This window comes from Sphingopyxis sp. 113P3 (assembly GCF_001278035.1).
Classification (GTDB): domain Bacteria; phylum Pseudomonadota; class Alphaproteobacteria; order Sphingomonadales; family Sphingomonadaceae; genus Sphingopyxis.
Map to the genome: position 1 here is coordinate 2343410 of NZ_CP009452.1, position 57005 is coordinate 2400414.

The window sequence follows — 57005 nt, forward strand, 5'->3', positions numbered from 1 at the left end:
CAAATTGGCGTTTGCGATGCGGATCAGCGCCATGCGTTCTTCAATGTCGGTCGACGTGATAATCTCGCCGTTCACGGTCGCCGAGGGACGATAGACATTGGCCTTGGCATCGCCATAGAGCTTTACATTGCCCGGGATGTCGAGGCTGGTCGTTGGCACTTCGCTGTCGGCAACGGTCTGCGCAACGACCGGCGTGATCCCGGCAGCCGCCACGGCAAGCAAGCCGATCATGGTCGAAATTTTGGTCATCTTCACCCTATTCGAGATTTGTTGGCACGCTCCGTATCAGCGGAAACGCCCGGTGGTCCAGCGCAATCGCCTTTACCGACCGCTTTGGCGCGCGAATAGCGCCGAGACGCTGAACGCAGGCTGAGCGGAAGCTCCTTCCCGGCTAGACCGTCAAGACCCAAGTGATCAGAAGCCAAGGTTGCGAAAGGCGATGCGGAAGGAGAAGCTGTTTCCGCGCCGCGCGTCGCCCGTGTCGATATAGTCGCGGCGCCAGGTGAGGGCGATGGACAGACAATCATCGTCATACGCTACCCCGAGGCGGTGGCGAATCGGCTCGAATCCATCTGTTGTACTCGCCGGATCATCGTTCCTGCCGGTAAGGTCGATAATCGCCGATCCAAAGATCGACCAGTTGCGCGCTACCGCGACGCGGCCGCCTGCGCGCACTTCCTCGCGGTCCTGCAGATCCTCGGCAAGGCTGGTGATGTCGCGGTTAAGCCGCGAATAGCCGAGGACTGCGTAGGTGGACCGGCCGCCGATGGTGGCATCAAACTCGTTGCGGCGCACCGCAAGATCGTCCTTGTCGAGGCGAAAGCGGTGGGTGAGGCGCAGGAAATCCTTATAGGCAATCGTTGTGCGTCCGACGATATCGGAGGTACGGTCCGTGAGACCGGTACCGTCGGGGAACAAGGTCGGCTTGCTCGACAGGCGATAGCTCTGCCCGACGACCGAATTGATGTTGAAGCCCGGGCGGCTGTAGTTCCATTCAATGCCATAGGTGACGCGTGCGCCATCCTCGAAGCGGTCGTAGCCGTTGAAACGGTTGATTGCGAAGAGATTGCTGTCCTCAAGGTCGAAGGCCCGCGAATCCTCGTTAGGGATCTCGATATTGTCGATCGGCGGCGTCGCGACGAACTGGACGCGCGGGGTCAGCGTCTGCGTACCGCCCAGAAATTCGCCGATGAACGGCCAGCGCATGTCGGCCGCGAGAGCGGCGATGCCGCGCGCCTGCCAGCCCGATCGCCCGCGATAGCCAGGGATGGCAGTGAGAAGATTCTCGTCGCTATGATAGACGTCCCCGCGAACAAGGGCGGTTAGCGTGACCTCCTGGCCGAGCGGCGTCAGGCGCCGCAGGTCCCAGCGCGCACCCGCAAAGGCGCGCTGCGTATCCTGGCCTGCGGTGCGCCCGATCGCGACGGTGTTGAGCTGGAGCTCGAACTGCCCCCCCAGCCACGGATCATCGAGCCGCTGGCGGAAGTCGATGATCGGCAGCGCGATGGGTTGCTGTCCCTGCTCGTCGTTGAAGCGCAGAGTCTGCGTTGCCCATCCGGCGATCGACAAATAGCTTTGACCCCCGATCCTTTCGACCTCGAAGGTCGAGCGCAGCCGGTCGTCGCGGCTGATGTCATAGCGTCGCATGAAGGTACGGTCCGTTGCGATCCGCCCCGAGTAGCTGACGCTCCAGCGCGGATCGATCTGGAATTTGCCCGCGCTTTCGAGGTAGCCGCGAAACTCGTTCGTCGAGGTCGTCGGCGTGCCCACGAGCGGGACGACCGAGCTGTATGTTGCGAACCCGTTGATCCGGAATGAGCCGAAATCGGTCAGGGCGCGAAACTCGCCCTCGAGCATCGGGGCTGCGTCTGTATAAAGATGCGGGGTCAGCGTGAGGTCGCGGTTCGGCGCGAGGCGGAGATAATAAGGCACCGCGATTTCGAAGCCGTTGGTCCGGTCGAGGCGGACATTGGGGACGAGGATTCCGCTTCCGGCCTCGCTGTTTGCAGGATGGCTGAGACCCGGTAGCGGAATCAGTGGCAGCCCGAAGATCTCGACCCGCGCGCCCTTGTATTTAACCTTGTTCTTGCCGCGGTCATAAAGGACGCGCACCGCCCGAATCTGCCAGCTCGGTTTCTTGGGACAGCCATTTTCATCCTCGACCGGACAGGGAGTATAGGCGGCGTTCTCCAACTCGATATTGCCATTGTCGAAGCGGGTGCCGCGGACCGCGGCAAGGCGCGCGCCATTATCGAGGACGACAAGCAGATTCTCGACCACCCCGTCGCGCAGCGTATCGGTAAGCTCGATCCGGTCACCATAGGCCGTATCGCCCTCAGGACTGCGGATCGCAACGTCGCCCTCGGCGATCACCTCGCCCGTCTTGCGGTTCCACGTGACCTTGTCCGCGCGCATCGAAATCGCCTCGCGGTTCATCTCGACGTTGCCCTCGGCAACGACGATCTCGGTCTCGCTGTCGTAGTTCAGATTGTCGGCAGCAAAGCCGATCTGATTTTCGTCCTCGACCTTGGGCGCGTCGACCGGGACGGGCGAGACATCGGGGGTCTGAAGGTCAGGCTCGCCCGGTGGCGGCGTTTCGGGGAGCGTCTGAACGACGGGCGGTGCGGCCACATCCTGGACTGCCGACTCATCGCCCTCGTGCGCGAGCGCCGGATTCGCGATCAAGGCCAGACCGCTGGCGGTGGTCAGCCACAGATATCGTGCGCCCGTCGCCTGCCGGAACAAAGCCCATGTCATTAGAATTGGTTGTCCCTCTTCGCGTCCGTCCCCGGGTGAACCGGCAGCTTTGTTTTTGCAACTCGCAAGCGAAACCCCTATCGGTCCGGCACGTTGCAATCAATCATCGCATAAGAGAGTTAAGGTATGGACATTCAGTTTGTCGCGCAAATCGACGCATCCGCCGACACGGTCGCCATTCCGGTGCGCAAGGGCGGCGTCGATGCGCTTGCCGGGCCGAACGCGGCGCTGCTCGCCGCGGCCGCCGCTCAGGCGCGTTTCGAGGGCGCGGCGGGGTCCATAGCCGAAACTGCTGCGGTCAACGGCGGTCGGCCCCAGCGACTGCTGCTTGTCGGTGTCGGGGAAGGCAGCCATCATGATTTCGAGCGCGGCGGCGCGGCGCTGGTCGCGCGGCTGCAGACAAGCGGTGCGAGCGGGGTCGTCGTCGATTTAACCGGTGCCGGCGCCGATGAAGAGGATGTGCTGGCCTTTGCGATGGGGGCACGCCTTCGCAACTGGCGCCTCGACACCTATCGCACACGGCTTGCCGACACGGCGAAACCCAGCCTCAAGGCGTTGGTAATCGCATCGGCCGCGGGTGATATTTCGGAGCGCTGGGCAGCCTTTGAAGCGGTTGCCGACGGCGTCGCGCTGACCCAGACGCTGGTCGCCGAGCCACCGAACCTTCTCTATCCCGAAACCTTCGTCGAACGCTGCCAGCATCTTGCAGACCTCGGCGTCGAACTCGAAATACTCGACGAACGCCAGATGAAGGCGCTCGGCATGGGAGCGCTGCTCGGTGTCGCGCAAGGATCGGTACGCCCACCGCGGCTGCTCGCGATGCGCTGGAACGGCGGCGTGGAGGGCGAGGCGCCCGTGGTCTTCATCGGCAAGGGCGTCACCTTCGATACCGGCGGCATCAGTCTGAAGCCCGGGCCGGGCATGGACATGATGAAGTGGGATATGGGCGGTGCGGGCGCCGTCGCGGGCGCAATCAAGGCGCTTGCCGGACGCAAGGCGAAGGCGAATGTCGTCGGCGTCGTCGGTCTCGTTGAAAATATGCCCGACGGCAATGCCATGCGTCCGGGCGACATCGTCTCGACGATGTCAGGGCAAACAGTCGAGGTCCTCAACACCGATGCCGAGGGCCGACTGGTGCTGTGCGATTGTATCGCCTGGGCGCAGAAGGCCTATTCGCCCAAGGTCATCGTCGATCTTGCAACGCTGACGGGCGCGATGGTGATCTCGCTCGGGCACGAATATGCCGGCATGTTCGCGAATGACGACGATCTGGCGGCCAAGCTGCTCAGCGCGGGCGAGGCGAGCGCGAACAGGCTCTGGCGCTTTCCGCTGTCCCCCGCTTATGACAAGCTGATCGACAGCAACATCGCGGACATGAAGAATATCGGGCCGCGTGAAGGCGGATCGATCACCGCCGCGCAGTTTCTGAAGCGCTTCGTGAACGATGGCGTTCTGTGGGCCCACCTCGATATCGCGGGCATGGCGTGGCACGACAAGGACGGGCCGACCTATGCCAAGGGTGCGACCGGCTATGGTGTGCGACTCCTCGATCGTTTCATCGCGGACAATTACGAGCGCTGAGGCACGAAAAGGGGCGGGGCATGGCGCGCGTCGACTTCTACCGGCTGACCCGCGATCCTGTCGAACGGGTGCTTCCGGCTGTTGCCTCGCGCATCCTTGCCGACGAGGCGAGGTTTCTCGTCGTCGCCGAGTCGGCGATGCAGCGACAGACGATCGACGAGGCGCTCTGGTCGCTGCAGCCGGCCAGCTTTCTGGCTCACGGCGCAGCGGGCACCCCGGACGAGGCGCTCGAACCGATCTTGATTGCGGGGACGCTCATTTCGCCAGCGCCGAATGGGGCTCGCCACGTCGCGCTGGCTGACGGCACCTGGCGTGAGGAAGCCTTGGTATTCGACCGCGTTTTCCTCTTCTTCGACAACAGCCGCCTTGATGACGCGCGTGCAACCTGGCGGGCGCTGAGCGCGGCCAGGGCGGCCGAGATCCATTTCTGGAAGCAGGACGAGCGCGGCCGCTGGTCAGAAGGGCCCTAAGGCCATAATTGTGACCGCGGTCACCGACAAGGAGACATGACATCGCCCAAAGGCGCGCCATTTCCGAAGAAACAGGAGCTTGACCATGACGATCCGCCTGACATCAGCCTTCTTCCATGCCTCTGTCGCGGCGGCTGCACTGCTCGTTGCAGGGTGCGGCTCGAAGTCGGAAAAGGAGGTCGCGAGCGGCACCTATACCGATCCGGAAACCGGGGAGACGGCGGATTACAAGGTCACCAGCAGCGAGGATGGCGAGGCGGGTAACGTCACGATCAAGACCGCCGACGGCGAGGTGAGCTTTGGCGGCGGCGCTGCCCATGCCAAGCTTCCCGCCGGAATCGCGCCTTATCCCGGCGCCAGGATGACCGGGGGTCTATCTTCGACCGGCAAGGATGGGACTGCCGGGATGGCCAGTTTCGAGGTAGAAGGCAAAGCAGCGGACGTGATCGCTCATTTCCGCAAGCAGGTCGAGGCGCAGGGTATGAAAGTCACCTCGGAGATCACCGCTGACCAGACGATGATGTTCGCGGCGCAAAAGGCCGACGACGACAAGTCGGGCATGCAGTTCACCGCGACGCAGGAGGGAGACCAGGTGACGGGCAGCGTCACCTATGGACACCGCCGTTAATCGCTGCCTCCCGCCTTCGCTCCCCGCTTGCGGTGCGGCCCAAGCGCGGCTAGAGGGCCGCGCATCATAAAACACACCCACGCAGGAGCTTTCCCATGGCGGTCACCCGCACCTTTTCGATCATCAAGCCAGACGCGACGCGCCGCAACCTGACGGGCGCCGTTACCAAGATGCTGGAGGACGCGGGCCTGCGCGTCGTCGCCTCCAAGCGCATCCGCATGACCCGCGAGCAGGCCGAGGGCTTCTACGCGGTCCACAAGGATCGCCCCTTTTTCGGCGAACTGGTCGAATTCATGACGTCAGGTCCGGTCGTGGTTCAGGTGCTCGAGGGCGAAAATGCCATGCAGCGCAACCGCGACGTCATGGGCGCCACCAACCCCAAGGATGCGGCGCCGGGCACGATCCGCAAGGAATTTGCGGAGAGTATCGAAGCGAACAGCGTCCACGGCAGCGACAGCGAAGAAAATGCTGCGATCGAGATCGCCTATTTCTTCAAGCCCGAAGAAATCGTTGGCTGACCGCGATCGTCACCGCGGTTCGCGGAGACACCAGGAGTTCAAGGGCCGCCGGAGCGATCCGGCGGCCTTTTTCATGGGCATCACAGCACGGGGCTCAGCATCGCGAGGAGATTCTGCCACAGCCGCTGGGCAATCCCCATTTTCGCGATCCGGTCACCGGTAACGGGCTCGCAGTCGGCCAGATAGGCGGTCTGCCGCGCCCGAATTTCGCCCGTGAAACCTGTGTCGGCGAACATTATATTATTCTCGAAATTGAGCTCGAAGCTGCGTCGGTCGAGGTTCGCCGAGCCAATCAGCGCAACCGTGCCATCGACGGTGATCGTCTTTGCGTGAAGCAGGCCCGGGCGGTATTCATACAGTCGTACCCCAGCCCCGATCAGGTCTCCATAATAGCTGCGGCTGGCCCCCGCGACCACGCGGCTGTCGATGCGCCGGGGGAGGATCAGCGTCGTTGCAACCCCGCGCCGCGCCGCGTCGAGCAATGCAAAGAGGAGTTGCTCGTCGGGCACGAAATAAGGCGTGGTCAAGACAAGCTCGCGCCGCGCTGCGTGAATCAGCGCGGTGAAGCACGCGGGCATCGCGGGGTAGGGAAGATTGGGGCCCGTCCCGATGACCTGCGCCGTGATGCCGGGTGCGGCGACCGGAGGCGGTTCCGCCGCGTCGCCGAGCAATTCGCTTATATCGTCGCCATGCTCGCTTTCCCAGTCGGCTGCGAAGACAAACTGGCACGCCTGGGCGACCGGTCCTTCCCAGCGCGTCATGATGTCCACCCACGGTGCAAATTTCGCTTTGATGCGAAACTCCGGGTCGGCGAGGTTCTGGCTGCCGCACCAGGCGATGCGGTTATCGAGAATGAGCTGCTTGCGGTGGTTGCGCAGGTCGAAGCGGCCGCGGATCAGCGTCCAGAGGAGGCCGCCGATCGGCAGGGCGACGCGCGCGTCGATCCCCGCCTGCAGCATGTCGGCCCAATGCGCCGAGCGAATGAAGCTTCGCGATCCCAGCGCATCGGCTAGAAGACGGACCTTGACGCCCCGCTCGGCTGCGCGAACCAGCGCGTCCTTGATGCGCACGCCGTTGCTGTCGCCCAGCCAGATATAGAATGAAAGATGGACGCTCGACGTTGCGGCATCGATGTCCTCGACCATCATGCGGATCGCGCCATTGCCCTCGGGCGCCAGCGTTGCGCGGTTGCCCGCGGTCGGTGGTAGCCGGTTTACCGTCTCTGCAAGCGCAAAGGGGGCTGCATATGGCGTTGCCGCGAGCGCGCGCCGGATATCGTCATGCTCCGAGGGGTGCGGCAGGTGCGCTTCTATCTGGCGGTAGCGTGCCCGCCGCTTCGCACTGATTCGCGCCTCGCCGAGCAGAAGATAAGCAAGGACGCCAATGACCGGCGCGGCAAGCGCTGCGATCAGCCAGGCGATACGCGATGCGGGTTCGCGCTGCGGGCGCAGCAGGATGCGAGCGATGATCACGATATGCACCGCGACGAACAGGATCGAGAGGGCGAGGGTTAAATCCGCGGTCATCGCCTTCCTTCACCCGGCTTTGCACGGGAAAGCCAGTCCTTATCGCTGCGCTGGTCGGCGCGATGGCCACCCAACGAGAGCATGTCTCCTGAGCGACGCCTTAGTCGAGGACGGCACGCACCCACCGGATTTGCAGTCTTTGCCTCTCGGGCGTTCGGCTCGCTGCGGCAGCCGCGCGGAGCACGTCGATCGAATTAGGGCGGCACTGCTTGTCGAAGCCGGGATAGGTAAAAACTCTTTTCCCGCTTCTTCTTCGCCGCGTCTCTCGCGCGCGGAAAATTTGCCGCACATTACCAGCCATAGATCAACTGCGCTCAACCGTTCGGCGGCGACCGGCTTTTGATCGAATGCGAGAAAGAAATAAGGCAGTGGATCGGGCGCGGTATCAGGGGGGCTGTCGTCAAGGACAGCATTCTGCACCTGGACAATCGCCATGTCGCCGCCCGAGACCGTGATCAACCCCGCCAGCGATCGAATTTCGATCCCCGCGTCACCCTCGCGGGCAAACCATTGCCCCTTGCTATGGATGAGCCAGATGGCACAGGCCGGCCAATGCGATACCGGTTTGATCGTATCGACGGGGCAGGGTTCGGAGGAAATTTGGTCCGACATCAGCCAGACGCCATTTTCGAAACGGGGGGCACCGGCGAGGTCCGCCGCGGTCAACATCGGCTTGTCGGAAACCGCCATTCTTCAGCCGCCGAGAAAGGCGAGAAGCAGGCCGGCGGTCCACCGCATTGTCAAAATTCCTCCGCCGCGCTCATCAGCCCGGAAAGCTTTTTCGGCGCTACCGCGAGCCAGCTCTTGCGCACCCAATCGGCGATCGCGTCCCAGTCATTGTCGCCGAGGTCGAGCCAGATGCCGACCCAGCCGTCACCGAAATAGGCAGGGCGGAAATAACGGTCGGCGTCCATCTCGATAAGCTGCGCCTGCTCGTCGGCACCGCTGATCTTGACGAGCAGCGCAGTGCGGCCATCGCCATGGTGATCATGGGTGAAATAGGCGAATTTCTTGCCCTTGATGATACCGAAGCAAGGCATGCCGTGTGACGTCACCTCGTCGGCCTCAGGCAACGCCAGGGCGAGGCCGCGAACCCTTTCGAGGAGATGGGCGGGATCGCGCTCGCGCGTCACGAATGCGGCGAGGGTGGGCGGATAGAGCTGGTGCTCGGCGATGAGCACGCGCGCGGCGAGACTCTCGGCAGTATCATCGGGCAGGATGGCGACACGCGTCTGTGCAAGAACCGGTCCATCGTCGAGCGTCGCAGTCACGATATGGACGCTGCAGCCGGCGAATGTGTCGCGAGCGTCGATCGCCTTCTGGTGGGTGTCGAGCCCCTTGTAGAGAGGCAGGAGACTGGGATGAATATTGAGCATCCGACCCTGCCACGCCGCGACGAAGCCTTCGGAGAGAATGCGCATATAGCCGGCGAGCGCGACATATTCGGCCCCCGCTTCGCGCAACCGCGCGTCGACCAGCGCGTCGAAGGCGTCGCGGTTCATGCCCTTGTGCGAGAGGCTCCAGGTCGCGATGCCCTCGGCAGCTGCAAGCCGCAGCCCGGGCGCATCTGGGTTGTTGCTCGCGACCAGCACGATCTCATAGGGGCACGCATCTGACTTGGCGGCATAGAGCAGGGCCGCCATATTCGTGCCCGTGCCCGAGATCAGGACCGCGACCTTGGCCTTGGTCACGGGGCGATCCTGTCATTCCGATCGTGGCAAGCCTGTCGACACACTATTCTCTCTCCACCATGAAAGGACGGGCGACCCTTTCATGGGCGCCGCGAATGGAAAAGGGGATCAGCCGTTATGCGTCGCGCTCCACGCGCCCATCGCGCTCCAGGTCCCGGCGGCGCCCGACACCGTGCAGCCCTTTTCGCCTTCTGCGATATGCCCGATCCGATGAACCGTCTCGCCTGCGCCCTCAAGATAGGTCGTGACGACCTCGGCATCCGCTTCGGCAACCACCACCGCCATGCCGATACCGCAATTGAAGGTGCGGGCCATTTCTTCGGGCTCGATATTTCCCTGCGCCTGCAGGAACGCCATCAGTCGGGGCTGTTCCCAGGCGTCGGCGTCGATTTGCGCATGCAGCGTCTTCGGAAGCACCCGCGGGATATTCTCCAGCAGTCCGCCTCCGGTAATGTGTGCAAGCGCGTGAACCTGGCCTTGTTTCACGAGCGGCAGCAGGCTCTTCACGTAAATGCGCGTCGGCGCCATCAAGGCCTCGATCAGAAGGAGATTCTGATCAAAGAGGGCAGGGCGATCGAGCTTCCACCCTTTGTCGGCCGCGAGCCGGCGAACGAGCGAGAAACCGTTGGAGTGGACGCCGGATGAGGCGAGGCCCAGAATGACGTCACCCTCGGCCACCTTGTCTGCGGTCAGCACTTCATGGCGCTCGACCGCGCCGACGCAGAAGCCTGCAAGGTCATAGTCGCCATCGCCATACATGCCCGGCATCTCGGCGGTCTCGCCGCCGATCAGCGCGCAACCGGCCTGTTTGCAGCCCTCTGCGATGCTCGCGACCACCGCGGTCGCGACATCGTTATCGAGCTTGCCCGTGGCATAATAGTCGAGAAAGAACAGTGGCTCTGCGCCCTGGACGACGAGGTCGTTCACGCACATGGCGACAAGGTCGATGCCGACGCCGTCATGACGCCCCGAATCGATCGCAAGCTTGAGCTTCGTGCCGACGCCGTCATTCGCTGCGACGAGAAGGGGATCCGTGAACCCGGCCGCCTTCAGGTCGAAAAAACCGCCGAAGCCGCCAAGATCGGCATCGGCGCCCGGACGGCGCGTTGCTCGGGCCAGCGGCGCGATCGCACGGACCAGCGCATTGCCGGTCTCGATCGATACCCCGGCATTGGCATATGTGTAGGAGGCGGGTTCGCCGTCTCGTTGGTTGTGCTTGGAATCCATGGCACGCGCGACTAACGGTTCCGGCGGATAAATGCCATGATTTCCTTGTCGGGGCCCACGCTTTTGGGCAGAGCATGAAAGACGTGATGATTTCGGCCCTTCCCCTTCGGTTCGCTCGTCCCATCGATCCAGCGGCGCCTTCCCGCGATTGGCGCTGGCTCGTCTTTTTCGGCCTTCTCCTTGCGATTCTGGCCGCGGGTATCGTTGAGGGTCAGATTGCACGCGGCGACCGCGGCATCACCCCGATCAACAGCAGCGGTGACTTTCTGACCGGCGGGATCAAGGTCGATGTGACGGGTGATAATGCCGAGGATGCCCGCCAAAAGGGATGGCGCGAGGCACAGCGCAAGGGCTGGGCGCAGCTTTATCGCAAGACGAACGGAAGCGACGGTCCTCAGCTGAGCGATTCGGTGCTCGACGGTATTGTCACCGCGATCGTTGTTGAAAGCGAGCAAATCGGCCCGCGGCGTTATGTCGCGACGCTGGGCGTCCAGTTCGACCGCGTGCGCGCGGGGCAGATTCTGGGCGTCAGCGGCCGCACATTGCGCTCGCCCCCGCTGCTCGTGATTCCCGTCTATTCGATCGACGGCATCCCGCAGGTCTTCGAGCAGCGCAGCGAGTGGCAGCGCGCCTGGGCAGAATATAACACAGGCCAGAGCGCGGTCGATTACGTGCGCACCGCAGGAACGGGTGCCGATACGTTTCTTCTCAATGTCGGACAGACGGGCCGCCGCGGCCGCGTCTGGTGGCGCGTGATCCTTGACCAATATGGCGCCGCGGACGTGCTGATGCCGACCGCGCGGATCGAATACAGCTATCCAGGCGGGCCGATTACGGGACATTTTGCTGCACGCTTCGGTCCCGACAACCGGCTGATCGAAACCTTCACCATGACCGGGCCGAGCGTGAAGGCGCTGCCCGACATGATGGAAAAGGCCGTCGCGCGCATGGACCGTATCTACACCGAGGCGCTCGCCGCAGGAATTCTTCAGACCGACCGCTATCTCGTCCTTGAAAAGCCGGTCGAGAAGGAGGACTTGCCCGCAGAAGCAGTGTCTTCGGACGATTCGGCGCTTCCGGGCGAGATCGACGCGAGCGTGCCGACGACAGTGCCCGTCGGCGCTGCGAGCTTCAACGTTCAATATGCATCCCCCGACGTTGAATCGGTCTCTGCGACCGAGCGCAATGTCGCAGCCATCGCAGGGGTTCAGTCGGCATCGACCACCAGCCTCGCGCTCGGCGGAACCTCCGTCATGCGGGTGACGTTCCGGGGTGATATCGCCGCCCTCAAGGCGGCGCTCGAAGCGCGGGGCTACACGGTGCAGCAAGGCGGTAACACCCTGCGGATCAGCCGTTGATGGCGCGGGCATCAGGGCAATTTGCACTGCCGCTCGACTGGAGCGCGGGCGGGGCGAATGATGGCCCGCTGATCGTCGGCAGCAGCAACGCCGATGCGATACGCTATCTGCATCACGTCTCGACCTGGCCGGTGAGAACCGCGGTTCTCACCGGGCCGCGCGGGTCCGGACGCAGCCTGATCGGACGAATTTTCGCGCGCGAGACCGCGGGGCGCGTGATCGATGGGCCGAATAGCGTCTCCGAAGAGGCGATGTTCCACGCCTGGAACGCCGCCCAGGCAAGCGGCGTGCCCCTCCTCATCATCGCCGATACGCCGCCGAGCGAATGGCCGGTCGCGCTTCCCGATCTTGTCTCGCGGCTGCGCGCGGTGCCGGTGCTGACGATCGGCGAGCCCGATGACTGTCTCGCCCGTGACCTTATCGAGGCGCTATTTGCGCAGCGGGGCATGGCGATTGCGCCCGAGGTTTCGGCCTATATCGTGCCGCGCATGGAGCGAAGCTATGCGATGATCCACCGCATCGTCGCGGCACTGGATGCGGCCTCGCTCGAACAGGGGCGGCGCGTGGGCGTTCGTCTTGCGCGCGAAACATTGCTGTCGCAGGGGCTGATCGATCCCGATTTGCTCGAGCGACAGGATAAGGCCGAATGTCCGTAGCTGGAAACCCTCTACGCGCCGACAATGACGCCGACGCGTCGCCGCCCGGTTTTGGCCCCGAGCGCTTCTTCAATCGCGAGCTTTCGTGGCTCGCTTTCAACCGGCGGGTCATGGAAGAGGCGCGCAATCCAGCGCACCCCCTGCTCGAGCGCCTTCGCTTCCTGTCGATCTCGGGCAGCAATCTCGACGAATTCTTCATGGTGCGCGTCGCAGGGCTAAAGGGGCAGCAACTTCAAGGAATTGACGATCCTTCCGCCGACGGCCGTTCACCGGTGCAGCAGCTCGCCGAGATCGAGGCCGAGGTGAACCGGCTCGTTGAGAAACAACAGTCCGAATGGCAGCGACTCGACCGCCTGCTCGCCGAGCAGGGGGTGATCGTTCACAGCGCTGGATCGGACGCCGCCACGCTGCGCGGGACGCTTCATCAATATTTCGTCGATCAGATTTTCCCCATCCTGACGCCGCAGGTCCTCGATCCTGCGCATCCCTTTCCCTTCATCCCCAATCGCGGGCTCGGACTGATTTTCGATCTGCAGCGCAAGGCTACGGGTGACACCGTGCGCGAGCTCGTCATGATCCCGGCCTCGCTGCCGCGCTTTGTTCCTGTGCCTGGCGGGGGAACGGCGTTCGTTCCGATCGAGTATCTCATCGAGATTTTCGCCGACCTTCTCTTTCCAGGCTTCGCCATCCGTTCGCGCGGGGTGTTCCGCGTCATCCGCGACAGCGATATCGAGATCGAGGAAGAAGCCGAGGATCTCGTACGTCTGTTTCGCACCGCGATCCGCCGACGGCGCCGGGGCCGTGTCATTCTGCTGGAGCTCGGCGCCGACATTCCCGACGAGCTTGCCGCGGTGCTGGGCGAAGACATTCAGGGGCATGAAGCGATTGTTGCGAGGATCGCGGGCTTCGTCGGGCTTGCGGCGCTGTCGGCGATTGTCGACATCGACCGCCCCGATCTCAAATTCCCCGCCTATTCGCCGCGCTTTCCCGAGCGTATTCGCGAGCATGGCGGCGATTGCTTCGCGGCAATCCGGTCGAAGGACATTGTCGTCCATCACCCCTATGAGAGTTTCGACGTCGTTCTCTCCTTTCTTCGCCAGGCGGCTGCCGATCCCGACGTCGTCGCGATCAAGCAGACGCTGTATCGCGCGGGCAATCAATCGCCGGTCATCCGCGCGCTGATCGAGGCGGCGGAGGCAGGCAAGTCGGTGACCGCGGTGGTCGAACTCAAGGCGCGCTTCGACGAGGAACAAAACCTGCTGTGGGCCAATCAGCTCGAACGCGCGGGAGTGCAGGTGGTGTACGGCTTCATCGAGTGGAAGACGCACGCCAAGATCTCGATGGTCGTGCGCCGCGAAGGGCAGGGCTATCGGACCTATTGTCACTTTGGCACGGGCAATTATCACCCCGTGACCGCGCGCATCTATACCGATCTCAGCTTTTTTACCGCCGACCCGCGTGCCGGACGCGATGCGGCCCAGCTCTTCAACTATATCACGGGCTATGTCGAGCCAGATCAGCTCGAGATGATCACCATGTCACCGCTCAACATGCGGTATAATCTATCTAATCTGATTGACGATGAAATCCGTGCGGCGCGCTCTGGCCGGCCGTCGGGGCTATGGGCGAAGATGAACAGTCTTGTGGATCCCGACATCATCGACAAGCTCTACGAGGCGAGCGCAGCGGGAGTTCCCATCGAACTCGTCGTTCGGGGTATCTGCTGCCTGCGTCCGGGGGTCCCTGGCCTTTCCGAGACGATCCGCGTCAAGTCGGTGGTCGGGCGATTTCTCGAGCATAGCCGCATCTGGGCCTTTGCGAACGGAGCGGCCTTGCCCCATAGCGGCGCGAAGCTCTATATCTCGAGCGCCGACTGGATGCCGCGCAACTTCGATCGCCGCGTGGAATATATGATTCCCATCGAAAACCCGACCGTCCATGACCAGATTCTGGACCAGGTGCTGGTCGCCAATCTGATCGACAACGAGCAAAGCTGGATTCTGGCTCCCGATGGGACCTATCAGCGCACCAGCCAGGGTGAGAAGCCCTTCAACCTCCATCATTATTTCATGAACAATCCGTCATTGTCGGGTCGCGGGACCGCGCTTCACAAGCGTCATGACGTCCCGACGCTCGCCTTTCATGCCCCCGAAGATTGACCCCTTGCGGCAGCGCGCTCCCGACCTTGCCATTCACCGCTCGGCCGTCATCGACATCGGCTCGAACTCCCTTCGTCTCGTCGTCTACGAAGGTCCACCGCGCGCACCCGCGGTGATCTTCAACGAAAAGGTGCCGGCTGGATTGGGCCGCGGTCTGCCGGTCGACGGACGGATCGCGCCTGAAGACGCCGAACGCGGCCTCATTGCGCTTCGCCGCTATGCCTTGCTCGCGCAACATATGGGCGTTGAGGATCTTCAGTGCGTCGCGACTGCGGCGGTACGCGACGCGACGAACGGCTCCGATTTCATTGCGGGTGCTGCAGAGGCAGGGCTGACGATCCGGCTGCTGTCGGGGGAAGAGGAGGCATTTGCGGCAGGCTCGGGTGTCCTCTCGGCAATTCCCGACGCGCATGGTATAGCGGTCGACCTAGGCGGCGGGAGCCTCGAACTGGCCGAAGTCGGGCAGGGCCGCGTCGGGCGTCGCACCTCCTTTCCGCTCGGCGTGCTGCGATTGCCCGCGCTTCGCAAAGAGGGACGCCAGTTCTTCGAGGGCGCCGTCCGCAAGATGCTTCGCAGCGCAGGCTGGCCGGGCGATCTCGCCGGGCGACCGCTCTATCTTGTCGGCGGTTCCTGGCGTGCCCTGGCGCGCCTCGATCTGGAACTCACCAAGGCGCCGCTTGCGGTCCTTGACCAGCACATGCTGCCACGCGGTGCCGTTCGCCGGCTCGTGCGCGCAACCGAGAGGCTCAGTATCGATGAACTGAAGGCAGTCCCCGGCATGGCGGCGAACCGCGCAGAGACGCTCCCCGATGCGGCAGCGATGCTCGCGGCGCTCGTCAACATTATCGACGTGCCCGAAATGACGATCTCCTCGTCGGGCCTGCGCGAAGGGCTCCTCTATCAGGCGCTTGACGCCAAAACGCAGGCACAGGACCCTTTGATCGTTGCGGCCGAGTTCGAAGGTCGTCGCCTCGCGCGCTTCGCACCGCACGGGCGAGCAATCGCCGACTGGATTGCGCCTCTCTTTGCTCACGAGGCCGAAGAGGACCGCCGCATCCGGCTTGCTGCAAGCCTGCTCAGCGACGTTGCCTGGTCGGCGAATCCCGACTTTCGCGCCGAACGCGGGACCGAGATCGGGCTCCACGGCAACTGGCGCGGCATCGACATTCCGGGGCGTATCCTGCTCGCGCGCGCCCTCCATTCAGGGTTCGGCGGCAATGATGCCGATTTCCCGGCGATGGGCGCGCTCGTCAGCGATGAGCGCTGTGCGCGGGCCCGCCAATGGGGCCTTGCGATCCGGCTGGCGCAGCGCCTGACGGGCGGCCTCGAAGCCCCGCTCAACGGTAGCGCAATCGCGCGCGAGGACGAGCGCCTGGTGCTGCAGCTCCACCCCGGCTGGCATCATCTTGCCGGCGAATCCGTTGAACGGCGCCTGCGTTCGCTGGCGCAGGCGCTCGGTATGAAGCCGAAGCTGATACTGCTGTAGCGCTTGCGGGTCAGGCGGCGGCATCCGCAGGTTCGGCCACCTCGATGCTGCTCATCACCAGCTTTCCGTTCTTGACGGCGAAGCCCATCCGCCCTTCGACGAGGTCGAGCGCTGCGTGACCGAATACTTCCTCTCGCCAGCCCTCGAGCATTGCAATTCCGTCGCGGCGCCCCGCCGCCAGGGCTTCAAGATCGTCGCTGCGGGCAATCAGCCGGGCCGCGACATTCAGTTCGCGTGCTCGGATCTTAAGAAGAAGCTTCAAAAGATCGGCGACTAGCGCGCCTTCCTTGCCAAGCCCCGGCCCGCGGGGCGCGCGATCGGGCATCTCATCCCTGGAAAGCGGCTTTGCGCTGATGAGGGCGTCCATCAGCCTGCCGCCGATGTCGTTGCTCTTCCATGTCGCCGAGAGCCCTCGCACGCGCCCGAGACCTTCCTGGTCCTTGGGCGGATGCGCCGCAAGGTCGGCGAGCGTCTCGTCCTTGGCGATGCGGCCGCGCGGCAAATTCTTGGACCGGGCCTCGCGCTCGCGCCACGCCGCGAGCGCCTGCAGACGGCCAAGGACCTCGGGCTTGCGCGAGGGCACCTTGATCCGGAGCCACGCCTTTTCGGGATCGAGGCTGTAATTGGCAGGGTCGGCGAGCTTTTCCATTTCTTCATCGAGCCAGTGCCCGCGCCCTGTCTTGATGAGCTTTTGCAGCATCATCGGGAAGATTTTGGCGAGATGGGTGACATCGCCGATCGCATAATCGATCTGCCGCTTGTCGAGAGGGCGTCGGCTCCAGTCGGTAAAGCGCGCGCCCTTGTCGAGCATGATGCCAAGCCAGGCCTCGACAAGGTTCGAATAGCCGACCTGTTCGGCCTGACCGAGCGCCATCTGGCCGATCTGAGTGTCGAAGATGGGGTGCGGGGTCTTGCCCGTCAGGTTGAAGATGATTTCGACATCCTGCCCGCCGGCGTGGAAAACCTTCAATATCTCCTGATTGTCGACGAGCAGTTCGAGCAGGGGCTGAAGGTCGATTCCGGGAGCCATCGGATCGATGGCTGCGGCATGTTCGCTGTTCGCGACCTGGATCAGGCAAAGTTCGGGCCAGAAGGTATTCTCGCGCATGAACTCGGTATCGACCGCGATGAAATCGCTGTTCTTGATGAGGTCGCAGAATGTGAGGAGCGCGGCGTTGGACTCGATTAAGGGATGGATTTGCATGTCGGGCCTATACAGCGAGTTGCGAAAGACGGGCAGGAAAAATTGCCCTCGCCCACCGCAAGGTGAAGCTTCAAAGCCCGATGAAGCGGCGCAGAGCTTGACAAATGACGCGGCGACCTGCCTTAGGCGCGGCCATAAATCACGCGAAACCCGTTCCTCCCAATCCATCGAAAGACGAGACAATGCACGCCTATCGGACCCACCACTGCGGTCAGCTTCGCAGCCAGGACGTCGGCCAGACGGTCCGCCTGTCGGGCTGGGTGCACCGGAAGCGCGATCACGGCGGGCTGCTCTTCGTCGATCTGCGCGACCATTATGGCCTCACCCAGATTGTCGCTGACTCAAGCGACACCGCCTTTGCGACTCTCGACGGCCTGCGCGCCGAAAGCGTTGTCACCGTCACCGGCGAGGTCGTTGCGCGTGCTCCGGAAACGATCAACGCGAACCTTCCGACCGGCGAGATCGAGGTGCGGGCCCGCGAAGTGTCGGTGCAGTCCGCGGCAGCCGAACTTCCGCTTCCGGTCGCGAGCGAGCAGGAATATCCCGAAGATATCCGCCTGAAATACCGCTTTCTCGACCTACGCCGCGAGCGCCTCCACCAGAATATTCTCCTGCGCTCGAACGTGATCGCCAGCCTGCGCCGCCGGATGGTGGAGCAGGGCTTTACCGAATATCAGACACCGATCCTGACCGCATCGTCGCCCGAGGGCGCGCGCGACTATCTCGTGCCGAGCCGCGTTCATCCCGGCAAATTCTATGCGCTGCCGCAGGCGCCTCAAATGTTCAAGCAGCTGCTGATGGTTGCGGGCTTTGACCGTTACTTCCAGATCGCGCCGTGCTTTCGCGACGAGGATGCACGCGCCGACCGGAGCCCGGGTGAGTTCTACCAGCTCGATTTCGAGATGAGCTTCGTCACGCAGGACGATGTCTTCAACGCGATCGAGCCGGTGCTTGCCGGGGTATTTGAGGAATTTGCAAACGGCAAGTCAGTGACCCCCGCCGGCTCCTTTCCGCGCATTCCGTACCGCGAATCGATACTGAAATATGGCAATGACAAGCCGGATCTTCGCAACCCGCTGATCATCAGCGACGTATCGGCGCATTTTGAAGGATCAGGCTTTGGCCGTTTTGCCGATATCGTTGCGGCACGCGACGTGGTGCGCGCCATCCCGGCGCCGGGCACCGCCGAGAAGAGTCGCAAATTCTTCGACGATATGAACAGCTGGGCGCAGGGTGAAGGCTTTGCCGGCCTTGGATACGCGACGCGCAAGGGCGGCGAGTGGGGCGGGCCGATCGCCAAGAACCACGGCACGGACAAGATGGACGCGCTCGCTGCCGAACTCGGCCTCGGCCCCGACGATGGGCTTTTCTTTGCCGCGGGCAAGGAAGCGGTCGCAGCAAAGCTTGCAGGCCTTGCGCGTACGCGCGTTGCCGAACAGCTCGAGCTGATCGACACGAACCGCTTTGCCATGTGCTGGATCGTCGATTTCCCCATGTTCGAGGCCGACGAGGAGACCGGCAAGATCGACTTCAGCCACAACCCCTTCAGCATGCCGCAGGGAGAGCTCGAGGCGCTTGAGACCAAGGACCCGCTCGATATCCTCGCCTGGCAGTACGACATCGTCTGCAACGGCGTCGAACTGTCATCGGGCGCGATCCGGAACCACCGTCCGGACATCATGTACAAGGCGTTCGAGATCGCGGGATATAGCCAGGCCGAGGTCGATGCCAATTTCAGCGGCATGATCAACGCGTTCAAATTTGGCGCGCCGCCGCACGGCGGTTCGGCGCCGGGGGTCGATCGCATCGTGATGCTTCTCGCCGACGAGCCCAATATCCGCGAGGTCGTCGTTTTCCCGATGAACCAGAAGGCCGAGGATCTGATGATGGGGGCTCCGGCGCCGGTTAGCGAAAAGCAGCTGAAGGAACTCAGCATTCGGCTGGTTGACGGACCCAAGAACTGAGCGTGCGCGCCGCGCCCAGGGAACAGCGGCTGGCAACCCCAGGCGGCGACATCTGCTGGTACGAATGGGGAGCAGCGGGTGAGGGGCTGTCCTTGCTCCTGCTCCATGCAACCGGCTTTCATGCGCGGCTCTGGGATCAGGTCGTCGCCGCCCTGCCGGCAGGCACGCATGTCGTTGCGCCCGATCAGCGCGGGCATGGTCGCAGCTACAAGCCCGAGACCCTTGCGGACTGGGCTGCCAATGCGGATGCGCTGTTGCCGCTGCTGGATCTCTTCCACGGCCACGCGTTCATCGGCTGCGGTCACAGTATGGGCGGTTATGTGCTGACTCGGCTTGCGGCCGAGCGGCCCGAGGCCTTCGCGCATCTCGTCCTCCTTGACCCCGTTATCATGGAGCCGGCCTATTATGTCGGAGGACGCGAGGCGCCCTTGCCGGAGCCGGCCGAGCATCCCGTCGCGCGTCGCCGCAACCAGTGGTCGAGCGCTGAGGAGATGCGCCTCCGCTTCGCCGATCGTTCCCCCTACAGCCGCTGGGCGGCCGAGGTGCTGCGCGATTATTGCACCTATGGTCTCCTACCCCCAGCCCGCGGGGAGGGATATGAACTTGCCTGTCCGCCCGCTCTTGAAGCTTCGATGTATCAGAGCGCGCTACGCACCGATCCGTATCGCTGGCTGGGAAGCCTTGCCGCACCCGTCACGCTGATCCGCGCGCCGGCGGGAACGCGCAACGATGCGATGGATTTCTCGCAAAGCCCAACCTGGCCCGGCCTCGGTGCGTGGATTGGTGCCGCGAGGGACGAGCTTTGGAGCGATCACAGCCATTTCATTCCGATGGAATCCCCTCAGCGCGTCGCATCGCTGCTCGCCGGATTGATGGAAAATCAGGGTTAACCGCATCGCATCCCAAAGGCTCCTGTGATAGCTGCGGCCCCAAGAAACTGAGGGATGCAGCGATGACGATCGACCTTGCGGACTATGAAGCCGGCACCCGATATGAGGGCCAGTACGGCAAGGATCTGGCGGCACTGCAGGAGCGGCTGGAGCGTATCCAGGCCGCTCACATTACCCACGGCCAGCGTAGCGTCATCATGTTTGAAGGTTGGGATGCGGCAGGAAAGGGCGGTATCATCCAGCGCCTGACAGCACAGCTCGACCCGCGATATTTCGAGGTCTGGCCTATCGGCGCCCCGAACGAGGCGGAAAAGGCGCGCCATTTCCTCTGGCGCTTCTGGCGGCGTCTGCCCGGGCATCGCGAGATTTCGGTCTTCGACCGCAGCTGGTATGGCCGCGTCCTCGTCGAACGTGTGGAAGGTTTCGCAACCGAAGCCGAATGGCGCAAGGGGTATGACGAGATCAACGAGTTCGAAGCGCAGCTCACCGGGTCGCGCACCAATCTCGTCAAACTGTTCATCCACGTCACGCAGGAGGAGCAAGACCGGCGCTTCGCCGACCGGCTCGACGATCCGTGGAAACGCTGGAAGACCGGAGCCGAGGATTATCGCAACCGCGCGAAGCGCAGCGAATATCTTGCTGCGATGCACGAGATGTTCGAGCAGACCGACACCCGCTGGGCGCCTTGGAAGGTGATCGACGGAAATGATAAGAAGTCCGCGCGCATTGCTGCCCTTGCACATATCGCCGAGGCGTTGGAAGCGGCAGTGCCGATGATGCCGCCAGCGCGCGACCCGGCGGTGGTCAAGCTGGCGCAGAAGGCATTCGGTTACAAGCCGAGGGACGAGGCCAAGGAAGAAGGTGAGGGCGCGCGGGAGACAGCCGAATAAGGCGGCTTTGGTAATTATTTCGATCGGCTGCTGGAGGCTCGGCTGGCCTTTGCCGGCCTCAATCGCTACATGGGCCGGATGAGCCGTGCCAAGAGATCCGACGACTGGGGGTTTCCCCGCTGGCGTGCCTATGGGCAGGGCCGCGAGGCGCAACAGGTGCGCCTCTGTGACCGTCATGGGTGCACCGAGCCGGGCAACTGCCCCGCACCCAAGGCACCGAACAGCCGCGAGCGCTGGTATTTCTGCGAAGCGCATGCTGCCGAATATAATCGCGGCTGGGACTATTTTGCCGGGCTCAGCGCCGAGGAAGCGGCCGACCGCGCCGCCGAAGAAGCCCTCGGAACGCGCAGCTATGCCCGCGCGCAGCATTATGGCTGGGGAGGATCGGGCGACGGCAGCCGTAGTGCTGACGAGATGCGCGCGCTTGAAGTGCTCGACCTTGAGCCTGATGCCGACTTCGAGGCGGCGAAAAAGGCATGGCGCGGTCTCGCCAAGGAATGCCACCCCGACGTCAAGCCCGGTGACGCGGAAGCTGCGAAGCGTTTTGCCGCCGGTCAGGCGGCGTTCGAGGTATTGAAGCAGGCCGAAGAACGAAAAAGCTGGAAACCCGCCTGAGAAGATTATCCGCTTTATGAAGCGGGTAGCTCAATATCCTCCGACGGCCGCAGGCTATCCTTCTCGGGCATCAGCAGATCGAGCGCGAACAGCGTGGCGGCATGGCGGATGGCGGCGCGGTCGGTCGACTGGAATTGAACGCGCTGCGTGAAATAATCGTCGGGATCCTGTCCGCGCAGCGCACGGGCAAAGACGACCTGACCGACCGGCTTCTTTTCCGAGCCGCCGCCGGGACCCGCAATGCCGGTGATCGACACCGCGACATCGGCATCACTCTTCGCCAGCGCCCCCGCAGCCATTGCCCAGGCGGTCGCGAGCGAGACCTCGCCGAAGGTTTCGAGGATTTCGCCGCTCACTTCAAGCTGGGTCTTCTTGGCGTCACCCGAATAGGTGATGAATCCTGCAGAAAAGACATCGCTGCTCCCGGCAATGTCGGTCAGCGCAGCACAGACCATACCGCCGGTGCAGCTTTCGGCCACAGCGACGCGGCGTTCTGCGGCGCGATTTGCGGCAAGGACAGCCCTGGCGGCGGCTTCGCGCGCGGCAAGACGCGTTTCGGCGTTGGATGGCAAATTCATGTCTCCGGAAGTTGCAAGGTAACGACGGCCTGCGCGGCGATCCCTTCCCGGCGGCCGGTGAAGCCCAGTCGCTCTGTCGTGGTCGCCTTTACACTAATATGCGCCGGTGGAATCGCAAGAATTTCGGCAATGCGCGCCCGGATTGGGCCGCGATGCGGGCCGATTTTCGGGGCCTCCGCTACGATGGTGAGGTCAGCATGGTCGATCCGCCCCCCGGCAGCCTCGACCCTGCGTGCGGCAAAATCGAGGAAGCGCCATGACGCCGCGCCGCGCCACGCGGGATCGGTCGGCGGGAAATGGGTGCCGATGTCGCCTTCACCGAGCGCACCAAGGATTGCGTCGGTCAGGGCATGAAGTGCGACATCAGCGTCACTGTGCCCTTCAAGTCCATGACTGTACTCGATTTCTATGCCGCCGATCCAGAGGGGCTTTCCCGCAACGAGACGGTGGACATCGTAACCCATACCCACCGCGGTTCGAGTTTTCGCTCGGGCCCCGAGCAGTCCTTCGAGGATTGCCTGGTCCTCGCCATATGTCAGCTTGTGGAGCCGCGCATCGCCAGCAACCGCGACGACGGGTATCCCGAGCCCCCGAACGAGCTGCGCATCGTCCGTTGCGGTCTCTCCTGCAGCCGCCGCGTGGGCGCGGCGCAGCGTGCCAAGGCGAAAGGCCTGCGGGGTCTGAACGCGCGCCAAGGCGCTGCGGTCGACCACATCGCCCGCTTCTTCCCCTGCCTGGTGAACGAGCGTGTCGGGGACGGGAAGAGTAGGTATCGCGGCCTCAGCGGTCTCGAGTGCGCCGAGCAACCGGTCAATGACGGCTGCCTCGATTCCGGGCCGGGCCGCATCGTGGACGAGCACGAGCGCGTCATCCTCCCAATCGGCAATCGCCAAGAGGCCATTCTCCACCGATTGCTGGCGTTCAGCCCCGGCCGCCGCAAAAATCCAGCCTTCCGGAAGCTCCGGCGTGAGCGCCATGACGTCATCGCTTGCAACAAGGACGCCCCCCGATACTCGAGGATGCGCCGAAAGCGCGTCAAGGCTCCACCGGAGGAGCGGCTTGCCTCCGAGGGGCTGAAGCTGCTTGGGGTGCGCAAACCCGGCACGGGTGCCGCGACCGCCCGCGAGCAGAATCGAGGCGACACGCAGGGAAGGAACAGGCACGGAATCGGACATAAGCCGCGCGGGTTAGCGCAGCATCGGCTTGCGGGAAAGCGCCTTAACGTGTAGGGGCGTGCTCAAATTTTAGGCAAAATCGACGAAAGCTCTCCCATGGCGCCGCTGCCCCCCATCCAGATCGGCCCAATCACTATCGCGGATCCCGTGATTCTCGCGCCGATGACGGGCGTCACCGACCTTCCGTTCCGCAAGATGGTGCGCCGCTTCGGCTCGGGGCTCAATGTGACCGAGATGATTGCGAGTCAGGCCGCAATTCGCGAGACGCGCCAATCGATCCAGAAGGCCGCGTGGGACCCGGTTGAGGAACCGGTGTCGATGCAGCTCGTCGGCTGCACGCCCTATGAGATGGGCGAGGCGGCGAAACTCAACGAAGATCGCGGTGCGGCCATCATCGACATCAACATGGGCTGCCCGGTGCGCAAGGTAACCAATGGCGACGCCGGTTCTGCGCTGATGCGCGACGTCACCCTTGCTGCGGCGCTGATCGATGCGTGCGTCAAAGCGGTGTCGGTGCCGGTGACGGTCAAGATGCGCATGGGGTGGGACCACGACAGTCTGAATGCGCCCGAACTTGCCCATATCGCAGAGGATCTCGGCGCAAAGCTCGTCACCGTGCATGGCCGCACGCGCAACCAGATGTATCGCGGCACCGCAGACTGGCGTTTCGTGCGCCGGGTCAAGGAAGCGGTCTCGATCCCGGTGATCGTCAACGGTGACATTTGCTCGATCGGCGACGCCCGCGCTGCGCTGGCGCAGAGCGGCGCTGACGGCGTGATGATCGGCCGCGGGGCCTATGGGCGGCCGTGGCTGCTTGGCCAGGTCATGGCTGCACTGCGCGGCGAAGGCGAACGGCCCGACCCCGGTATTGACGAGCAATATGAAATTATCACAACGCATTATAGAGCGATGCTCGATCATTATGGCGAAATGACCGGCGTGAATATGGCGCGCAAGCATCTTGGCTGGTACGTCAAGGGGCTGCCGGGTTCGGCCGAGTTTCGCAATCAGGTGAACCAGATCCCCAACAGCAAGGATGTGCTGGACGCGCTTGAACGCTTCTACGCCCCCTTTCTCAGCAGGGTTGCGGCGTGAACGCGCCATCGTCGAGCATTCCGGCCTTCGACCACCACGAACTCATCCAGTCGCATCCCGTGGCGACACTGCTGGTCGACCGCGGCGGGATCATCCTGTTCGTAAACGCCGCCGCCGAGCAGCTTTGCAACATGAGCCGTTCGGCAATGGTCGGTCGGGTTGTCTATGACGTCATCCGCATGGATCGCAGCTATCGCCAGCGGATGAGCGATCCTGCAACCTCGGCGCTATTCGCGCACCGCGCCGAAATTTCCGTAGGCGATCGCAAATCGGTGTTCGCGGACCTGCAGATGGTGCCTTATGGCGCGAGCGGCCACCGCATTCTGGCGCTTGTCCCCGCGCAGAGCGAGGCCGAACTGATGGGCGGCGCGATCGGTCGGTCGGGCCGCGCCGCCGGGGCCGCCGCCTCGATGCTCGCACATGAGATCAAGAATCCGCTAGCAGGGATCAAGGGCGCGGCGCAGCTACTCGCGCGCAAGGCCGACGCCGATGGCGAGCGCTTCACGAATCTCATCTGCGCCGAGGTCGATCGGATCACGACGCTGATCGATCAGATGGAGCATTTCTCGCGTGGCCAGCCGATCGCCTGCGAGGCGATCAATCTCTACCAGCCCATTCATCAGGCGATCGAGGCAGCGCGCGCCAGGCAGCACCGCGGCGTCAGCTTTACCGAGGATTTCGATCCCTCGCTGCCCCTTGTTCATGGCAATCATGACGCCATGGTGCAGATCCTGCTCAACCTCCTCACCAACGCGTGCGAAGCATTGGGCGGGCGCGATGACGGCGTGGTCCGCATCGCGACGGCCTACCGCCACGGCCTGTCGATCGACAAGGGTGATGGGCGGGGGCGGATTGCGCTTCCGATCGAGGTCAGCGTCAGCGACAATGGCCCAGGCGTCCCCTCTGACATCCGCGGCGATCTGTTCGATCCCTTCGTGACCACCAAGCGCGACGGTCGCGGGCTCGGTCTGGCGCTGGTAGCCAAGCTCGCCCGCGACATGGGCGGGACCGTGCAACATGTACGCGATGGCGACTGGACCCGTTTCCGGGTGCATCTGCCGGCCGTGCCCGCACCGAAAGGGGAGCGGCATGGCTGACGGCAAGACCATCCTGCTCGTCGAGGATGATCCCGCGATCGCGCTGATCATTCGCGAAACTCTCGCTCCCGAATGCAGCCACCTCGCGGCCGTCACGAGCGTCGCGGAACGAAACGCCTGGCTCGCCGAAAACCGGGCCGACCTCATCATCACCGACGTTGTCCTGCCCGACGGAGACGGCATCGACTCGCTCCCGGGCGCGGGCGTCGACCCCGCCACCCCGGTCATCGTGCTGTCGGCGCAGAACACGCTCGACACCGCGGTCCGCGCGACGGGGATCGGCAGCTATGATTACCTCCCCAAACCTTTCGACCTCGACGAACTCATTGCCAGTGTGCGTGCTGCGCTCGAACGGCGCGCCGAACCCGCTGCGGCGGCTGACCCGGCGCAAGCTGACAGCCACGGGCTCGTTGGCCGGGCGCCGGCGATGCAGGCGGTTTACCGCACCATCGCCCGCCTTGCGTCGAACGATTTGGCGGTGCTGATCCTCGGCGAATCCGGGACGGGCAAGGAAGTCGTCGCGCGCGCAATCCACGCGACAGGCCTGCGACGGGCGGGGCCGTTTGTCGCGATCAATATGGCGGCCATCCCGCGCGAGTTGATCGAGGCGGAGCTGTTCGGACACGAGAAGGGCGCCTTCACCGGTGCGCACAGCCGCAGCGCGGGGCGGTTCGAGCAGGCAGCGGGAGGCACTTTGTTTCTCGACGAGATCGGCGATATGCCGATCGAGGCGCAGACGCGGCTGCTGCGCGTGCTTCAGGTGGGGGAATATTCAACGGTGGGCGGCAGCCAGTCGTTGAAGGCCGACGTCCGCGTTATTGCCGCCACGCACCGCGATATGCGCACGCTTGTTGCCGACGGGCGCTTTCGCGAGGACCTCTTCTACCGTCTCAACGTTATCCCGGTCAACCTGCCGCCGCTTCGCGACCGGCGTAGCGACATCCCGGCGCTCGTGCGGCATTTCATCGAGGAAGGCCGGCATTCGGGCCTTCCGGTCCGCGAGTTCGCGCCCGCCGCCATGCAGATGCTTGAGCGTCACGACTGGCCGGGCAACGTCCGGGAGCTCGGCAATGTCGTACAGCGGCTCGCTGTGCTGTCGCGCGATGCTGTCGTGACAGTCCGCGACGTCGAGGGTGTCCTCTACGAGAGCGGCGAAAGCAGCCCTGCCGAGCCCGCCGATCTCATCGCCCGTGCAGTTGATGACTGGGCCCGCGAACAGCTTGCCGGCTTCGGGGCCGACGGCGATATCCACGCGCGGCTCGAAGCGATCGTCGAGGCCGCCTTGCTGCGCCGAACCCTTCGTGAAGTCCGCGGGAACCAGCTCGAAGCTGCCCGGCGGCTTGGCATCAATCGCAACACGCTTCGCAAACGTCTCGTTCAGCTCGAAATCGACCCTGCTCACCCTTGAGAGGGCGTTTTGGCGCGCAATGTAGAATAAAATGCGCCGAAACGCGGTGACGCACGATATTGTGTGTTCTCTATGCAACAGGTTTGTCGTATCGACGCAACAATGGCGAAGTCGGCTCCCCTGGCTCTCGATATTGATTCCGACGGCGAGACGGTACGCTCGGGCGCGTGGCGCTTTGCCGCGCCTGAATATTACACGCTTGCACTGATCGTCAGCATCGGCGTTGCAACCTATATCTTCGTCACCGGGGACGCGCAGAGCGAGCGGCTGCTGACCCCAGCCCTCGTTGCAGCGATCATGGTCGCCAATCTCGTGCCCGCAATGGCGCTGATCGTCCTCATCGGAAGCCGCGTCGCGCGCGCGCGCGCGGTCCATTCGATGGCGGGCGGCAGCGGGCGTCTTCACGTGCGCCTTGTCGCACTCTTCTCGCTGATCGCTGCCGCACCGACGCTTCTTGTCGTGATCTTTGCCTCGCTGCTTTTCCAGTTCGGGGTCGATTTCTGGTATTCGGACCGCTCGCGCGGCATGTTCGAAAATGCCGCGGGTATCGCCAAGGCTTTCTATGAGGACAGCCAGAAATCGCTCGGCGCCAACACTGTGGTGATGGCGAAGGATATCGCGGGCTATCTCCAGCGCTTCCCCGTCGACAGCGAGGCGTTCAGCGACCGTTACCTGCAGCAGGTCGTGCTGCGCGAAATGAGCGAGTCCGCCATCATTGAAGTCGGCGCGGACGGCATCGCCCGTACGCCAACGATGATCGACCCGGACAATCGCGCGGCGGAAGGGCGCATAACCCCCGCCGTTGTTCAACGGCTCAACAGCGGGGAGGATGTCGTCATCACGCGGCAGGCCGACCGGATCGAAGCCGCGACCCGTATCCCGGGCCGGCAGAACGCTTATCTCTACGCAGCGCGGAACGCCAATACGATCGGTCTGCAGCAGTTCGACCGCGCAAGCACGGTGCTCGCCGACTACAACGCGCTCTTCGACCGGTCGCAGCTTTTGCAACTGCAATTTCACGGCGCACTTTATCTCGGCTCCTTGTTGCTGCTCGCGCTCGCGGTGATCGGCGCTATCGTCGTGGCCGACCGTATCGTGCGTCCACTCGGAACACTCGTGGGCGCGGCGCGCACAGCAGCAGGCGGCGATCTTTCAGTCCGCGTGACGCCGACCGAGCGCAACGACGAAATCGCGGTTTTGACGCGTGCCTTCAACCGAATGACGGAGCAGCTCCAGGGGCAGACGAGCGCGCTCGTCAATGTCAACGAACAGCTCGAGGCAAGGCGCGTTTTCATCGAGGCAGTGCTCAGCGGCGTGACCTCGGCGGTCGTGTCGGTAGACCGGAAACACCATATTCTCCTTGCCAACGCCGCGGCCGAGCGGCTGATCGGTACCGAAGGCGCAAGCCTGACGGGCAAATCTCTCGCCGAAGTGGCGCCCGAACTTGAGCAATTGCTGGCGAGCAACGAGCGCGAAGCGATTGTCCAGCTCGCGCGCAAGGATGCCGAACCTGCGACCTTCGCCGCCAAGGCGGTCGCGCAGGGTGATGGCTTCGTGCTCAGCTTCGAGGACATCACGCAGCAACTCGCCGACCAGCGCCGCGCCGCATGGTCCGACGTTGCGCGGCGGATCGCGCATGAGATCAAGAATCCGCTGACGCCGATCCAGCTCGCCGCGGAGCGGCTGCAACGCCGGTTCGGCGACAAGGTAGAAGGCGATGCGGCGACCTTCCGCAGGTTGACCGATACGGTGATCCGTCAGGTGCATGACATGCGCCGCATGGTCGATGAATTCTCAAGCTTTGCGCGCATGCCGAAGCCAACTTTCGGGGTCGAGGATGTGCGCGACATCCTGAAACAGGCGGTTTTCCTCTTCGAGGTCGCAAAGCCCGACATCGCATTTGCCGTGACCATGCCGGAAGAGGTCGAGCCGCTCGTCTGCGATCGTCGCCTCTTGTCCCAAGCGCTCACGAACATCGTAAAAAATGCTGTTGAAGCCATTGAAGAAAAGTCAAAAACGTCTGACTCTCTGCCAGCAGGCCACGTCATGGCTTCGCTCGACATTGACGAGGCTAACGCCATCCGTATCCGCATCGCGGACGACGGGATTGGCCTTCCCGATGCACGCGATGCCATCGCGGAGCCCTATATGACGACGCGCCAGGGCGGCACCGGTCTTGGCCTTGCGATCGTCAAGAAGATTGTCGAGCAACATTTTGGCGAACTTGAATTTTCAGACAATCCGGCGGGACAGGGGACGTGTGTGACGCTGGTCCTTCACCCCGACCGGCTGAGACACCTCGCGGGGAAGGGGGGAGAGGTGAGCGCGGGACAGGGCGAATCGGTTCCGGGCCGGATCAGGAATCGACAAGACAGGGAAGACCATGGCGCTTGATATTTTGATCGTCGACGACGAACGCGACATTTGCGAACTGGTGGCCGGCGTCATGGAGGACGAGGGCTATGAAGCGCGCACCGCGTCCAACAGCGATGCAGCGCTTGAGGCCATCCGTCAGCGCCGCCCCTCGCTCGCGCTGATCGACGTCTGGCTGCAAGGCTCACGGCTCGATGGGCTGGGGCTGGTCGAAGCGATCAAGACGTTCGATCCAACGCTCCCGATTATCGTCATTTCGGGGCACGGCGGGCTCGATACAGCGGTGGCTGCGATTCGCCGCGGCGCCTTCGATTTTATCGAAAAGCCGTTCGAAGCCGAGCGATTGCTCCACCTCGTCGCACGGGCGACCGAGAGCGAGCGGCTCAAATTCGAATATGAACGGCTGCGCGAGCGCGCCGGACCTGCCGACGAACTCACGGGTACGAGCGCTGCGATCAACAATGTTCGCGCGACGCTGAAGCGTGTCGCGGGGACCGGAAGCCGGGTGCTCATCACAGGTGCGCCGGGCGTCGGAAAGGAGGTCGCCGCGCGCGTGCTCCATGGATGGAGCGGACGGCAGAACGCGCCGTTTCGCGTCATTTCGTCGGCGCGCATGGACCCTGAAACGGTCGAGGCAGAATTATTCGGCACTGAATCCGACGATGGAGCGATCCGCGTCGGTCTGCTGGAGCAGGCGCATGGCGGGACGCTGTTCCTCGACGAGGTTGCCGACATGCCGATCACGACGCAGGGCAAGATATTGCGTGTTCTCACCGATCAGAGCTTTACCCGCGTCGGCGGACGCACGATGATCCGGGTTGATGTGCGCATCATTTCGGGCTCCGCGCGTGACCTGATGACCGAGATCGCCGAAAGCCGTTTTCGCGAGGATCTCTATTACCGCCTCAACGTCGTTCCGGTTCACATCCCGCCACTGCGCGAGCGGCGCGACGATATCGCGAGCCTGTGCGACCATTTTGTACGCCGCTACGCCGCCGACCGCCGGGTACCGCCGCCCCAGATCAGTGCCGAGGCGATGGCCGCGCTTCAGGCGCACGACTGGCCCGGCAATGTGCGTGAGCTGCGCAACGTGATCGAACGGGTGATGATCCTCGCGCCTAGCGACCGGCTGGGCCGCATTGACGTCGACATGTTGCCCGCCGAGCTGGTTCGAGGCGGCACGGACATTCTGCCCGGCACCGAATCGATCACCGCCATTCCCCTCAAGGAAGCGCGCGAAAACTTCGAGCGCGAGTATCTGCGCATCCAGATCAACCGTTTTTCGGGCAATATCTCGCGCACCGCGACCTTCATCGGCATGGAGAGGTCCGCCTTGCACCGCAAGCTGAAGCTTTTGGGATTGACCGATAATCCTGAAAGTGACGGGTGAAGGCTTTGCGCTAGACCTGCCGGGCGCTTTGCCGCATATTGCGCATCGCCAAAATGAACAGGACGGAGTGCCCAAGCTCCGCCTAGCGGTATCCCCCGCCAAGAACAGGAGGCCAATGTGTCCGATAAAAGCCAGAATCTTCAGGATCTCTTCCTCAACGCCCTGCGCCGCAGCAAGACGCCGGTGACGATGTTCCTCGTCAAGGGCGTGAAGCTCCAGGGAATCATCACCTGGTTCGACAATTTCTCGCTGCTTTTGCGGCGCGATGGCCAGTCGCAGCTTGTGTACAAGCACGCGATCTCGACGATCATGCCTTCGCACGATTTCGACCTTGCAGCGCTCGGCGATGATGTGCGTGATGCGCCGCCGAGCAAGGGCAAGGCGCTCCAGGATGTGTTCCTGAACGCGGTGCGGCGGTCCGATGAATCGGTGACCATGTTCCTCGTCAACGGCGTGATGCTGCAGGGCGATATTGTCGCGTTCGACCTCTTCTGCATGCTCCTCGAGCGCGAGCGGCAGGTGCAGCTTGTCTACAAGCATGCGATTTCGACGGTGCAGCCGAACGGCCCGGTCAATTTGACCGACAATGGCGACGGGGACGGCGCCGACGCCTGACCGAACCTGTGAGCCCCGATGATGTGGAGGTGACGCGCGGTGCGCGCGCCGTGCTGGTCGTGCCCGAATGGCGCGGGCAGGGGCTTTCGCGCGACCTCGATGCCCGCGTTGCCGAGGCCACCGGGCTCGCGGTCGCTATCGGGATCAAGATTGTGGCGGTTCATCCGCTCCGGCTGCGTCAAACGCGGGCCGCAACACTGATCGGGGTCGGACAAATTGAGGCGATCCGACCTGATGTGCACGAAAATGAGGCGCAGCTCGTCATCGTTGATGCAGCCCTTACGGCGATCCAGCAGCGGAACCTCGAAACCGAGCTCGGGGCGAAAGTCATCGATCGGACCGGGCTCATCCTTGAAATCTTCGGCGAACGCGCGGCGACGGCCGAGGGACGGCTGCAGGTCGAGCTTGCCCATCTCGACTATCAGGCTGGGCGGCTGGTGCGCAGCTGGACCCATCTTGAACGCCAACGCGGTGGCTTCGGCTTTCTGGGGGGGCCGGGCGAAACGCAGATCGAGGCTGACCGCCGTATGATCCGCAACCGCATGGCCCGTATCCGGCGAAGCCTAGAGGATGCCCGCCGTACCCGCCAATTGCAGCGCGCCAAACGGCAGCGTGCCCCTTGGCCGGTGATTGCGCTTGTAGGCTATACAAACGCTGGAAAGTCCACATTTTTCAACCGCCTGACGGGAAGTGACGTCATGGCGGAAGATATGCTGTTCGCTACGCTCGACCCGACAATGCGCGAAATTCGCCTGCCCGGGATCGACAAGGCCATTCTGTCGGACACTGTGGGCTTCGTGTCTGATCTACCCACCGAGCTCGTCGCGGCGTTTCGCGCGACGCTCGAGGAAGTGACGACTGCGGACCTCATCGTCCATGTCCGCGATATCACTCATCCCGACAGTGAGGCGCAATATGCCGATGTTGTCGCCATTCTCGATTCCTTGGGCGTTAATGGGCCGCAGGATGGGGAAGGGGACGCGCAAGGCGCGATCGCGCAGATCGAAATCTGGAACAAGATCGACGCCGCGAGCCCCGAACGCCGCGCCCAGATCGAGGAAATGGCGGCGCGGCGGCGAGACGTCGCGGTCATTTCGGCCGAGACCAGGGAAGGTATCGAGGCCGCGCGCGCGCTCATGGCGGCGGACCTTACGGCGCGACATGAAGTGACCCGCGTGTTCCTGCGCTTTGACCAGGGCGATGCGATGGCATGGCTTCACGCGCGCGGCGACCTGTTGTCAGACGAGGTCGTGGAGGGCGGTCATCGGCTGACCGTGCGCCTCGATCCTGCCGATCGGGCGCGCTTCGAGCGGCTATGGCCTTCGAACCAGAGCTGATCTAACCGCGCTCGCTTGTCTTGACCGCCGCCCAGTGTGCTTCCTGCGCATCGAGCGGGAGACCTTGAAGACTGCCGCCGGCGCGGTCCTCCATAGCGGCAAAACGCCGGGCAAACTTCACATTGGCGTCGCGCAGCGCGCTCTCGGCGTCGACCCCGAGCTTGCGGGCATAGTTGACGACCGCGAAGAGAAGATCGCCGATTTCTTCATGCCGGTCGGCGTCGCTGTCGGCGGCCGCAACCTCGTCGAGTTCCTCGGCGATCTTGTCGCGGGGTCCCTTCGTATCGGGCCAGTCGAAGCCGACGCGCGCCGCGCGGCCCTGGAGCTTTTGCGCACGAAGGAGCGCAGGCAAGGACATCGCGACGCCGGCAAGCGCGCTCGTGGGCCCATCCGCGGCGCGCTCGGCCGCCTTGATGACTTCCCATTGCTCGCGCACATCTGCCGCCGTGACGTCACCGAAGATATGCGGATGGCGGCGCTCCATCTTGGCGGAAATGGCGCGCGCGACATCGTCGAAAGCGAACAGGCCCTTGTCGGCGGCGATCTGCGCGTGAAAGACGACCTGGAGCAGGAGGTCACCAAGCTCGTCGCAGATGGCAGCAGGGTCTCCGCCAGCGATCGCATCGGCAACCTCATAGGCTTCCTCGATCGTGTATGGCGCAATCGTGTCAAAATCCTGCGCAAGATCCCACTCGCAACCTTCATCGGGATTTCGCAATTGCCGCATGATCGCGAGCAACCGGTCGATAGGGGAACCGAGGGGATCAGGCGCATCGCTCGACATGTTTATCCGATAATATATATTATGTTAAATTATTATGGCGCGGGGCGAGAAAGCCCCTCCCGGCGCCCTCTCATCCCGTGGCCAGCTGATAGGTCCGGATCGCGATAAACACGAGCCCGAAGATCGCCGCCCAGGCGAGCCCCATCTTGAGCCATTCGGCAAGCTTCAATTGACGCGCGACAAGCGCGCTGACCACCAGCGTGAACGCCATAGCGAACCACAGCATGTCGGCGCCCGTTTCCATCGTCATAGCTGCACCTCCAGCCCGTCATAACCCGGCTCGACACCCGGCGGCAATTCGCTTGCAAGGTCGTCATAGTCCATCGTGTTGTCCATGTGCGTAATGATGGCGCGCGGACTGCCGACCTTTTGGAGTCCTTCCAGCGTCATGGCGAGATGCGGATGGGTTGGATGCGGATAGCGGCGGAGCGCATCGATGACGAAGAGGTCGACGCCTTGGAAGAAATCCACCATTTCATCTGTAAACCGTGAAAAATCAGTTGCATAGGCGACCTTGTGAGCGCCATCGCTGAAGATCAGCCCGGTCGCCTTGATGGGGCCGTGCGGCATTTCGAGCGCGGACACTTCGATCGGACCGATCGATTGATGATCGTGAAGCTCGATCGGGTCGACCGACGCGGGATAGCCGGCGTTTCCGGCAAAGGCATAGGTGAAACGCCATTTCAATATGTCCAGCACATGGTCGCGGGCATAGGCGGGCACCGCCGAGCCACGCAGATGCATGATCTGGCGCAGATCGTCGAGGCCGTGGGTGTGGTCGGCGTGCTCATGCGTCCAGATGACCGCATCCACCTCTCCCACGCGCGCGTCGAGCAGTTGCATTCGCATGTCGGGGCTGGTGTCGACGAGGAGGCGGAAGCCGCCCAACGATACGAGGATCGAGGCACGGCTCCGCAGATTGCGGGGATTGTCGGGATCGCATTGCCCCCAGTCGTTACCGATCCGCGGCACACCCGAGGAGGTCCCGCACCCGAGAACACGCAGTTTCATGGCTCACGCGCCTGGTCGAAACTACTTTTCCTGTGCTTGTCGGCCGCCGATCCCTGGTCCTGATTTCCGAAATCGGGCCCCATGCCTGCCACAAGTGCCGGGCAAACCGGAGGCAAATGTGCCTGGACCTCTAAAGTCACGCTGCCGCCTTGCTGAAAAGACGGTAGAAATTCTGGCTTGTCGCTTCGGCCAGTTCGGCGGGATCCTCGCCGCGCAGGTCCGCAAGATAGATGAGAGTATCCGCCACAAAGGCCGGTTCACCTGGTTTGCCGCGGTGCGGCACAGGTGCAAGGAAAGGGGAGTCGGTTTCGACAAGCAGCCGGTCTATCGGTAGCCACCGGGCGGTCGCCTGGAGGTCAGCGGCGTTCTTGAACGTCACAATTCCCGAAATCGATATGTAGAGGCCAAGGTCCAGCGCCTTGCGCGCGAAATCGTCGCTCGCGGTGAAGCAGTGGATGACGCCGTTATAGGGCGTCCGGGCCATCTCCTCACCGAGCAGCGCCAGCGTATCGGCCTCTGCCTCGCGGGTGTGGACGATGATCGGGAGCCCGGTCTGCTGCGCCGCATGGATATGGCCGCGAAAACTGTCCTGCTGCCGGGCCCGGTCGCTCTTGTCGTAATAATAGTCAAGGCCGGTCTCGCCGATGCCGATCACCCGGGGATGCGCGGCCCGCGCCGCGAGCTTTGCCGTGTCGACGTGGGGGTGCTGGTCGGCGTCGTGCGGATGGATACCGACGCTGGCCCAGACATCTTCGTTCGTCTCTGCGGCGGCGAGCACCTCGTCCCACTCATTTTCACGCGTCGCAATGTTGAGCATCGCGGTAACGCCCCGCGCGCGCGCGCGCGCGAGCACCTCGCCTTGCTGCTCGGCGAGCCCTTTATAATTGAGGTGGCAGTGCGAATCGACGAGCATCAGGCGGCGGCCTCCTCCCCTTCCCCTTCCGCGAGTTCGAGGCGCGGGAAGATCGGGACCGGCTGGCCGAGAGTGAAGCCGCTGCGAGCAAGCTTTGCGAACCACTCGGCATCGGCAAGCGCTTCAAAATCGCGCGCGTCGGCATCGATCCCCATCTGGTCAAGCAGCTTGTCGGCCGCCCCGGGCACGACAGGTCGGATCGCGATCGCGAGAGTCCGCACGGCCTGGAACAAGGTCATCAAGACGGCGCGCATCCGCTCGGGATCGCTCTTGCGGAGCGCCCAGGGGGCGGTTGCATCCACATATTGATTGCAGGCAAACACGGCCCGGATCCAGTCCTCGATCCCGACCGAGAAAGCGAGCTGCTCGAACTCGCGCGGCAGGCGCGTCTGCGCCATGTCCCTGATCTCCGTCAGCAGGGCTTCATCTTCCGCGGTAGCCTGATAGTCTGCGGAAAGATCTCCACCCAAATTCTTGAAAATCATTGAAAGACTTCGCTGCGCGAGATTGCCGAAGCTGTTTGCAAGATCGGCGTTCGCGGTGCGCACGATCGCCTCGGCCGAATAGCTGCCGTCCTGGCCGAAGCTGACTTCGCGGAGCAGATAATAGCGCAGCGCGTCGACCCCGAACCGCTCGGCCAGCTCCATCGGATCAACGACATTGCCAAGCGACTTCGACATCTTCTCGCCGCGGTTCAGCAGGAAGCCATGGCCAAACACCTGCTTGGGCAGCGGCAGCCCTGCGCTCATCAGGAAGGCCGGCCAGTAAACTGTATGAAAACGCACGATATCCTTGCCGATCATATGGATGTCGGCGGGCCAGAAACGCGCAAAATCGCTCGCAGCATCGGGGTAGCCAATGCCCGACAGATAGGTCGTGAGGGCGTCGACCCACACATACATGACATGCCCCGGCGAATCCGGGACTGGAACGCCCCAGTCGAAGCTGGTGCGCGAGACGCTGAGATCCTTGAGCCCGCCCTCGACGAAGCGCAGCACCTCGTTGCGGCGGCTTTCCGGGCGGATGAAATCGGGGTTGTCGCGATAGAGCGCGAGAAGCCGGTCCTCGTAGGCCGAGAGGCGGAAGAACCAGCTTTCCTCGACGGTCCATTCGACCGGTGTTCCTTGCGGCGAGAGCTTTACCCCCCCTTCCCCTTCGAGGAGCTCGCTTTCGTCGTAGAAGGCCTCGTCGCGAACCGAATACCAGCCCTCGTAGCGATCGAGATAGAGGTCGCCGTTCGCCGCCATCGCGCGCCAGATCGCCTGGGATGCCGCATGATGCGCCGGATCCGAGGTGCGCATGAAATGGTCATAACTTATATTCAGTTTAGCATACATCGCACGAAAATACCCCGACATTTCATTGGCGAGGTCGATCGTCGCGCGCCCCTGATCACGTGCGGTCTGATACATTTTCAGGCCATGCTCGTCGGTCCCGGTGACCATGCGCACGTCGCGCCCGCGCGCGCGCTGAAACCGCGCCATGACGTCGGTTGCGATCGCTTCATAGGCATGGCCGATGTGCGGGCGGCCATTGGGGTAGCTGATCGCGGTGGTGATATAGAAGGGTTGCTTGGCTTCGGACATGCCCGCGCCTTAGCCGGTGGCGGGTAGAAGGGAAAGGGCGGGCGTGTCCTAAACCCTCTCTTCTCGGGCGAAGAAGTTAGCGGGTCCCTTCGCGCGGCGCCAATTCCGCGAGGCAATTGCCGATCTCGAATCCGACCATCGCACCATCATAGGAACCGCGGATCGCGTCGCGGACCGTCCGCTGGACGCGGTCCCATTGCGCAAGAACGGGCGCGATCTCGGTGATGGGGCGCTCGCGCGCGATCCGGGTGAGGAGACCGGGCACGATGTCGATGACGAGTTCGAGCCGCTCGCGGTTGCTCGTCCCGCCGACCTCCCGCGCCAGCGCCTCGCGCAGACGGTTGCCCGGATCCCCCGAGATGGCGATGGCAAGAAGCTTCTTTTCCATCGCCGCGACGTCGCTGTCGATCAGCGCGAGCGCCTTGCCTGGTACGCCGCCTGCCGCTCCCGCAATTGCGCGCACCTCCGCGGCGTCGAGCATTGGGCGCTTCGCGTGGAGCCATGATTGCATGACGTCACGCTCAACTGGCTGAAAACGCAGTATTCTACACCGCGAGCGGATCGTCGGCAGGAGGCGGCCTGGCGAATGGCTGACAAGCAGAAAGAGCGTCTGCGCCGGGGGTTCCTCGAGCGTTTTGAGGAGGGCGTTGGCGCCGTCGGTTTCCAGATCGTCGACAGCATCGACAATGATCACCCGCCACTCCCCAAGCGACAGCGAGAGGTGAAGGCGGCGGATCATCTGGCGCACCTGGTCGATGGTTATGTTGCGCGCGAGTTCCTTGCTCTTTTCCTTGGGCGCACGCGCGAGGGTGAGAATCTCGGGATGATTGCCCGCGTCAACGAGGCGGCCCGCGGCAGTATCGCCAGGGTCTGCGAAGGTCAGCGGCGCACCCTCCTCATTCTCCTTCCCATGAGTGACGAGAAAACGCGCAGCGCGCCCCGCAAAGGCTGCCTTGCCCATGCCTTGCGGTCCCGCGAGCAGCCAGGCGTGATGGAGGCGTCCTGCAGCCCAGGCCTCGAGGAAGGCGCTTTCGGCTTCCTTCTGGCCGATCATGGCAAAAAGTCCGTCAACGCGGCGAGGATCGCAGCGGTTACAGTCTCTTTGGCGCCATCGGCATCGATCACGCGCCAGCGTGCGGGCTCGCCCGCTGCCATCTCGGCGAAGCGTGCGGCGAGGCGGGCCTGATAGTCGGCGGGCTTGCTCCCCATACGGTCCGCGCCCCGGGCGTCGCGGACCGACAGACGGCGCGCGGCCTCGCCGGCGCTGACCGTGAGAAGGAATGTGCGGTCAGGAAGCAGCCCTTCCGATCCCACACGGTGGAGCGCAAGAATATCGGCGTCGGTCAGGCCGCCACCGCCGCCCTGATAAGCCCGGCTCGAATCGACGAAGCGATCGCAAAGCACCCATGCGCCCCGAGCGATCGCGGGACGGATCGTTCGCGCGACATGATCGGCGCGTGCGGCGGCGAACAAAAGCGCCTCGGCCCGCGCATTCCAGCGGTCCTCGGCGCCCTCCATCAGGAGCGTGCGGATAGCCTCGGCGCCCGGGCTGCCGCCGGGCTCGCGTGTGGTGACAACGTCCACCCCGCGCGCTTCGAGCGCGGCGGCGAGGGCCCGAATCTGGGTCGATTTGCCGCTCCCCTCGCCGCCCTCTAGCGTTATGAAGCGCCCGCTCACCAGCCGGTCAGCCGATAGAAGCCGGTTCGTGCGCGGTCGTACCAGCCGCCCTTTGCAACATCGTTTGCGGCAAGCAGCGGTGTCACCTGCGGCGGCAGACCGTCGGGCGCTACCACGAGCTCCGCGACGCGGCTGCCGCGCGCAACGGGCGCCTTGAGCGGTGCCCGTGCGCGCATCGTCGCACGAAAACCACCGGCGAAGCCCTTTGGAACCGTGACCCGCACAGGAATAGCGGCCTCAGCGGCGACGACGGGCTTGTCCCCTTGCCCGACCTCGAGCCGCCCGACCTTCGCGCCGGCGGAGACGATTTCGCGCCCCTCCCATGCCTCGAACCCCCAGGTCATCAGCCGCTCCGCCTCATCGCGCCGCGCCTTTTCGCTCTTCATTCCTGCGACCACCATGATGAGCCGCCTGCCGCCGCGTTTGGCCGAGCCGAGGAAGCAATAGCCTGCCTCGGCCGTGTGGCCCGTCTTGAGCCCGTCGGCGCCCTCAAATCGTCCCAGAATCGGGTTGCGGTTCGGCTGCACGATCGGCGCGCCGTCGGGCGCCTTGCCGTGCTGGAGCTTGGGAATCGAGAAATAGCGGGCATAGCCCGCCGGATGATCGCGGATGAGCCGGTCGGCAAGCGTGATGAGATCGGCGGCACTGACCTTGGTGACGCCGCCGTCGGGCCAACCACTCGGCGTGCCGAAACGGCTCGAGGTCATTCCAATTCTGGCTGCCATATCATTCATCCGGCGAACAAATGCCTCTTCGCTTCCATCGATCCCGACGGCCAGGACCGCGGCGGCGTCATTCCCCGATACGGTGATCAATCCCTTGAGCAGTTCGTCGACGGATATTTTCTCGCCCGCGCGCAGAAACATGGTCGAGCCGCCATTGCTGCCGTTCCATTTCTTCCACGTCGCCTCGCTGACCGTAAAGAGCTTGTCCCGCGACACTTGACCGCTGGCGATGAGGTCAAGCACGACATAGGCAGTCATCACCTTTGCCATCGACGCAGGGGCGAAGCGCTTGTCGGCGCCGCGCTCAAAGAGGATGGCGCCCGAGTCGAGATCCTTGAGCATCACGATCGGCGCCTCGGTGGTATAGAGCGGCCGACTGACGGGCGCTTGGGCCACCGCAGCATCCGCGGGCGCGCCTGACGGCGCCATCGCGAGCGCCATCGCGGCGAGACCGAGCGCCGCGGCGCTCCGTTCGAGGATGGTCCGCCGCCGCATCAGCGGTCGCGCACGACGACTGCGTCGCGGAACCCTTTCGCATGGGCTTTGCCAAGCGCGGCTTTGGCTTCGGCCTCGCTCGCGAAGGGGCCCATGCGGACCCGCCACAAATTACCCGCCTTGCTGACGCTACCGCCAACCGATTTAGCTGTCGCATTGGCGCGAGCCTCGGTGCTGAAGGCTGCGACCTGGACCGCGTAGGGGCCTGAAACCCCGGCAGCGAGCGGTTTTGGTGGAGCCGAAGCCGTCGGCGCGGCCTCGCCTCCTGGGCCCTCAACGATAAAGCGGTCATCGCCCGGCTTGGTGCGCGGCGGTCCGGCGGAGGGCTCGGGCTGCGCGGCGCCGGCAGCAATCGCAGCCGGCGACGGCTTGCCCGTCAGCTTGCTGCGCAGGATCGCGAGGAGCGCGCCCGGCGTGGGAAGGCGCTCGGGAACCGCCTTCCCCGCGCGAAGCTGCGCGCGCTCGGCCGCAGGCGGGCTGGTGCGGCGCACACGCACGCCAGCGACTCCAGGCTCAAGACCGAGCTGCTCGGCAGCGCCGCGCGAGAGATCGATCAACCGGTCGTTCGCCATCGGCCCGCGGTCATTGACGCGAACAAGAATAGTACGCCCGGTATCGAGCGCCGTGACCTCGACATAGCTGGGCAGCGGCAGCGTCTTGTGCGCAGCGCTGATCGCGTCAGGGATGAAAATCTCTCCATTTGCGGTCGGTTTGCCGGCGAGTTCGTCGCCGTACCGGCTAGCGTAACCCACCTCGTCATAATCGGCGATGTCGGCGGGGGTGTGGGTCACGCCATCGACAACATAGGGCGCGCCGATCTTTACGGGGGCGTCGGGCGCGAGTGTATCTGCCGCGAGGGGCGAAGGGCCTGCCGCGGGGCCGCCCTCGCGCTTGCCACCGAAACTTCCGCACCCCGCGAGCATCACCGCGGCTCCGACCAGCACCCCGCCCCTAACGATCGATCTCATCCGCCAGCAACCCCACAGAAAGCGCGTAAAAGTTAGAACAATTATAGTCGAGTATCGCACGATAATTGCCCGTCAGCAAATAGGCGGTGTTTCCGGGTCCGTCGGGTTCGAGCAGAGTTGCCTGGATCTGTCCATCGGGCCAGCTCCCGCCGACTGGCTGAAATCCGTCGGCGCGCCACTCGGCCATGCTGCGCCAGCGGCTGTAGCGCGCAAAGACACGCGGGCAGCGCGTCGGTTGGAGACGGGTCGCGTTGCGCGTCCGATCGTATCCGGCGGGGACGCGGACAGCGATGCCCCAGGGCTGGCCGGCGCGCCAGCCGGCGCGGCGAAGATAGGCGCCAATCGATTCAATGGCGTCGGCCTCGCTCGACCATATGCGCGCGACCCCATCGCCATCCCCATCCTCGGCCACTTGCAGGTACACCGAAGGAAGGAACTGCGGGTAGCCGAAGGCCCCTGCCCAGCTTCCTTTCAGCACCTCGCGCGGCACGCCCCTTTCCACCATCTCGAGCGTCGCGAGGAATTCGGGTTCGAAGAGACTGCGGCGGCGCCCCTCGTAGGCCAGCGTCGCGAGCGCCTCGGGCAGATCGAAATTTCCGGTCACTGCGCCGTACGCGGTCTCATGGCCGAAGATAGCGATCATGATGCTCGTCGGCACGCCGGTGCGCTGCTCGATCCGCGACAAGAGCGGCAAAAGCCGGTCGTGTACACGGCGACCCCCGTTAATCCGCGCAGCGTCGACATGTTTCGCCTTATATGGAGCGAACGCCGGGATCGGCGTGTTGGGGGTTGGCGGTGCGCCCAGATTGTCGCGATCGAGCGCGACGACCCGCGCATTGTAACGCAGCCCTCTGGTCACCCTGTCGAAGGTCGCCCGCGACACCCCCCGGGCCTCGGCCTTTGGCCAGAGCGACTGGATATAGGCATCAAAGCCCGTATCACCGCTGCCCTGGGCCTGCAGCGGCGCCGAGGCGGTGAGCATCCATGCGGAGAGCAGAACCCCCACCATATGGACAAGCCGCCCGATTCTGAAACTGGTGCTGTGCGTCATATCCCACCCCCTTAAAGCCACATGTCGCAAGGCTCCAAGCAAAGAGTGACACAGCTGACCGCAGCTTGGCTATCCCGGCCGACGATAGGCCGACTCAATTGCGCGCCCGATGGAAAGAGATCCGCTTTGGACTTGCCGCGACGCGGGCGAACGCTATTGGGGGCACCGTAGGACAGGTGGCCGAGTGGTTTAAGGCAGCGGTCTTGAAAACCGCCGTGGGTGCAAGCTCACCGTGGGTTCGAATCCCACCCTGTCCGCCATTATCTTGTATGTCCAGCCCGGACACATGGGTAACGTTTCGTACCGGAGACATGGCTCTTCCCCGTGAACGGGGGATGAGGGTGGATCAGACCCGATTGATGACGCCATTCCAACCGCAAAGAGCGAGCACGCGCAAGCGGTAGTTGTGAAAGTTGCGGAAGCCGAACGCGCGGCGCGAGATCATCTCCATCTTTGTGTGAAAGCCCTCGGTGATTCCATTGTTCCTGGAAAAGCGCCACATGCGGGCGACGGGCTCGAGCCAGCTGGTCAGGGTATCGGCGAGGGACTTGAGGGGGCTGGCGGCGAACTGATCGATCAGCCTGAGCAGGTCGGGGATAAGCTGGCTGGCCTTTTTGGCATTGAGGGATTTTTGCGTCAGCAGGAGGGCCATGTCCTGCTTGGCAGTGTAGAGGGCTTCGAGCACCGGATTGGCTTTCAGGTAGACGGCCAGCCTTTTGCGCTGTTCTTCGCTTAGCTTCCATCGATGGCGCCGCATCAAACTGAGCAGCCCGCGATTCTTTCGGCCCTCGGGATCGAAGCGCTTCCATCCTTCGAGGAAATGCTGGTTGAGCAGCCGAATGACATGGAAGCGATCGGCGACGATCTTCGCGTTCGGAAAATATTTGCGGGCGATTGCGCGATAGGTTTCCGACAGGTCCATCACGATGACCTTGACCTTGTCGCGCCCTGGCAACCTTCGCAAATAGCTTCGTAAACTGTCTTCCGAGCGTCCCGGGACGACATCGTAGACCTTGTGATTCTTCAGATCGACAAATGTCGTCGCATAGCCTCTCTTGCGCGAGAAAAAATGCTCGTCGATCCCCAGGACCTGCGGGCAGGGCCGACCGGACAGCTCCGAGACGCGCTGTTCGATGAAATGATGATACCAGCGCTCGATGGTTGCACTGCCGATCGCATGGGTGCTCGTCAACTGGCTTTGGCTGATGCCTCCGTGGTGACCGTCGAAGACCTCAAGACGGTACGTCTCCGTCGCGCGATAGCGCGGACGGATGCCCGAAAAGCGATGACGGAAATAGCGGCCGCAACCGGCACAATGATATTTGGGCACCGCAAGGTGCACGATCAGGATCTGGTTGCCTTGACGCGTGTGCTTGAGCTCGCGCTCATAAGTCGCCTTGATCCGCAGCCCCCCGTGGCCGCAATAAAGGCAAACAGGCCGCTTCGTTGGCCGCGCCCACACACGAATGTCGCGTCGCCGCTCGACACGGACAATCTCAACATCCGACAGCCCTAATATGCCGTCGATTCCCTGATCAGCCTTCTTCTTCATCAGACTTGTCCTTCCTATGACAAGTCTAACCCAATTTCCCTCATCCCCCGTTCACGAGGAAGAGCCGCAGGGTCGTCTTCGCGGTCGACATGAGTCGCCGCATGATGGAGCTTCGCGGGGTGAGCCTTCCAATGTTACACGCGCACTCGGCTGATCCAGCGGTGCATCCCATGTCTCGGAATGGCTCTGCCCACGCCCCGGCAGGGAGGCGCCCAGGCGACCCAAGGAGCGAGCGCCCGGGACGACTTTACTGCGCGGCTGGTGCACTCCTTTCGAAAAGCGTTCCTGACTTGAGCATCGCATGCATGGTGACGGCGAGCTTGCGCGCCAGTGCGACGGCGGCTCGCTTGAAGCCGATCCGTTCCTTGAGCTGAAGTCCCCAAGTTCGCAGCCGGTTGTCGGCGGTGCTTCGCGTCAGCATCACGGTTGCCGCCTCATAGAGCAGCCCGCGCACATAGCTGTCGCCCCGCCGCGAGATGTGCCCGTCATAGTCGACCTCGCCCGACTGGTAGCGCCGCGTCGTCAGCCCCAGCCAGGCGCCGACGGATCGTGATTTCCTGAAGTTCCCGGGGTCCTCGATCGCCGTGGCAAACGCCGTCGCAGTCACGGCGCCCACCCCTGGAATCGACATCAGTATCTGGCACGCCTCGCTCTTGCGCGCGGCCGTGACGAGCTGCTCGCCCAGCTCTGCTGCGCGCTGGCGGGCCGCACGCCAGACCTCGAGCAGCGGCCGCACGATCGACGCTACCTCCTGTTGATCGATGAGACGCTCCTGGACATGTCTCTCGAACCGGCTGCCCTTGCCGGCTGGGACAACGAGACCGAAGGTCTTCATCAGCCCGCGGATCTGGTTGGAGAGTTCGGTCGTGATCCTGAGCAGTCGCATGCGCGCGGCGATCAGCGTCCGCGTTTGCATACTGTCAAAGCCCTTTACGCGCACTTCGCGGAAGAAGCCCACTTCGGCGAGCTGCGCCAGGCCATCGGCGTCGTTGGCGTCGGTCTTGTTGGCTGCCATATCCAGTGCCGCTTTGGCATGACGCGCATCGACGCAGATCGCCGGCAGACCCTCCTGCCTCAGCGCATGATAGAACCACACCGACAAAGGTCCGGTCTCGAACACGACCCGCTTTGCGCCAGGCGCATGCTTGCGGATCAACTCGGCGATCAGCTTCGGGTCTGAAGGGCACTTTCCGCGCCAGATCCGCTCCCCCGCCCGGCGAATGGAAACGGCAGTGTCTTTCATCGAAACGTCAAGGCCAATATACTCGTCCATGGCTGTTCTCCGTTGATGTTGGGCCCGGCGTCTGATCGTGAGCCCGTACTTCCATCATACTGGGGAACAGCCACTCCTGGCATCACCGCGCGAACCACTAAACCCGCAATTACACCATGTTACAACCTCGCGCCGAACGGGTTGTCGAGGGTTTGCAGGGTTTTCTGCTCCAAGTCGATATATCCCAAGTCGTAATGCATGAAGCTGACGAGCCAGATGCCCTCGTCGATTTCCTTGATGCCGAGGCGCTGTCCGGCGAGGACGGTCGATATGTTGATCTTCTTTCTGGGCATGCAGATGCGTCCACAGGATGTGACGATGACATCCTTGTCGTGGAGCGGATAGGTGAGCTCTGGAAGGCCGTGATAATCGCGCGCTGAGGGCTGATAGGTATCGGCTGGGACCTTCATTCCGAGCGCCTCGTGCGGTCGCTCTTTGTTGAACTCAGCGGTGAAGGCGTCGAACTTCGCCTGCTGCTGGAGGAAGTTGGCTCCTGCCGGTCTGGTTGCCTCCTTTTTCAACGTCAGGTGCATTCGCTCATGACGGCCATTTTGCTGTGGCCGCCCCGGCTTGATGCGTTCGATCTCTATACCGAGCCTGAGCCACCAGACGGCGAGTCTGGAGAGGTTGTAGAGCCCGTTGGGGCTGGCGAAGGGCACGCCATTGTCGGAGCGGATGGCGCCGGGCAGGCCGCGCTCCCTGAACAGCTGCTCGAAGGCCGGAAAGGCCAGGTTGCTGCGCGACAATCAAGGGCTCATCCGCAAATTTGGTGCAGCCTGGCCGACGAGGCCTTTGGAAGCCTGATCGATGATCAGTCAGGCGGCGAGCAGAACTCGCTGCCGGAGGAGCTGGTAGTCAGCGCGTCCGTACATCTGTCGCTTTATGGCTTTGACCCGGTTGATCTGACCTTCGACCGGACTCGTTGTCCAGCGGGTCGTAATCGCGCCCTTCACGGCATCGATGTCGCGCGCGATGCCGGCCGCAAAGCTGGCGACTTCACTGTCTGCAGCCTGTTCGAGCCATCTATCGAGCCTGGTCACGTCGTTGCCATCGAGCTGATCTTCCCCCGTTTCGGCGGACACACTGGGTTATCCGGTCATGATCTGCTCGGCTTGCTCGGGGGTTAGATACCCGAGGGCCGAGTGCATGCGGTGCCGGTTGTAGTAGCCTTCGATGTATCCGAACAGGGCCTGCCGCGCTTCGGCCTGCGTCGCCCATCGGCACTGATGGACAAGTTCGACCTTGAGGGTGTGGAAGAAGCTTTCCATTGGGGCATTATCGTAACAATTGCCCGTGCGGCTCATCGAGGGCGTCGCACCGATCACGGCCAAGTGATCGACATAGGCGCCCGCTGCGTATTGCGATCCGCGATCCGAGTGACAGATAAGACCGCGGTCGGGCCTCTGCCGCTGGGCAGCCATCATCATGGCCGCCAAGGGCAACTCGGTCCGCATGTGATCGCGCATTGCCCATCCAACGATCTTGCGGGTTGCAAGGTCGAGCACCGCGGCCAGATACAACCACCCTTCGCCGGTCGCGATATAGGTGATGTCGGCGAGCCAGATCCGGTTCGGCGCGGTTGCCACGAAGTTCTGAGCCAGCAGATTCGGAGCGATCGGCAAATAGTGACGGCTGTCGGTGGTGCACGGCCGGAACCGGCGCCCAGCCAGTGCCCGGATACGGTGCCGACGCATCAGGCGCTCGACGCGGCCGCGGCTGCATCGATGACCTTCCGCCCGGAGGGCGGCATGCATTCTGGGCGATCCGTATCGCCCTTGATGCCGCGCCTGGAGCCGGCGCACGTCGTGCAGCAATGCCAAGTTCGCCGTGGTCCGCGCGCTCGGTGCACGGACGCACCAGTCGTAATAGCCGCTCCGCGACACGCCGAGCATGCGGCACATGACGTTCACCGGCCAGGTGGACGCATGCTGCTCGATAAAGGAGAACTTCATCGCGGCATCTCCGCAAAGATACCGACCGCTTTTTTTAATATGTCGCGCTCCATTCGCGCCCGATCCAACTCGCGCCGCAAACGCGCGATCTCGGACGCTTGATCCGCTGGCGACCCGATCGCCGATACTGGCGGCTTCGCCGCCGGGCTTACGGGCATGTCGTTACTATCCTGCAACTTGCGCTGCCAACGACGCAGCATTGTTGGCATAATCCCAAGCTCAGCTGCCACTTCGGTCTGCATGCGACCGCTGGTCTCCCACAGCGCTACCGCCTCGCGCTTGAACTCATCCGTAAACCGACGTTTTGTCGTACTCGTCATCATACACCTCCTGGCTCCGCAGAGCCTATCATCGGTGTCCGTCAAATCGAGGGAAGATCAAGCAGCGCGATGAACTCTGCGGCGAGTCCGGCCACCGTGCAAAGCTCCGGTGCCTGCGCATAGAGATGATGGAGGAAAGCCCTGGCATCCGCATCGATCTGACCGGGATCCCGGCTCAGATACCAGGCACAGCGCCGGCGTGACGGGGCTTTCCAGCCGGTCCGCGTCGGCTGCTCCGCTGTTGTCTGTAGATTGTCGCGGGCCCGCCGTCGGGCGGCCCATCGGGCAATGCTATTCCGGCTCCCCCTGTAGCCGTGTTCCTTCAGATCCCGCCAGAGCTGTTGCCCGACCTGACATCCCGCCTGCCATCGGCTCTCGAGCCAGTCTTCATAAGGTGCGAGCAGATGCGAGGGTGAAGAAGGACGGATATGTTCGGGTTCACCGCCCGCGGCCAGCCACCGCTGAACCGTGCGCTGGCTGATGCCGGTCAGACCGGCGATGTGCGATACGGGATGGCCTTGCGCGCGAAGGCGGCAGATTTCTTCCCATCGCTCGCGACGCGCTGATTTTCGACCGGTTCGCAATCTGGCGAGACCGGGAGCGGCCGGTGGCAGGCGGGCCTGCGTTCCTGTCATGCTTTTCACCGCCGCCGACACGGCGCCACGATGGCGGCCCACAGCCTCGCGCAGTGCGTCCCCCAGTCCGCGGAGCAGATGCCAGCGATCAGCCACCTGAACAGCGTCTGGCGCCCCGCGCCTTGCTCCATCGGCATAAAGGCCGGCGCGATCGCGTGCGACGACCTGAATCCCCGGATAGCGCCGGAGCCAGCCGGCCACGCTGTCCGCGTTGCGATCGGGAAGCAGATCCAGAACGCGATTGCGCTCCAGATCGCAGATGATCGTTCCATAGCGCTGGCCGCGGCGCCATGCCCAATCATCGATGCCGACAATGGTCGGGGCGATAAAATCCGGCACAGGCGCCGACCGGATCATCCGCAGCAAGCTATCGCCGCTCACCGGCATCGCCAGCCGGTGCGCAAGACGGGACCCCGGCTCGCCGCCGGCGGCAAGGCCGATCGCCCGCTGGCTGTCGGCGAGCCTGACGGAGCGCTGTGCTCTAGAAGCAACCACCCCGGGCAGCCGCTCCGCGAATATCCGTACCTTGCAGGCGGGCGTCCCGCAGCGAAAGCGCCGCACCCTGAGCGTCATCCGCACAATCCGTCCATGCCAGGGCAGGTCGCGCGGCCGGCGCTCGTAATGGCTGTGAATGCGGTCGGACCGCCGTGCGCAGCCGGGACAGGCTGACGAACGCTGAACCGGCTTCACCGTCAGATGAAGCTCGCCCTGCGCTGTGTCGCTGCGACGGACAATCGTTAAACCTTCAGGAACGGGAGAACCGGCAGATGTCTGGAACACGCGCAAATACCATCGCTGACCGTAATCCCCACTCTATGCACGCTCCCGATTCGCGCGTGAATCCCCCAACTTGCACCATATTTGCGGATGAGCCCAATCTAGATGAGAATGGCGGCGGTGTGTCTGTCGGGACGAGGGGCGAAGCCCCGAGGAGCGACAGACACACCGCCGCAGGCGTCTTTTCTTCTGGAAGGGCGCTTTGGTGATCGTGACCTGCCAGGTGGCGCCTTCTTCGGAAGGGGAGACGCGGTGCCTGGGAGCCATATCAACGATCATCAGGTGAGATACTATATGAAGATGAGACAGACAGTGTCGCCGCGCAGCGCGGCGGCGTGTGCGGCGTTCAGCACGGCGACGGCGTATCGGCTGGAGGCAGATATGCGGCTTCCTTCGCAAAGGAAGGCGCCGCGCGGTCGCCGTCGCCCCGATCCGCTGGCGGATATCTTCGACAGCGAGGTGGTGCCGCTCCTGGAGAGTGCGCCGGGGATCCGAGCCGTGGCCGTGTTCGAAGAAATGCAGCGTCGTCATCCTGAGCTTCCCGATGGTGTGCGGCGGACGATGGAGCGTCGGATCCGCAGTTGGCGAGCGCTGCAGGGCCCGGATCGCGATGTGATGTTCCGCCAGGTGCACGAGCCGGGGCGGATGGGGCTGTCGGACTTTACGGACATGGCCGATCTGGGTGTACGGATCGCGGGGGTGGGGCTCGACCACCGGCTGTATCACTTCCGGCTCGCCTGTTCGGGCTTTGAGCATGCCCATGTGATCCTTGGCGGCGAGAGCTATGTCGCGCTGGCGGAGGGTCTGCAAAATGCGTTGTGGGCGCTGGGCGGGGCGCCGCGTGAGCATCGCAGTGACAGCCTGTCGGCGGCGTTCCGCAATCTGGATGCGTCGGCGCGCGAGGATCTGACGCGCAGATATGACGCGCTGTGCCGCCATTATCGGATGGAGCCGACCCGCAACAACCGCGGCGTTGCGCACGAGAATGGCGCGATAGAAAGCGCGCACGCGCATCTGAAGGCGGCGGTGCGTGACGCACTGCTGATGCGCGGATCGGCCGACTTCGACGAGCTTGCGGAATATCGACGCTTCATCGACGAGATCGTCGCGCGCAAGAATGCGCGGAGCGCGAAGCGCATCGACGCCGAGCGGGCGGTGCTTCAGTCGCTGCCGGGCCTGCGCACCAGCGATTATGAAGAGGTGCTCGTCATGGTGACGTCCTCGGGCGGGTTCACGCTGCGCAAGGTGTTCTACACGGTGCCCTCGCGGTTGATCGGTCACCGGCTCAGGGTAAGGCTTTACGACGACCGGCTTGTGTCGATGCCGGATGTATTCTCCCCAGAAGTGCCGAATGAAAATTCCCCAGTTTGAGGTGAGCGCCAATTCGCTCCGGGGCTAGCCCCGGAGCGAATTGGCAACGACCCGCACGGATCCCTCCTATGCTTGCCCGGATTGGCGGGAGGCGTGGCAGGTGATCAGACTTGAGGAAATTGTCATGATCCATGACTTGAAGCGGCAGGGGCTGTCGGTGTCGGCGATTGCGCGGCAGACGGGGCTTGACCGAAAGACGGTACGCAAACACCTGGCCGGCGGCGTGAAGGCGCCGGTGTACAAGCCCCGGCCACCCCGTCCGCGGGAGCTGGAACCCTACGAACCATATCTTCGCGATCGCATCGCGTTATATCCTGGGTTGTCTGGCAAGCGTCTCTTCCGCGAAATCGCTGCGATGGGGTTCAAGGGCGGCTACACGACCGTCACGGACTTCCTGCGCCAGATGCGGCCGCCGCGAGTGGTCCCGTTTGAGCGGCGCTTCGAAACACCCGCGGGACGGCAGGCCCAGGTGGACTTCGCCCAGTTCAAGGTGGCGTTCAGCGATGAGCCGGGCGTGACCCGGATCTTCTGGCTGTTCTCGATGGTGTTGGGTCATAGCCGCTGGCTGTGGGGTCGGTTCTGTCCGACCCAGGATCTGCAGACGGTGATGCGCTGCCACATCGACGCCTTCGATGCGATGGGCGGTGCCCCGTCCGAGGTGCTTTACGACCGCATGAAAACCGCTGTGATCGATGAGGATGCCGAGGGTATTGTGATCTACAATCGGTCGCTGGTGGCCTTGCTGGATCATTACGGCGCTTTGCCGCGTGCATGCAGGCCCTATCGGGCGAAAACCAAGGGCAAGATCGAACGGCCCTACCGCTACATCCGTCAGGACTTCTTCCTTGGACGCACCTTCTGCAACGCTGATGACCTGAACAGGCAGTTCCGCGAATGGCTGGACACGGTCGCGAATGTTCGGTTGCATGCCACGACCCGGCGGATCGTCAGCGAGCACTTTGCCGAGGAGCAACCGGTCCTGACGGCCTTGCCTGCGGCCCCATACAATGCGGTGCTCACGATCGAGCGGCGAGTCAGCCATGAAGGCATGGTATCGGTTGGCGGCAATCTCTACTCGGTGCCCGACGCTACGCGCAAACGGGTCGTGGAGGTGCAGAATCATCCCCGTGAGATCAGGATCTTCGAGGATCGCAAGCTGATCGCGGTGCATCCCGTTCTCGATGGACGCAATCAGCGCCGGGTTGATCCTTCCCACCGGCGGCTCGCTCCGCCTCGCGCGGCAACAGTGCCGCCGCCTGCAGGGCTTGAGATTACCAGGCGCTCGCTGGGCTTCTACGAGGCGGTAGGACGGCGACTGGCCGGCAGCGAGGTACGGCCATGACGGAGATCATCGACCGCATCCGCACGAGCCTGGTTGGCCTGAGAATGCCCCGCGCGCTCGAGGTACTTGATCATACCATGCGGTGTCTGGAGCGCGGCGAAATGACCGCGCTTGAAGCCATCGATGTCTTGCTCTCGCATGAGTATGGCAATCGGGAAAGCAGGCGCTTCACTGTCGGGCTCAAGACCTCACGGCTCATGCCCATGAAAACCCTCGAAGGCTTCGACTTCTCGTTCCAGCCTTCGCTGGATCGCGGCCGCATCCTCGCACTGGCGCAGCTCGACTTTATCGAGCGCGGCGAGGTGGTCCATCTGCTGGGACCGCCGGGCACAGGCAAGAGCCATCTGGCGACAGCCTTGGGCGCAGAGGCTGTTCGCGCTGGCAAGCGTGTTTACCGCGCCAGTCTGGCTGAGGTGATCGACATGCTGGTGCGTGCCGAGCGTGACGGACGGCTTCCCGAACGGCTCCGGTTCTTCAACCGAAACACCCTCCTTATCGTCGATGAGATCGGCTACCTCCCGGTTACGCCCGGCGGTGCCAACCTCTTCTTCCAGCTGGTCAACTCCCGTTACGAAAAGGGAGCGATGATCCTCACATCCAACCGCGGCTTTGCTGAATGGGGCGAGGTGTTCGGGGATCCGGTGGTGGCAACGGCGCTCCTCGATCGCTTGCTGCACCATGCCATCGTGATCCAGATCGAGGGCGCCAGTTACCGCTTGCGCGCGCACTCCGACCTCGTGCCGGAACACACCAGGGCGATCTCAGCGATCACGCCGCCGCCGCCGCCCAAAAGGCGCGGGCGGCCACCGAAGGAGCGCACGCACGATCACTGGAACGGCTGATCACCGAAACCCAAACTGGGGAATTTTAACCCGGCACTTCTGGGGAATTATTAGTCAGCGTTGACAGCTTGAGCTGTTCCTCGGCGGCACGCCCCTGTTCACCCTGCCGCGCGGTCGCGCCTACCGCAAAGGCAAGCATGATCATGTTGTCGATTATCGCCATGTCATCCATGCGCTGCGGCGTAAACCGATGGCGCTGCTGAACCTCGTGTCCGCCGTCAGCGCCAATGGCACAGATTTGAGGTTGTGATTTAAGGAGGATTTGGGCTTCGTCGTAGTGACGAAGGAACGAAGATGAAGCCCAAATCCTCCTATTCAAAATCGCCGTCGAAGGCCCCTGCGGAGCAGGTGGTGAAGGATATCCGGCGGCAGACCCGGCGGCACTTCTCTGCCGAGGACAAGATCCGCATCGTGCTTGAAGGCCTTCGCGGCGAGGACAGCATTGCCGAGCTGTGCCGCAAGGAAGGCATCGCGCAAAGCCTGTACTACACCTGGTCGAAGGAGTTCATGGAAGCGGGCAAGCGCCGCCTGGCGGGCGACACTGCCCGTGCCGCGACCACCGGCGAGGTGCAGGATCTGCGCCGCGAAGCGCGTGCCCTGAAGGAATGCGTGGCCGACCTGACACTCGAAAACCGTCTGCTGAAAAAAAGCATGATCGCGGATGGGGGCGACGACGAATGAGGTATCCCGCATCCGAAAAGCTCGAGATCATCCGGATCGTCGAGCAGTCGCACCTGCCCGCCAAACGCACGCTGGACAAGCTCGGCATCGCCCGCCGGACGTTCTACCGTTGGTATGACCGTTATCTTGGGGCCGGGCCGGAAGCGTTACAGGATCGGCCATCGGCGCCGAGCCGCGTGTGGAACCGCATCGGTGACGACATCCAGAACCAGATCATCGAAATGGCGCTGGAAGCCGACGCGACCGATCTGAGCCCCCGCGAACTGGCGGTGCGCTTCACCGACGAGAAGCGCTACTTCGTATCGGAATCCACGGTTTACCGCCTGCTCAAGGCGCACGATCTGATCACCAGTCCGGCCTATGTCGTGATAAAGGCCGCCGATCAGTTCCACACCAAGACTACCCGCCCGAACGAGATGTGGCAGACCGACTTCACCTACTTCAAGATCATCGGGTGGGGCTGGATGTACCTCTCGACCGTGCTCGACGACTTCTCGCGCTATATCATTGCCTGGAAGTTGTGCACCAACATGCGTGCCGAGGATGTAACCGAAACGCTGGACCTCGCCTTGGCGGCTTCCGGCTGTGACAGCGCCACGGTGCTGCACAAGCCCCGGCTGCTCAGCGATAACGTCCTATGTTGGGAAGCAGCGGCGGGAACAGGCCAGCAGATCTCGTTGCGCCGAGTGTGATCGGCGCTGATGATTTTATGATCCAGATGGCTTCCATCGTCAAGGAAGGCGCTCTCGGCCATAGCAAACACAGGATCCATCGATCATCGGGATCGTGGTCCTCACCGTCCTTAAGATGAGATACGCATGCCAGATGGAAGGCCCGAACATTATCTACAGGGTCGCCGTAGCGCCCTCACGGCACAGCAGAGAGGGGTCCTTCCATCTGGTGTCCGCCCGTTCGACGAACGGGCGGTACTCGGTTCCCGTCTTGATGACGGCGTGCACGACGCGCGCCATCTTGGCGGTGAGAGCGGTCATCGCCTTGCGGCGGCGATCGGGGTCGTCGGCATGGCCATCGACATAGCGGGAGAGCTTGTCACGGAAGCTGTTGTTGGGTTGTCGGATCGCGACCTGCGTGGCCATCCAGAAGGTGCGTCGCAGCCGGGCGTTGCCGTACTTCGATAGCTTCGTCCGCCCCCGAAATATCCCTGACTGGTAGGTGGCGAGGTCGAGACCGCAAAACTTGAGGAACTGGCGATGGTGGCTGAAGCGGCGTAGATCGCCGGCCTCGGCCAGAATCGTCAAGGCATTGATCGGACCGATGCCGGGGATCATGCGCAGGAGCTGATAATCGCGGTTCGTGGCCAACGCGTCATGCGCGATCCGTTCGATCTCGTTGCGCTGCCGGATAAGGGTGCGCGCCTGGGCGATGACCATGCGAAACATGGTGACCGCCGTGGAATCTTCGTCGATCGGCAGCGCGATCGATGCACAGGCGGTCTCGTAAATATCGTTGACCACCCGGGCCTTGGAGACCTTGCGACCGATCAGCGGCCAGGCCTGTTCGGTGAACGCCTCGCGTCCGATCGAGGTGATGCTGCCCGGCGTCGGGAAGCGTTCGATCAACGCCAGGAACCAGTCGGACCGGCTGTTGCCGGCGAAACGCTCGATCTCCGGAAAATACAGCGGCAGATAATGCGTGAGAATCCGATGCCAGGTCTGGGTCTTCGCCTTCGATATGGCTTCATGCGTCTTCGACATCTCCTGCAGATCGTTGATCCCTGCCGCCAGCGGATCGACATAGCGCTGGGTCGCGCCGATCTTCAGCATGTGCAGGATGACTTGCGCGTCCTTGGAATCATTCTTGTCCCAGCCATTGTGCAGCGCTTCGCGTGTCCGGGCTGCGGATTCCGATTTGATCGCGCGCAGCGTTCCGAGATGATGGCGCGCGGCGTTCCGAGAATTATCCGCGCAGCGTTCCGATGTGATCGCGCGCAGTTTTCGAGATGGAGAATCCTGATCGTAGGACCATTTTTCCGGTTGTTTAGCGACTGGAGGAATGGATGCCGACGAGGAGGATTGCGATGCGCCATGTGCGCGAGATTTTGCGTCTGAGCCTGGCAGGGCTGTCGACGCGGTTAGTCAGTGAGCGGGTCGGGGTTAGTCCGACGACGGTTCGCGATACGTTGAAGCGGTTCGCGCGCTCGGGGCTGGCATGGCCGGTTCCGGAAGCGATGACCGACGCGGATCTTGAGGCGCGGCTCTATGGCGTCTGCGGTGTGAAGCCTGGTCGGCGCAAGCAGCCGGAGCCGGACTGGTCTGTGGTGGCGCGCGAGCTGAAGCGCAAGCACGTGACGCTGCAGATTCTGTGGGAGGAGTATATCGCGGCGAACCCGGACGGTTACCGGTACAGCCGGTGGTGCGATCTGTTCCGGCGCTGGGAGGGCCGGTTGCCGCTTGTGATGCGGCAAGCCCATGCGGGCGGCGAAAAGATGTTCGTCGATTATGCAGGAGACAAGGTGCTGGTGGTGGTGAACCGCCGAACCGGCGAGGAGCGTGCGGCTCATTTGTTCGTCGCGGTGCTCGGCGGTTCGAGCCTGTCCTTTGCCTGCGCCTCATGGAGCGAGCAGTTTGCCGACTGGATCGAGGCGCACAATGCCGCCTTCGCTTTCTTCGGCGGCGTGCCGCAACTGCTGGTCCCCGACAATGCGAAAGTCGCGGTGATCAAGGCCTGTCACTTCGATCCGATGGTCAACCGTGGCTATACCGATATGGCACGCCATTACGGCACGGCGGTGCTCCCGGCGCGGCCGAGAAAACCGCGGGATAAGGCGAAAGTGGAGGCCTGCGTCAGGATCGTCGAACGCTGGCTTCTGGGCCGGCTGCGCAACCGGATTTTCTACAGTCTGGCCGAGGTGAATGCGGCGATCGCCGAATGCCTGGCTGAGCTCAACGACAAGCGGGTACTGCGCCAGTTCGGCAAGACACGCCGGGAGCTGTTCGAGGAAATCGATGCGCCGAACCTGAAGCCGCTCCCGGCCGAGCCATGGGTCTGTGCGCAATGGAAGCGCTGCCGGGTCGGGCTCGATTATCACATTGCCATCGAGCGCCATCATTACTCGGTGCCGTATCGCTTCGCGCGGCGCGAGGTCGACGTCCGCGTCACCGCGCGCACGGTCGAGATCTTCCTCGGTGGCGAGCGCATCGCCGTCCATATGCGCGCTTCGGGCAACGGGCGGCATACGACGGTTGCCGACCACATGCCCTCGAGCCACCGGCGATACGGCGAGTTGACGCCGGCGAAAATCCGCGAGGAGGCGGCGCGGATCGGGCCGATGCTGTCGCTTCTGATCGAGAAGATCATCGAGGATCGCCCGCACCCCGAGCAGGGCTATCGCTCGTGCGTCGGGATTATTGGCCTTGCCCGGCGCTTCGGGCCTGAGCGCCTCGAGGCGGCCGCGCTGCGCGCGCTGGAGATCCAGGCGCGCAATTATCCTTCGGTCAAATCGATCCTCGAAAAGGGGCTCGACCAGGTTCCCGTGCGCCAGTCCCCGGAGCGCGCGCCGATCCTGCACACCAACATCCGGGGCTCTGGCTATTACCACTGAGAGGACGACAATGCTCAAACATCCGACACTTGATCAGCTGAACCAACTCGGCCTTTCCGGCATGGCGCACGCGTTTTGCGAGCTCGAACATAATGGCGATGCGACGAGCCTCAGCCATGCCGAATGGCTCGGGCTGCTACTCGATCATGAAGCAACATACCGCAACGATCGGCGTCTCGCCCTTCGCCTGCGCCACGCGAAGCTGCGCCATCATGCTGTTCCCGAAGACGTCGATTACCGTGCGCAGCGCGGGCTCGATCGCCGGCTGTTCGAGAGGCTGCTCAGGGGCGACTGGATCACCGCCCACGAGAACTGCGCCATCATCGGGCCTGCAGGCGTCGGCAAAAGCTGGCTCGCCTGCGCCATGGGCCACAAGGCGTGCCGCGACAATCGCTCCGTGCTCTACACCCGGCTGCCCCGCCTGATCGACGACCTGTCGCTCGCCAAAGGCGATGGCCGGATCGCCAGCCGCATGAAGAGCCTCGCCCGCGTCGACCTGCTCATCCTCGACGACTGGGGCCTGCAACCGCTCGACGGCAATGCCCGCCACCATCTGCTCGAGATCCTCGAAGACCGATACGGCCGCCGGTCAACGCTCGTGACCAGTCAGCTCCCGGTGGCCAGCTGGTTCGACCTGATCGGCGATCCAACCTACGCCGACGCCATCCTGGACCGCCTCGTTCACAACGCTCACCGCCTCGAACTCACCGGAGAATCCATGCGCAGGCAACTCGCCGTCGCAGCAGCTTGACCCGGCCACTAGCAACATGACATCTTTACCCGACGATCAGGTGCTCCAA

At 63.5% G+C, this 57005-nt stretch carries 49 protein-coding genes, 1 tRNA gene and 3 pseudogenes (1 of these 53 cut by a window edge); 26 read left to right on the plus strand and 27 right to left on the minus strand.

Going from position 1 to position 57005, the window contains the following annotated elements:
* Both LH20_RS11490 and LH20_RS11495 read right to left on the minus strand, forming a co-directional pair.
* Positions 1–249: the 5' portion of a peptidylprolyl isomerase gene (locus LH20_RS11490; RefSeq protein ID WP_053554319.1), read on the minus strand. The gene continues 1092 nt to the left of window position 1, outside the view; 249 of the gene's 1341 nt are visible here — the first part of the coding sequence; it begins with the start codon at positions 247–249; the stop codon falls past the left edge of the window.
* Positions 250–414: 165 nt separating this feature from the next.
* Entirely contained in the window at positions 415–2757 is a 2343-nt protein-coding gene (locus LH20_RS11495) for an LPS-assembly protein LptD (protein ID WP_083455386.1), read from the minus strand.
* Between the two features lie 126 nt (positions 2758–2883).
* On the opposite strand from LH20_RS11495, the gene LH20_RS11500 reads away from it, so the two are divergent.
* The 4 genes from LH20_RS11500 to ndk all read left to right on the plus strand — a co-directional run bounded on the left by LH20_RS11500 (position 2884) and on the right by ndk (position 5954).
* Positions 2884–4338: a leucyl aminopeptidase gene (locus LH20_RS11500; RefSeq protein ID WP_053554320.1), complete on the plus strand. Its 1455-nt coding sequence runs from the start codon at positions 2884–2886 to the stop codon at positions 4336–4338.
* Between the two features lie 20 nt (positions 4339–4358).
* On the plus strand, positions 4359–4808 hold the full coding sequence (locus LH20_RS11505; protein ID WP_053554321.1) for a DNA polymerase III subunit chi: 450 nt from the start codon (positions 4359–4361) through the stop codon (positions 4806–4808).
* Positions 4809–4893: 85 nt separating this feature from the next.
* Positions 4894–5436 (plus strand): hypothetical protein, encoded by a 543-nt coding sequence (locus LH20_RS11510; protein WP_053554322.1) that lies wholly within the window; start codon positions 4894–4896, stop codon positions 5434–5436.
* A gap of 95 nt (positions 5437–5531) precedes the next feature.
* Positions 5532–5954 (plus strand): nucleoside-diphosphate kinase, encoded by a 423-nt coding sequence (ndk, locus tag LH20_RS11515; protein ID WP_053554323.1) that lies wholly within the window; start codon positions 5532–5534, stop codon positions 5952–5954.
* Between the two features lie 80 nt (positions 5955–6034).
* On the opposite strand, the gene cls is transcribed toward ndk, so the two are convergent.
* From cls to purM, 4 genes are all read right to left on the minus strand, one after another.
* Entirely contained in the window at positions 6035–7480 is a 1446-nt protein-coding gene (gene cls, locus LH20_RS11520; RefSeq protein WP_053554324.1) for a cardiolipin synthase, read from the minus strand.
* 39 nt (positions 7481–7519) lie between these two features.
* A complete protein-coding gene (locus tag LH20_RS11525; RefSeq protein ID WP_053554325.1) occupies positions 7520–8170 on the minus strand; it encodes a hypothetical protein in 651 nt (216 codons plus the stop codon).
* A 50-nt stretch (positions 8171–8220) separates the two neighbouring features.
* Entirely contained in the window at positions 8221–9171 is a 951-nt protein-coding gene (gene purN, locus LH20_RS11530; RefSeq protein ID WP_053554326.1) for a phosphoribosylglycinamide formyltransferase, read from the minus strand.
* A 108-nt stretch (positions 9172–9279) separates the two neighbouring features.
* Entirely contained in the window at positions 9280–10398 is a 1119-nt protein-coding gene (gene purM / locus LH20_RS11535; RefSeq protein ID WP_053554327.1) for a phosphoribosylformylglycinamidine cyclo-ligase, read from the minus strand.
* A gap of 74 nt (positions 10399–10472) precedes the next feature.
* Here purM and LH20_RS11540 point away from each other — a divergent pair, with 74 nt between their 5' ends.
* Genes LH20_RS11540 through LH20_RS11555 form a run of 4 tightly spaced genes read left to right on the plus strand, consistent with a single transcriptional unit; the run spans position 10473 to position 16057 of the window.
* Positions 10473–11756 (plus strand): heavy-metal-associated domain-containing protein, encoded by a 1284-nt coding sequence (locus LH20_RS11540; RefSeq protein ID WP_235526956.1) that lies wholly within the window; start codon positions 10473–10475, stop codon positions 11754–11756.
* A complete protein-coding gene (locus LH20_RS11545) occupies positions 11756–12412 on the plus strand; it encodes an HdaA/DnaA family protein (RefSeq protein WP_053554329.1) in 657 nt (218 codons plus the stop codon). Before LH20_RS11540 ends, LH20_RS11545 begins: the two co-directional genes overlap by 1 nt.
* A complete protein-coding gene (locus LH20_RS11550) occupies positions 12403–14571 on the plus strand; it encodes an RNA degradosome polyphosphate kinase (protein ID WP_053554330.1) in 2169 nt (722 codons plus the stop codon). Before LH20_RS11545 ends, LH20_RS11550 begins: the two co-directional genes overlap by 10 nt.
* A complete protein-coding gene (locus tag LH20_RS11555; protein ID WP_053554331.1) occupies positions 14555–16057 on the plus strand; it encodes a Ppx/GppA family phosphatase in 1503 nt (500 codons plus the stop codon). Before LH20_RS11550 ends, LH20_RS11555 begins: the two co-directional genes overlap by 17 nt.
* 10 nt (positions 16058–16067) lie before the next feature.
* On the opposite strand, the gene rnd is transcribed toward LH20_RS11555, so the two are convergent.
* The gene (rnd, locus tag LH20_RS11560; protein ID WP_053554332.1) at positions 16068–17261 is read right to left on the minus strand and encodes a ribonuclease D; all 1194 of its coding nucleotides are present in this window, start codon (positions 17259–17261) and stop codon (positions 16068–16070) included.
* A gap of 182 nt (positions 17262–17443) precedes the next feature.
* Between rnd and aspS the strand changes: the two genes are divergently transcribed.
* The 4 genes from aspS to LH20_RS11580 all read left to right on the plus strand — a co-directional run bounded on the left by aspS (position 17444) and on the right by LH20_RS11580 (position 21620).
* Positions 17444–19225, plus strand: a complete 1782-nt coding sequence (aspS, locus tag LH20_RS11565) for an aspartate--tRNA ligase (RefSeq protein WP_053554333.1) — start codon at positions 17444–17446, stop codon at positions 19223–19225.
* A gap of 2 nt (positions 19226–19227) precedes the next feature.
* Positions 19228–20115 carry an alpha/beta hydrolase gene (locus LH20_RS11570; RefSeq protein WP_053554334.1) on the plus strand — a complete coding sequence of 296 codons (888 nt, stop codon included), beginning with the start codon at positions 19228–19230 and terminating at the stop codon, positions 20113–20115.
* A gap of 62 nt (positions 20116–20177) precedes the next feature.
* Positions 20178–21005: a polyphosphate kinase 2 family protein gene (locus tag LH20_RS11575; protein WP_053554335.1), complete on the plus strand. Its 828-nt coding sequence runs from the start codon at positions 20178–20180 to the stop codon at positions 21003–21005.
* A gap of 78 nt (positions 21006–21083) precedes the next feature.
* A complete protein-coding gene (locus LH20_RS11580) occupies positions 21084–21620 on the plus strand; it encodes a J domain-containing protein (protein ID WP_053556257.1) in 537 nt (178 codons plus the stop codon).
* A gap of 14 nt (positions 21621–21634) precedes the next feature.
* Here LH20_RS11580 and LH20_RS11585 read toward each other — a convergent pair whose 3' ends face one another.
* Positions 21635–22198, minus strand: a complete 564-nt coding sequence (locus LH20_RS11585; RefSeq protein ID WP_053554336.1) for a CinA family protein — start codon at positions 22196–22198, stop codon at positions 21635–21637.
* A complete protein-coding gene (locus tag LH20_RS11590; RefSeq protein WP_053554337.1) occupies positions 22195–23373 on the minus strand; it encodes a bifunctional 2-C-methyl-D-erythritol 4-phosphate cytidylyltransferase/2-C-methyl-D-erythritol 2,4-cyclodiphosphate synthase in 1179 nt (392 codons plus the stop codon). The genes LH20_RS11585 and LH20_RS11590 overlap by 4 nt, the downstream gene beginning before the upstream one ends.
* Before the next feature lie 96 nt (positions 23374–23469).
* Between LH20_RS11590 and dusB the strand changes: the two genes are divergently transcribed.
* The 7 genes from dusB to hflX all read left to right on the plus strand — a co-directional run bounded on the left by dusB (position 23470) and on the right by hflX (position 32688).
* Positions 23470–24468, plus strand: a complete 999-nt coding sequence (gene dusB / locus LH20_RS11595; protein WP_053554338.1) for a tRNA dihydrouridine synthase DusB — start codon at positions 23470–23472, stop codon at positions 24466–24468.
* On the plus strand, positions 24465–25565 hold the full coding sequence (locus LH20_RS11600) for a two-component system sensor histidine kinase NtrB (protein WP_053554339.1): 1101 nt from the start codon (positions 24465–24467) through the stop codon (positions 25563–25565). Before dusB ends, LH20_RS11600 begins: the two co-directional genes overlap by 4 nt.
* Positions 25558–26973 carry a nitrogen regulation protein NR(I) gene (ntrC, locus tag LH20_RS11605; protein ID WP_053554340.1) on the plus strand — a complete coding sequence of 472 codons (1416 nt, stop codon included), beginning with the start codon at positions 25558–25560 and terminating at the stop codon, positions 26971–26973. Before LH20_RS11600 ends, ntrC begins: the two co-directional genes overlap by 8 nt.
* Before the next feature lie 102 nt (positions 26974–27075).
* Positions 27076–29367 carry a sensor histidine kinase gene (locus LH20_RS11610; protein WP_235526957.1) on the plus strand — a complete coding sequence of 764 codons (2292 nt, stop codon included), beginning with the start codon at positions 27076–27078 and terminating at the stop codon, positions 29365–29367.
* Positions 29357–30736, plus strand: a complete 1380-nt coding sequence (gene ntrX / locus LH20_RS11615) for a nitrogen assimilation response regulator NtrX (RefSeq protein ID WP_053554341.1) — start codon at positions 29357–29359, stop codon at positions 30734–30736. The genes LH20_RS11610 and ntrX overlap by 11 nt, the downstream gene beginning before the upstream one ends.
* Before the next feature lie 117 nt (positions 30737–30853).
* A complete protein-coding gene (hfq, locus tag LH20_RS11620) occupies positions 30854–31351 on the plus strand; it encodes an RNA chaperone Hfq (protein ID WP_053554342.1) in 498 nt (165 codons plus the stop codon).
* An 8-nt stretch (positions 31352–31359) separates the two neighbouring features.
* Entirely contained in the window at positions 31360–32688 is a 1329-nt protein-coding gene (hflX, locus tag LH20_RS11625) for a GTPase HflX (RefSeq protein ID WP_235526958.1), read from the plus strand.
* Position 32689: 1 nt separating this feature from the next.
* On the opposite strand, the gene mazG is transcribed toward hflX, so the two are convergent.
* From mazG to LH20_RS11675, 10 genes are all read right to left on the minus strand, one after another.
* A complete protein-coding gene (gene mazG, locus LH20_RS11630; protein ID WP_053554344.1) occupies positions 32690–33472 on the minus strand; it encodes a nucleoside triphosphate pyrophosphohydrolase in 783 nt (260 codons plus the stop codon).
* Between the two features lie 70 nt (positions 33473–33542).
* Complete coding sequence (locus tag LH20_RS11635) at positions 33543–33722, minus strand: hypothetical protein (RefSeq protein WP_053554345.1); 180 nt, start codon at positions 33720–33722, stop codon at positions 33543–33545.
* Positions 33719–34483 carry an MBL fold metallo-hydrolase gene (locus LH20_RS11640; protein WP_053554346.1) on the minus strand — a complete coding sequence of 255 codons (765 nt, stop codon included), beginning with the start codon at positions 34481–34483 and terminating at the stop codon, positions 33719–33721. Before LH20_RS11640 ends, LH20_RS11635 begins: the two co-directional genes overlap by 4 nt.
* A 136-nt stretch (positions 34484–34619) precedes the next feature.
* Positions 34620–35396, minus strand: a complete 777-nt coding sequence (locus LH20_RS11645; RefSeq protein ID WP_053554347.1) for a TatD family hydrolase — start codon at positions 35394–35396, stop codon at positions 34620–34622.
* On the minus strand, positions 35396–36982 hold the full coding sequence (gene metG / locus LH20_RS11650) for a methionine--tRNA ligase (RefSeq protein WP_053554348.1): 1587 nt from the start codon (positions 36980–36982) through the stop codon (positions 35396–35398). Before metG ends, LH20_RS11645 begins: the two co-directional genes overlap by 1 nt.
* 76 nt (positions 36983–37058) lie before the next feature.
* Positions 37059–38036: a DNA polymerase III subunit delta' gene (locus tag LH20_RS11655; protein ID WP_053554349.1), complete on the minus strand. Its 978-nt coding sequence runs from the start codon at positions 38034–38036 to the stop codon at positions 37059–37061.
* Entirely contained in the window at positions 38033–38662 is a 630-nt protein-coding gene (gene tmk, locus LH20_RS11660; RefSeq protein ID WP_053554350.1) for a dTMP kinase, read from the minus strand. The genes LH20_RS11655 and tmk overlap by 4 nt, the downstream gene beginning before the upstream one ends.
* The gene (locus LH20_RS11665) at positions 38656–39879 is read right to left on the minus strand and encodes a D-alanyl-D-alanine carboxypeptidase family protein (RefSeq protein ID WP_053554351.1); all 1224 of its coding nucleotides are present in this window, start codon (positions 39877–39879) and stop codon (positions 38656–38658) included. Before LH20_RS11665 ends, tmk begins: the two co-directional genes overlap by 7 nt.
* Positions 39879–40847, minus strand: a complete 969-nt coding sequence (locus LH20_RS11670; RefSeq protein WP_053554352.1) for a septal ring lytic transglycosylase RlpA family protein — start codon at positions 40845–40847, stop codon at positions 39879–39881. Before LH20_RS11670 ends, LH20_RS11665 begins: the two co-directional genes overlap by 1 nt.
* Positions 40831–41829, minus strand: a complete 999-nt coding sequence (locus LH20_RS11675; protein WP_235527202.1) for a lytic murein transglycosylase — start codon at positions 41827–41829, stop codon at positions 40831–40833. The genes LH20_RS11670 and LH20_RS11675 overlap by 17 nt, the downstream gene beginning before the upstream one ends.
* A 239-nt stretch (positions 41830–42068) precedes the next feature.
* On the opposite strand from LH20_RS11675, the gene LH20_RS11680 reads away from it, so the two are divergent.
* Positions 42069–42158: transfer RNA gene (locus LH20_RS11680), tRNA-Ser, on the plus strand.
* Between the two features lie 86 nt (positions 42159–42244).
* Here the strand turns inward: LH20_RS11680 and LH20_RS11685 are convergent.
* The 6 genes from LH20_RS11685 to LH20_RS11715 all read right to left on the minus strand — a co-directional run bounded on the left by LH20_RS11685 (position 42245) and on the right by LH20_RS11715 (position 48410).
* Positions 42245–43450 carry an ISL3 family transposase gene (locus LH20_RS11685; RefSeq protein WP_083455375.1) on the minus strand — a complete coding sequence of 402 codons (1206 nt, stop codon included), beginning with the start codon at positions 43448–43450 and terminating at the stop codon, positions 42245–42247.
* Between the two features lie 247 nt (positions 43451–43697).
* Positions 43698–44723 (minus strand): IS110 family transposase, encoded by a 1026-nt coding sequence (locus tag LH20_RS11690; RefSeq protein ID WP_053554139.1) that lies wholly within the window; start codon positions 44721–44723, stop codon positions 43698–43700.
* A 119-nt stretch (positions 44724–44842) separates the two neighbouring features.
* Positions 44843–45469, minus strand: coding sequence for an integrase core domain-containing protein (locus LH20_RS11695; RefSeq protein WP_200905368.1), 627 nt, complete (start codon positions 45467–45469; stop codon positions 44843–44845).
* Positions 45470–45538: 69 nt separating this feature from the next.
* Positions 45539–45763, minus strand: a complete 225-nt coding sequence (locus tag LH20_RS11700) for an ISL3 family transposase (RefSeq protein ID WP_053556260.1) — start codon at positions 45761–45763, stop codon at positions 45539–45541.
* A 48-nt stretch (positions 45764–45811) separates the two neighbouring features.
* Positions 45812–46995 (minus strand): IS3 family transposase gene (locus tag LH20_RS11705; protein WP_144423535.1). Its coding sequence is split into 2 segments (ribosomal slippage): positions 45812–46701 and positions 46701–46995, totalling 1185 coding nucleotides; the frame shifts between segments, so codons are not numbered across the junction.
* A gap of 41 nt (positions 46996–47036) precedes the next feature.
* A complete protein-coding gene (locus LH20_RS11715; protein ID WP_235526959.1) occupies positions 47037–48410 on the minus strand; it encodes an ISL3 family transposase in 1374 nt (457 codons plus the stop codon).
* Positions 48411–48659: 249 nt separating this feature from the next.
* On the opposite strand from LH20_RS11715, the pseudogene istA (LH20_RS11720) reads away from it, so the two are divergent.
* From istA (LH20_RS11720) to istB (LH20_RS11730), 3 genes and pseudogenes are all read left to right on the plus strand, one after another.
* Positions 48660–49721, plus strand: a pseudogene (istA, locus tag LH20_RS11720) (IS21 family transposase); the annotation flags it as partial.
* 157 nt (positions 49722–49878) lie between these two features.
* A complete protein-coding gene (gene istA / locus LH20_RS11725; protein WP_053554353.1) occupies positions 49879–51120 on the plus strand; it encodes an IS21 family transposase in 1242 nt (413 codons plus the stop codon).
* Complete coding sequence (gene istB / locus LH20_RS11730; RefSeq protein ID WP_053554354.1) at positions 51117–51962, plus strand: IS21-like element helper ATPase IstB; 846 nt, start codon at positions 51117–51119, stop codon at positions 51960–51962. Before istA (LH20_RS11725) ends, istB (LH20_RS11730) begins: the two co-directional genes overlap by 4 nt.
* Before the next feature lie 25 nt (positions 51963–51987).
* Here istB (LH20_RS11730) and LH20_RS23525 read toward each other — a convergent pair whose 3' ends face one another.
* Positions 51988–52134 carry a hypothetical protein gene (locus LH20_RS23525; RefSeq protein ID WP_158501131.1) on the minus strand — a complete coding sequence of 49 codons (147 nt, stop codon included), beginning with the start codon at positions 52132–52134 and terminating at the stop codon, positions 51988–51990.
* Positions 52135–52256: 122 nt separating this feature from the next.
* Here LH20_RS23525 and LH20_RS22940 point away from each other — a divergent pair.
* Positions 52257–53275, plus strand: a pseudogene (locus LH20_RS22940) (IS3 family transposase); the annotation flags it as partial.
* Between the two features lie 209 nt (positions 53276–53484).
* Here the strand turns inward: LH20_RS22940 and LH20_RS11745 are convergent.
* Positions 53485–54529 (minus strand): annotated as a pseudogene (locus LH20_RS11745) (IS110 family transposase); the annotation flags it as partial.
* 152 nt (positions 54530–54681) lie between these two features.
* On the opposite strand from LH20_RS11745, the gene istA (LH20_RS11750) reads away from it, so the two are divergent.
* Both istA (LH20_RS11750) and istB (LH20_RS11755) read left to right on the plus strand, forming a co-directional pair.
* Positions 54682–56205, plus strand: coding sequence for an IS21 family transposase (gene istA / locus LH20_RS11750; RefSeq protein WP_083455225.1), 1524 nt, complete (start codon positions 54682–54684; stop codon positions 56203–56205).
* Between the two features lie 10 nt (positions 56206–56215).
* Positions 56216–56956 carry an IS21-like element helper ATPase IstB gene (gene istB / locus LH20_RS11755; RefSeq protein ID WP_053552564.1) on the plus strand — a complete coding sequence of 247 codons (741 nt, stop codon included), beginning with the start codon at positions 56216–56218 and terminating at the stop codon, positions 56954–56956.
* Positions 56957–57005: the final 49 nt, after the last annotated feature.

Excerpts from the sequence above, each read along its gene's own strand:
- LH20_RS11610 (WP_235526957.1), top strand. The coding sequence starts at position 27,076 with ATGGCGAAGTCGGCTCCCCTGGCTCTCGATATTGATTCCGACGGCGAG.
- LH20_RS11655 (WP_053554349.1), bottom strand. The coding sequence starts at position 38,036 with ATGATCGGCCAGAAGGAAGCCGAAAGCGCCTTCCTCGAGGCCTGGGCT.
- purM (WP_053554327.1), bottom strand. The coding sequence starts at position 10,398 with ATGGATTCCAAGCACAACCAACGAGACGGCGAACCCGCCTCCTACACA.
- LH20_RS11500 (WP_053554320.1), top strand. The coding sequence starts at position 2,884 with ATGGACATTCAGTTTGTCGCGCAAATCGACGCATCCGCCGACACGGTC.
- LH20_RS11555 (WP_053554331.1), top strand. The coding sequence starts at position 14,555 with ATGCCCCCGAAGATTGACCCCTTGCGGCAGCGCGCTCCCGACCTTGCC.
- mazG (WP_053554344.1), bottom strand. The coding sequence starts at position 33,472 with ATGTCGAGCGATGCGCCTGATCCCCTCGGTTCCCCTATCGACCGGTTG.
- cls (WP_053554324.1), bottom strand. The coding sequence starts at position 7,480 with ATGACCGCGGATTTAACCCTCGCCCTCTCGATCCTGTTCGTCGCGGTG.
- LH20_RS11635 (WP_053554345.1), bottom strand. The coding sequence starts at position 33,722 with ATGACGATGGAAACGGGCGCCGACATGCTGTGGTTCGCTATGGCGTTC.
- rnd (WP_053554332.1), bottom strand. The coding sequence starts at position 17,261 with ATGCAAATCCATCCCTTAATCGAGTCCAACGCCGCGCTCCTCACATTC.
- istB (WP_053554354.1), top strand. The coding sequence starts at position 51,117 with ATGACGGAGATCATCGACCGCATCCGCACGAGCCTGGTTGGCCTGAGA.
- LH20_RS23525 (WP_158501131.1), bottom strand. The coding sequence starts at position 52,134 with ATGGATGACATGGCGATAATCGACAACATGATCATGCTTGCCTTTGCG.
- istA (WP_083455225.1), top strand. The coding sequence starts at position 54,682 with ATGCGCCATGTGCGCGAGATTTTGCGTCTGAGCCTGGCAGGGCTGTCG.
- metG (WP_053554348.1), bottom strand. The coding sequence starts at position 36,982 with ATGTCCGAAGCCAAGCAACCCTTCTATATCACCACCGCGATCAGCTAC.
- LH20_RS11550 (WP_053554330.1), top strand. The coding sequence starts at position 12,403 with ATGTCCGTAGCTGGAAACCCTCTACGCGCCGACAATGACGCCGACGCG.
- ndk (WP_053554323.1), top strand. The coding sequence starts at position 5,532 with ATGGCGGTCACCCGCACCTTTTCGATCATCAAGCCAGACGCGACGCGC.
- LH20_RS11645 (WP_053554347.1), bottom strand. The coding sequence starts at position 35,396 with ATGCTCGTCGATTCGCACTGCCACCTCAATTATAAAGGGCTCGCCGAG.
- LH20_RS11640 (WP_053554346.1), bottom strand. The coding sequence starts at position 34,483 with ATGAAACTGCGTGTTCTCGGGTGCGGGACCTCCTCGGGTGTGCCGCGG.
- LH20_RS11540 (WP_235526956.1), top strand. The coding sequence starts at position 10,473 with ATGAAAGACGTGATGATTTCGGCCCTTCCCCTTCGGTTCGCTCGTCCC.
- LH20_RS11545 (WP_053554329.1), top strand. The coding sequence starts at position 11,756 with ATGGCGCGGGCATCAGGGCAATTTGCACTGCCGCTCGACTGGAGCGCG.
- LH20_RS11525 (WP_053554325.1), bottom strand. The coding sequence starts at position 8,170 with ATGGCGGTTTCCGACAAGCCGATGTTGACCGCGGCGGACCTCGCCGGT.
- ntrC (WP_053554340.1), top strand. The coding sequence starts at position 25,558 with ATGGCTGACGGCAAGACCATCCTGCTCGTCGAGGATGATCCCGCGATC.
- LH20_RS11670 (WP_053554352.1), bottom strand. The coding sequence starts at position 40,847 with ATGAGATCGATCGTTAGGGGCGGGGTGCTGGTCGGAGCCGCGGTGATG.
- LH20_RS11510 (WP_053554322.1), top strand. The coding sequence starts at position 4,894 with ATGACGATCCGCCTGACATCAGCCTTCTTCCATGCCTCTGTCGCGGCG.
- LH20_RS11675 (WP_235527202.1), bottom strand. The coding sequence starts at position 41,829 with ATGCTCACCGCCTCGGCGCCGCTGCAGGCCCAGGGCAGCGGTGATACG.
- dusB (WP_053554338.1), top strand. The coding sequence starts at position 23,470 with ATGGCGCCGCTGCCCCCCATCCAGATCGGCCCAATCACTATCGCGGAT.
- ntrX (WP_053554341.1), top strand. The coding sequence starts at position 29,357 with ATGGCGCTTGATATTTTGATCGTCGACGACGAACGCGACATTTGCGAA.
- aspS (WP_053554333.1), top strand. The coding sequence starts at position 17,444 with ATGCACGCCTATCGGACCCACCACTGCGGTCAGCTTCGCAGCCAGGAC.
- LH20_RS11505 (WP_053554321.1), top strand. The coding sequence starts at position 4,359 with ATGGCGCGCGTCGACTTCTACCGGCTGACCCGCGATCCTGTCGAACGG.
- LH20_RS11690 (WP_053554139.1), bottom strand. The coding sequence starts at position 44,723 with ATGGACGAGTATATTGGCCTTGACGTTTCGATGAAAGACACTGCCGTT.
- LH20_RS11590 (WP_053554337.1), bottom strand. The coding sequence starts at position 23,373 with ATGTCCGATTCCGTGCCTGTTCCTTCCCTGCGTGTCGCCTCGATTCTG.
- LH20_RS11580 (WP_053556257.1), top strand. The coding sequence starts at position 21,084 with ATGAGCCGTGCCAAGAGATCCGACGACTGGGGGTTTCCCCGCTGGCGT.
- LH20_RS11575 (WP_053554335.1), top strand. The coding sequence starts at position 20,178 with ATGACGATCGACCTTGCGGACTATGAAGCCGGCACCCGATATGAGGGC.
- LH20_RS11495 (WP_083455386.1), bottom strand. The coding sequence starts at position 2,757 with ATGACATGGGCTTTGTTCCGGCAGGCGACGGGCGCACGATATCTGTGG.
- istB (WP_053552564.1), top strand. The coding sequence starts at position 56,216 with ATGCTCAAACATCCGACACTTGATCAGCTGAACCAACTCGGCCTTTCC.
- LH20_RS11585 (WP_053554336.1), bottom strand. The coding sequence starts at position 22,198 with ATGAATTTGCCATCCAACGCCGAAACGCGTCTTGCCGCGCGCGAAGCC.
- LH20_RS11665 (WP_053554351.1), bottom strand. The coding sequence starts at position 39,879 with ATGCGGCGGCGGACCATCCTCGAACGGAGCGCCGCGGCGCTCGGTCTC.
- LH20_RS11685 (WP_083455375.1), bottom strand. The coding sequence starts at position 43,450 with ATGAAGAAGAAGGCTGATCAGGGAATCGACGGCATATTAGGGCTGTCG.